The organism is Lunatimonas lonarensis (assembly GCF_000390185.1).
GTDB classification, from domain to species: Bacteria; Bacteroidota; Bacteroidia; order Cytophagales; family Cyclobacteriaceae; genus Lunatimonas; species Lunatimonas lonarensis.
On the sequence record NZ_AQHR01000066.1, the window covers coordinates 1 to 57,671 of the forward strand.

A 57,671-nucleotide genomic window follows, 5' to 3' on the forward strand; every position below is an offset into this window, starting at 1 on the left:
GGACTCGAACCCGCGACCTTCCCGACGGGTCGGGACAGTCATTCTAACCAGCTGTTTTTGAGGAGATAAGTTGTTGAATGAATTCCCTACTTTTCTGTTTTTTCAGGTATTCTTCTCTCTTTTTTGCTTCGAAGCGGGAGCCAAATTCTTCGGTGTGTACGATTTTCCAAGGCTGTTTTCTTGCTGTATAGCCTTTGTGCTGCCTGTTGTGTTTTTCAAGCCTACCGAGTGGATCTTTGGATTCTCCGATGTAAAAAGTACCGTCTTTTTCAGACTGCAGTATGTAGACAAAATGTGCCATAAAAATACCGATAAACAAAAAGAGCCCTGGAAAACCAAGGCCCTAAGAGCGGAATGGACGGGACTCGAACCCGCGACCTCCCGCGGGTCGGGCAGTCATTCTAACCAGCTGAACTACCACTCCAATTATCTTTAACTGACTCGAACATGCGACCTTCCCGACGGGTCGGGATAGTCCCGATTCATCGGGATGAACTACCACTCCAATTATCTTTCACTGACTCGAACATGCGACATTCCCGACGGGTCGGGACAGGCATTCTAACCAGCTGAACTACCACTCCAATTATCTATCACTGATCCGAACATGCGACCTTCCCGACGGGTCGGGATAGTCCCGATTCATCGGGATGAACTACCACTTCAAAACGTTCCGTTTTCGATTCGTTTATCGTTTAACGTGATGCAAATGTAGGGGGATTATTTTGAACTGCAAAATCTGCCAATAAAAAAATAGCGACTATCATTTATTCATCTCAAATTCAGGAGATTTTATTTTTGTGGAACCGGTAGATCTGATAAAGCCGGGAAATTATGGACTTAAATATCACTCCATTGCTGAAGCGGAGGACAATCTAAATCCCAGAATCAAAAATAATTTTTATCTTTGTTGGGTTCAAAAACTAACTATATGGTATTGGAATTTGAAAAGCCGATTGCTGATCTGGAGAACAAACTTCGGGAGATGAAAGAACTGGCAAAAGGAAAGAACATCGACCTATCCGCGGACATCCATTCGTTGGAAGAAAAAATTCAATCGTTGAAGAAGGAGACTTTTCAAACCCTGACTCGCTGGCAGCGGGTGCAGCTTTCCCGCCATGCGGATAGGCCCTATGCGCTGGATTATATCTATGAGATTACCAACGATTTCATCGAACTTCACGGAGACCGTAATGTCGCCGATGACAAGGCAATGATCGGTGGTTTGGGCGATATCGATGGACGTACAGTCATGTTTGTCGGTCAGCAGAAAGGAAGAAATACCAAGCAGCGCCAGGAAAGGAATTTTGGTATGGCCAACCCCGAGGGATACCGAAAGGCACTGCGTTTAATGAAGATGGCCGAGAAATTTAATAAACCCATCGTTACACTGATCGATACCCCCGGCGCATTTCCGGGCCTCGAGGCGGAAGAAAGAGGGCAAGGGGAGGCTATCGCCCGAAACCTACGCGAAATGTTTAAGCTTAAGGTACCCGTCATCTGTGTGATAATCGGAGAAGGGGCATCCGGTGGTGCATTGGGAATTGCCATAGGAGACAGGGTCTTCATGCTAGAAAACACCTGGTATTCGGTTATATCCCCTGAATCTTGTTCATCCATTCTCTGGCGTAGCTGGGATTATAAGGAACAGGCTGCTGAAGCACTAAAACTCACTGCAGCAGATATGTTCAACAACAAGCTGATAGATGGCATTATTGAGGAACCTCTAGGAGGTGCCCACAAAGATATGAAGCTGATGGCTTCCAGGATTAAGGAATCGATCAAGGTGGCATTGGCCGAACTTGACAAACTTAAGCCGGAAAAGCGCATTGAAAAACGTATCGAGAAGTTCTGCGCAATGGGCGTGGTAAATGAATAAATCAACTAAATGGTGCTGTGCCCGGAGAACCTTCAAGTTGGATTGAAGGTTTTTCTTTTGTGGTAGGCGATCGAAAAAGGTAGAAGTCGTTGGATACGAATAAACGTCTAGGTCTGGCACTTTCCGGCGGGGGGGTAAGAGGTATTGCTCATCTGGGGGTGCTGAAGGCAATGAACGAACGGGGAATTTTTCCTGATAGCCTCTCTGGAAGCAGTGCAGGAGCCATTGTGGCCATTATGTACGCAAAAGGATATGCACCCGACGAGATCCTTTCGATTATCATAAAGACAAACTATTTCAGGTTTTTGAGACCTGCCATCAGTTGGCGCGGGCTGTTGAAAATGGATTTGGTTCAGACGTTGTATGAGGAATACCTTGGCGAGGATGATTTCAGTGCGCTCAACCTACCAGTGACCATTGCGGCTACTGATGTGCACTTGGCCAAAACGGTGTTTTTTTCAGAGGGCGAGATTATCCGTCCGCTGATGGCATCCTCCTGTATTCCGGGTATGTTTGACCCCATTTTGATCAATGGTCACCACTACCTAGATGGTGGCGTACTGAACAATTTACCGGTGGAACCGCTTTTCGAAAACTGTGATAGTCTGATGGGAGTGAATTGTAACCATCTTCCAGACCAGCAAAACATACGCCACTTGAAGAGTTTGATAGAACGCACGGTTATCATGTCCATGAATTACAACGTTTATAGTAGGGTGCACCGGTGCGATTACTTTGTGGAACCCAAAGGATTGGCAACGTATGGCGTCCTGGAGATAAAAAAAGCAAACGAGATTTTCGAGCGCGGTTATGAATATATGATTCATTACTTGGATTCGCATCCGGAATTAAGCACATTTCAGAAACAGACGAACTATACAGGATGATGAAGTTGTTGGCCAGGTTGGTTTTTTGGATAACTGGATGGAAGATATCCGGAGGTATGCCGAAGGGTGTACGCAAGGCTGTTTTGATTGCCATCCCGCATACAAGCAACTGGGATCTTCTCTACGCACGGGCAGCCTTTTACCTAATGGAGGTTCCTGTTCGATTTACCATAAAGAAAGAAATTATGGTAGGGCCGCTGGGGTGGTTGATCAAATCTCTCGGTGGCATCGCGATAGATAGGAAAAAGGTTTCTGGAAAACGCAAGCAAACCTACACCGAAGCCATGATCCAGATGCTTAAAGAACAGGAAGAGTTGGTCATAATGGTAACCCCGGAAGGCACTAGAAGCTATGCGCCGAAATGGAAATCCGGCTTTTATCATATTGCGTTAGGGGCGGAAGTGCCTATTTTGGTAGGGTTTTTGGACTACAAGACAAAAACAGCTGGAATCGGGCCCATGATTGTGCCAGATGGGCGAATGGACGAACAGATTGAAGAGATGATGGTTTTTGGCCGAACCATCACAGGCAAGTACCCGGAAAAGGGAATTCGTTGATCGGCGTCGTCCCGTGGTTGTTTTTAGGAAAACCAAAGAAAAAAGACATACCATGATCAAACGAAAACTAAGGCAGTTGAGAAAGCTTACGTTTTTTCAAATCCTAAAAGACAGCATCAAGGACTTTGGTAGCAATGATTCCATGACCTTTGCTGCCTCTACGGCGTTCTACACCATTTTTAGTCTCCCCGCGCTCCTTATAATCGTCTTACACATTGCTTCTACCTTTTACAGTAAGACGGAAGTTAGGGAAGAGCTACTGGTGCAAATGGGTAATTTGATTGGGGAAGAGAGCGTACAGACATTGGATCAGATCATGCAGAATGTGACCATTGATAACCAGATTTTTTGGAGCCAATTATTGGGAATAGCGATCTTGGTGTTCAGTGCTACGACGGTTTTTGTAAGTTTACAAAACAGCATTAATCACATATGGCATATAAAACCAAAGCCGGAGAGGGGATTGGTTAAATTCATCGTAAACAGGATGCTGAGTTTCTCGATGGTCGCCTCCATCGGCTTCTTACTTTTGGTTTCATTAGTGCTGGACGCGATCATTGTCGTGGTTTTTAACTATTTCTCCGATTTAGTGGAAGGTAACATCCTGTTTTTCGCCCGAATCGCAAACTTTGTACTCGCCCAAGCCCTTATGGTGCTGATTTTTGGACTGATGTATAAGATTCTGCCGGATGCCAAAGTTCGATGGCGGGATGTATGGTTGGGAGCGATGGTTACCATGGCACTCTTTGCGTTGGGAAAATACCTTATAGGTGTCTATTTGGGCAATGCTGAAGTTGGCAGCTACTATGGTACAGCCGGATCTCTTGTCGTGATCTTGGTTTGGGTGTATTACTCTGTGGTTATCTTTTTGTTTGGTGCTCAGATTACCTATTACATTGCTGAAAACGTTGGGGGTAGTGTAATACCGCTGGCACAGGCGGTGAAGGTGGAGCTGGTGGAGCTTGACGACAGTGGTAAGATCGTAAAAGGAGAGAACTAACGGCTTACTGATCTTCTATGCTAGATAGAATACCCTCCATCGGAAGTAAACACAGCACCGGTGGTGTAGGAGGAGGCGTTTGAGGCAAGGAAAAGGGCCATCGCCGCAATATCCTCTTCATTTCCCAAACGCTTCAATGGCAGGTTGTTCATAATATGCTGGTGGATTTTTTCATCCGACCACATGTTTTTGCTGAATTGGGTTTGGATCACCCCTGGGCAAATGGCGTTAACACGGATATTGAAATCGCCCCATTCTTTTGCAAATACCTTCGTCATGGACAGCAGTGCAGCTTTGCTGATGCTGTACAGTCCAAGACCCCGTTCAGGTGAAATAGCGCCCACAGAGCTGATATTTATAATAGATGAATTGGTGGATTTCTTTAGGTGGTGAAAGCAAAGCTGGGATAGCTCGTAGGGGGCTTTGAGATTTACGTCTATGATTTTATCCAACACTCCGCTTTCATATTCGTGAATGGGTGCGAAAACCGGACTTACGGCCGCATTATTGACCAAAATATCTATTTTACTGTATTTTTTTAGGGTCTTTTCGATCAAAAGCTTCCGCTGTTCTTGGTATCCGATATGGTGGGCGATGCCCGTTACCTCATAGCCACGGCTACGCAGGGAGGCCACCGCAACATCAAGGTTTTCTTGGTACCTCCCGTTGATAACAACCTTCGCACCTGCTGCCGCAAAAAAATGAGCAATTGCAAATCCGATTCCTTTACTGCCACCTGTGATGATGGCTACCCTATCCTGAAGTGAAAACAGCGAATTAAGATCCATAGTTGACGTGTTAGGAAAGCCCATGCATAAAAATAACAGCTCCCAATCTTGTCTTTAAATATACCGTTAAATATTCTTTTTCCAACAGGAAAGCGTCCCAAAAGATACCCACCGAGGATTTTTTTTCCCAGAATGAAAAAAGAGCACGTGGAAGGCCGTGCCAACCGGGATCGCCTATTTCTTGTCGCCTGTTTCAGGATCAAACTTTGACACTTCCTTTTTGATCACCTCCTTGGCGGCAATTTCCTGCTGTGGTTTTACTTCACTTGACTTGCGCTTAAATAGTTTCTTGAAAATCAATACCAAAGCGACAACAATGGCCAAAATGATTAATGCTCCGATGTATAATGACATAACTTGCTTGATTAAATGAATAAAGAATTTATTCAATAATTGAGCAAGAATGGTGCCCCTTTGGCCAAAATGAACAATCGGATCAATCGTTTGGGAGTTGCATCAGAAGAGCGAACCCTGCACGGCGGCGAGTTTTGGGGTATACTGGGGACCTTTAAGCAGCTCGATCAAAAACTTCATAAAGCTGTTTTTCCAAAGTTCCGTATGGATCTTCAAGTCTTTGGGGTCAAATTCTATAGAGCCTATCAGCCGTTCATAGCCCGTCAGCATTGACCAAATAAGGTAAAAGGTGGTTTCTGGGTGCAATTCCGGTCGAATGCTGTTGTCGCGAATGCCCTTTGAGATAATCTTGATTCCGATCGTCGGAATATCGTGTTGGATGGCGAGTAACTTGTGAAAGTACTCGCTCTCGGCAATGGAGGGATGGATTTGCTTCCTTTTTTCGTCGTCATTAAACAGGTTGACCAACCCCATGAGGTGCAGCAGGCATTCGTAGAAAAACCTCTTTTCGGTCGAAAACTCCAGGAAATTATCGACCAGGGAAACGATATTTTCAAACCCGGTCTGGTCTTTCCCCTTTGTTAAGGTCTTCTGAAACATTTCCTTAAATTCATCAAAGGCCTTTTTGACCACCGCCATGTAGAGATCCTCCTTACTTTTAAAATAGAAGTAGGTAAGGCCTTTGCTCATTTTCGCCTGGGCCGCCACCTCATCGATACGGGTATAATGCATGCCTTTTTCAGAAAACAACTTGATGGCTGCTTCCAAAATTTTCTTTTCCCGCTGTTGTCTTTCGTATACGCCCATGACTCGCTCGCTCGTTGTTAGGATGGATTTACCTTAACGATGAAGTAGTTTTTCTTCCCTTTCTGAATCAGCAGGTACTTCCCCTGTAGCAGTGAAAAGGATATCCCCATGGCGGGATCGGAGAGTTTTTCCTTATTGATGCTAAGTCCTCCCCCCTGGATCATTTTTCTGGCTTCTCCCTTTGAAGGAAAGACAAATTTTTCGAAAGCAAGGAGGTCGGTAACCTGATCCAGTTCATGGAAAGCTGTCTGGGCTATTTCAAGCATGGGTACTCCTTCAAATACCTGCAGAAAAGTCCGTTCGTCCAAGTTGGAAAGATCCTCTAAGGAGGATTTGCCGAAAAGGATCTCGGAGGCTTTCATGGCGGTTTCCAACTCCTGGTCCCCATGTACCAAGCGGGTGACCTGTTGGGCAAGTTCTTTTTGAAGGGCTCTTAAGTGGGGGGCCTGTTGGTGGGTTTCCTCCAGCTCTGTGATGGTCTCTCGATTTAACGTGGTGAAGATCCGAAGGTATCTGGCGGCATCTTCGTCCGAAACATTGAGCCAAAATTGGTAAAAAGCATACGGCGACGTTTTTTCCGGATCCAGCCATACATTGCCCCCTTCGGTTTTACCAAATTTGCTACCGTCTGATTTGGTGATAAGGGGTACCGTGAGCGCGTAGGCCTCCCCGCCTTCCATCTTGCGGATAAGCTCGGTTCCCGTCACGATATTGCCCCACTGATCCGAACCACCCAACTGAACGCTACAGTTTCGGTTTTTCCAAAGGTGGTAAAAATCATACCCCTGGATAAGCTGATAGGAAAACTCCGTAAAGGAAAGCCCGCTGCCTTCTTCCAGCCTACGTTTGACGCTGTCTTTGGCCATCATATAATTAACCGTGATGTACTTGCCCACATCGCGTATAAAATCCAAAAAGGAAAAACCGGACATCCAGTCGTAGTTGTTGACCAGCTCGGCTTTGTTTGCTCCACCTTCGTCAAATTTCAGGAACTTTGCCAGCTGGCCTTGGATGCAGGCTACGTTATGATCCAGGGTTTCCTTGTTTAGGAGGTTTCGCTCGGCTGACTTGAAAGAGGGGTCACCGATCATACCCGTGGCACCTCCGATCAGGGCGAAGGGCTTGTGGCCTGCACGCTGAAAATGCACCAAGGTCATTACACCCACCATGTGGCCGATGTGCAGGGAATCGGCTGTCGGATCAAAACCCAGATAGGCTGAAGCCATACCTTTTTTCAGGTGTTCTTCCAATCCGGGAGTCATATCCTGTAACATGCCCCTCCATTTCAATTCATCAATAAAGTCTGCCATGGTATACTTCTAGCCTTTTTTGCCTGCAAATATAGGGGTTGTCCGTTAGTTGTGGAAGGTTTCCTGCATTTTCGGGGCGTTCTGGTCAAATCAGCCTTTTTCCGTTGTATCTTGGCGATTGTTTTACGCGCTGTATTGTAAACTACCTATGAAGACGCTTTTATATATGGTTGCATTCTTTGCTCCGCTTGCTGCGGGTTTTTCCCAGAATTTTATTCCAAATTACGAGGAAGACAAGGTTTTATCCTATACGCTGCCAGATCCACTTCTGTTTGAGGATGGCAGTAAGGTGGGATCCGTTGATGATTGGAAAAGGCGAAAGGCGGAATTATTTCGGATTTTCGAGAAGGAAATGTTTGGGATAGCCCCCGTTTGGGATGGTCGTATGCAAGCAGTTGCCCTATCCACGGATGAAAATGCGCTTGGAGGCAAGGCTGTTCAACGGGAAGTAAAGCTGACCCTTTCCCGAAATGGGAATCAGGTGGATCTCGTAGTATTGATCATTCTGCCTAAAGATACACCTAAGGCACCTGTTTTTGTAGGGCTCAATTTTTATGGCAACCACACCCTATCATTGGATCCCGCCGTGCTGGTCACCGAAAACTGGATACGGAACAACGCCGATATGGGTTACGAAGACAACCGAGCGTCTGATTCAAACAGAGGCAGGCGTATGCGCAACTGGCCTGTAGAGGAAATGGTTGCACGGGGATATGGTCTAGCAACCCTGTACTATGGCGACATAGATCCTGACTACGACGATGGGTTTCAAAATGGGGTACATGCCCTGTATCCCGAACATGTGCGCAATGAATTTTCATGGGGCAGCATTTCCGCTTGGGCTTGGGGCTTGTCTCGCGTGGTTGATTTCCTGGAGGGACTGGAAGCAGTGGATGCAGATCGACTGGCGGTAGTTGGTCATTCCCGGCTGGGAAAGGCTGCCTTATGGGCCGCCGCGATGGATTCTCGGTTTACCATGGCCATTTCCAATAATTCGGGCTGTGGTGGGGCGGCAATATCCAGAAGGAGGTTTGGCGAAACCATAGCCCGTATCAATAGCTCTTTTCCCCATTGGTTTAATAAGCGCTTCCATAGATACAATGACAAGGAACACGAACTGCCTGTGGATCAGCACCAACTCATCAGTATCCTCGCACCGAATCCAGTATACATAGCTAGCGGAGCGGAGGATCTTTGGGCAGATCCAAAGGGAGAGTTTTTGGCTGCAGTGGCTGCTACGCCAGTCTATAACCTACTTGGAAAGGAGGGCATGCCTACAGCTGTTTTTCCTCCGGTAGATCATCCTGTAATGGGAACACTTGGTTACCATGTAAGGACAGGGGGGCACGGGATGCTTTACTACGATTGGATGCAGTACTTGGACTTTGCTGATCGACACTGGAAAAAGTAGTTGCCATCAATTCTCAGCTTGTTCTAGCATTTCCCGGATAGCGCGGAGAATTGTTCCCTCGGCACGTTCATCAAAGGGGCTAACCTGAACTTCATAACCTCCCTGGCTGTAACTTGCGGCTGTACCTATGTAACCCAGACCATAGTCTGCGTAGGCCGCCATGGTTACCTTCCGGTTTGGGAGCATTTGCTGTGCAGCAAGCTGGTACTCCACAAACAGTTCTGCGGGCATATGCAAAATCCGGATATCGTTTATTTTTAGGCAACTAAGCAATGTATACTTTTCGGCTTTATATCGGTTGTACCAGGCCAGCTTGGAGGCATTTTCGGTTAGCCAGGCATGGGTTTGCTGGGGCTTGTCAAGCTTTGCGGAAATAGCCTGATTAGGCTCTAGCCGCAGGGGGCGGGTGACCCAGTTTATGCTGTTGTCTTCCAAGGCGGTTTTTTCTGTTTTTTCCCAAGCCCGTTGCATCCCATCGGCCAATCTTTGGGCAAGTGCAAGGCGGTTTGACGGGGTGCCATCGTTATACTTCCCGGCTGTGACGTTTCCGGCAGCACCGGTAAAATGGATGTGCAGTGCCTCGGGTACGGAAGATTGGCGTAAGAACCTGGCAAGGCCGGGAAAATCCGGATTGGCAATGCCGGTTCGGTAGTAGCTTTGTGGATGTACAGCATAGTAGCTAAGTACTGCAATGGGTGCCTCTTCCTGCCAAAAACTCACCAAGGTCACGTAGGGGTCTATCGTTCCTTCCGGAGCGGCAATCGCCGCTGGATCTTTGGTGGCGGAATATCTTACATGTACGACTTTGCCCTCTGGTCCAAGCACCCGTCGGTTGCTGGCCACTTGGTGCACCTCGGCTTTGCCGAATCCAACATGGGTCACTTTCCTACTTGTTTTTGCGGCCTTTTCCACTGCTCCTGAAAGGCGGGTCAACAGCGCCCGTTGAAAACCGCCATCGAAATTACCAGGGGGTAGATTTGCGTCGTGGAGCAATTTCTCTGCACCAAAATCGGATCGAGGAGCATCGTGCTGGTGCACACTGTGGACGGACACACGGTCAGGACTGGTGCCTGCGGCGGAGGCCAGTTGCTCACGGAATAGGTCGTGGCTTTCGTTTGCGATGCCGATCCAGTCAACGGCGCAAAGTACTATGGGATCTCCTTGGCCCAATAGTACAATTCCCTTGGCCCGAAGCCCAAGATCCCACGCCCCAACCATCGTGTCATAGGCCAAAAGACTGCCGATGGGGGGAGTGGCATCCACATCAAAAACGCCCACCCGAAACTCGGCCTTGTTTTCTCCGCTGGTTTGGGAAAGAGAGGTCGCCGAAGCAGCTAGGAACAATAAGAAAACCAAGGCGATTTGGCGAAGCCAAGGGGATTGTTGAGCCTGCATAAAATACGATTTTTGGGGATAGAAATCATCAAGTAGATTGATCAGCTTTCAATATAGGGCATTCATTCGGTTTTTAGTTTGCGTGATTTTTATTTTTTAAGGGGAATTGGCTATATTTCATTGATAATCCCATTATTTTTCTGATCATGCCTAAGAATGTTTCGAAAATCACTACCACACCTCCCACGGCTGTTGCTACGGAGATTGAAGAATTGGAGGGTCTATTGGATGAGGTGCTACCTTTTAAAAAGTTGGATCATAATGTACTGATCGCTACTTGGAATATACGTGCTTTTGGTGGGTTGACTGAAAAATGGCAGGCAGGTGACAGTGATTCTCCCAAGCGGGACCTGCATTCACTGCTTTGCATTGCCAGGATCATTTCCAGGTTTGACATCATTGCGGTTCAGGAAATCAAAGGCAACCTAAAGGCTTTTCGGCACATGCTCAAGGTTTTGGGGCCGCATTGGAGTTTTATCTTGACCGATGTGAGCGGAGGGTCGGAAGGGAATGACGAGCGACTGGGTTTTTTGTTCGACTCCCGAAAAGTGAAGCTTTCCGGGCTCGCCTGTGAGCTGGTGGTTCCCAACGAGAAAATCGAGACTATATCCGAGGGAGCATTTGCCAGGCAATTTGCGAGGACACCCTATGCGGTAGGGTTTAAAGTAGAAGATAAAACGTTCGTGCTGGTTACCTTACATGTACTCTACGGCAAGAGGCCATCGGACAGGGTGGGAGAGTTGGAGGGCATCGCCAAGTGGCTGCAGCAATGGGCTTCGAGCATGAATTCCTTTGACCAAAGTTTGATTGTCTTGGGAGACTTCAATATTGACCGACGGGGGGATCCACGCTACCAGGCATTTGTTTCGACAGGTCTGCGCGTACCAGAGGACTTAACGGAAGTAAGAAGGACAGTCTTTGACCACAGGGCGACCTACTATACGCAGATTGCTTGGTTTCAAAACCAGCGCAATATTCCGCAGCTTTCCATTAAATATTTGCGAGGAGGAGTATTCAATTTTGGTCCACATGTATTGAAAGGTCAGGATCTGACGCCATTTCAGCTGTCCTGGCGGATTTCAGACCACCTTCCCCTATGGGCAGAGTTTTCCACGAAGTGCTAGTTTTTGTGAAAGTTTATCTATTTTAGAAGTCGAAGGAGGTTCGCTTGGTTGAATAGGCACCTCCTCCCGCTAATTTGAACACCTAAAACCTACTTTTGTGAAAGACGATAACTACTTAGCCATCATCAAGGAAGACCCCTGGTTGGTTTCCTATAGGGAGGAAATTCTGCAACGCTACGTGAGATTCCAACGTGCCTTGCTGGAAATTGAACTCGCGGAGGGAAGCTTGAGTGATTTTTCGAGGGGCCATTTGTTTTTTGGGATTAATTTTGACGAGACACAGGATGGTTGGTATTATCGAGAATGGGCCCCTAAAGCGCATGCCCTTTTCTTAATAGGTGATTTCAATGGATGGAACAGGGAAAGCCATCCGCTTACCCGAAAGGAATGGGGCACTTGGGAGATATTTCTTCCTCGGGAGGAATACCAGGCTTCGTTCACCCATGGGAGTCTCATAAAGGTGCATGTGGTGTCTGAAAAGGGAGCACTCGATCGGATACCGGCGTATATCAGAAGGGTAGTCCAAAATCCGGTTTCCAAGGACTTCTCCGGTCAGCTGTGGTTCCCTGAATCGGCATTTGCCTGGACAGATGCCGCCTTCACCCCAAAAAGGGCCTTTGCGGGGCCCTTGATTTACGAAAGCCATGTGGGTATGGGTCAGGAGAAGGAGGATGTGGGCACCTATCGGGAGTTTGCAGATATTATTCTTCCAAAGATAAAAGCAAACGGGTATACGGTGGTGCAATTGATGGCCGTGATGGAACACCCCTATTACGGCTCGTTCGGTTATCATGTTTCCAGTTTCTACGCCCCTTCGTCCCGCTTCGGTACACCGGAGGATTTAAAATACCTCGTCAACAAAGCACATGAATTAGGACTGGCCGTGGTCATGGACATTGTTCATTCCCATGCCGTCCAGAATATCGCAGAGGGACTAAATGAGTTTGATGGATCGGATCAGCAGTATTTTCACGCAGGCCCACGTGGGTACCACGAGGTTTGGGATTCCAAATTGTTTGACTATGGTAAATATGAAGTGAAACGCTTTTTACTTTCCAATATCCGGTATTGGATGGAGGAGTTTCATTTTGATGGGTTTCGGTTTGATGGCGTGACCTCTATGCTGTATTTTCACCACGGATTGATCACCTTTGGGCATTATGACAGTTACTTTGTCAAAGACGTGGATTGGGATGCGATCGTTTACATGCAGTTGGCCAACCGATTGATCCACGAGCTGAATCCCGATGCGATATCCATTGCTGAGGAGGTGAGTGGTATGCCGGGCCTTTGCCGACAGCCGCTTGAAGGGGGCATTGGATTTGATTTCCGAATGGCTATGGGTATACCCGATTTTTTCATCAAGGTGCTTAAGGAACAGCGGGATGAGGAGTGGGATATGTTTGAGTTCTGGAAGGCCCTCAGTGACAGAAGGTATAAAGAGAAGACCATTGCGTATGCTGAATCCCATGACCAAGCATTGGTAGGAGATAAGTCCATCGCTTTTTGGCTGATGGACAAAGAGATGTATTTCCACATGCGTGTGGAGGATAGTCACCTCGTAGTTGACAGGGGCATAGCCTACCATAAGCTATTCCGTATGTTTACGATCAGTTTGGGAGGGGAGGGGTACTTAAATTTTATGGGAAATGAATTCGGACACCCCGAATGGATTGACTTTCCGCGTGAAGGTAATGGCTGGAGTTACCAGTATGCCCGTAGACAGTGGAGCCTGGCCGAAGATACAAGCCTGAAGTACCAGTTTTTGCTCAAATGGGATCAGGAAATGGTAAAACTGATAAAACGTCACAGGGTGCTAATGGCACCGTTTGCCGAGCAGATTCACCTGGATCCCGAGAACAAGGTTATAATCTACCAACGGGCAGGGCTTTTGTTTCTCTTTAATTTCAATACCAGCCGGTCGATCTTTGATTATCAGTTTAGGGCACCAGTGATGGGTAAATACAAGTTGGTTTTGAATTCGGACAACAAGAAATTTGGCGGCTTCCACCGGATCGATGAAAGACCACATTACTATACCGACCAAAATCAACGCTTGAGCGTTTACCTTACCAATCGGACAGTGCTGGTTCTTTCGAAGGTTGATTGAGGGGCAATAAGATCCATCGATTTAGACATATATAGAGCGTAGCAAATGAAGGGTTAGTCAATTACACGTTGGGTTTGCAGGTAAGCTACCAGGTTGACCACCTCGGCTTCGGAAAGATGCTCAAATAGCCCGGAAGGCATCATGGATACATCTGTGGTTTCCCTCGACTGTATGGCTGACTTATTTAGGATTACCGGATCCTGGCCCACCACGCGTAGGGTTAGGTGTCGATGGGTTTCCGCAATTATATTTCCGGTGTAGGTTCTGCCATCCCTGGTGGTTATGACTACCATCTTGTAGGCGTCCTGAATCTCTGCGGAGGGCTCCAACACATTCAGTAAAATATAGTTTACGTCGGTGCGATTTGATCCGGTCAGATCGGGCCCCAACTCTCCCCCCTCTCCAAACATTTTATGGCATGCCCCACAGCTTTGCTGGAAGAGCCTTTTGCCCTTTTTTAAATCGGCGTTTTGGAGCGACTCCGCACTTAGGTAGCCTCTGTACTTGGCGTACGCCGCTTCATCGTAGGCGACCTCTTCGATGGGACCCCATATTTCAATAAAACCACTGCCAACGACGCGGAGCATTTGCCGGGCCACGCTGGCTGGAATCTCTCTTTTGGGAATTCTTCCCGTTTTTATTTCCTCCATCAGGAGGTTTCCATACCGGGGTCTGGAGGATAAGGTTTGTAGGGCAAGTGCTTTTTCCGAGTCGTTCATTTGACCGTATGCACGGATAAGGTGTCTCCCAAATATCTCCTGGTCAAAAGCCGCCATCGAGCGAATTACTTCTTCCCGAAGAACGTCATCTGTGTACAGTTGGGTCAATTTGGTCGAAAGGACTGGATTTTGCTGTGCGGTAAGGGCTTTGAGTGCCTGAATGCGGTTGACTGCCGCAGCATTAGCGCTTGTCAGGGTTGTCAGTGCGCGCTGGGTAGCTTCAGCATCGCCAAACAGTTCGGATATATAATTGGCAAGTTCGCGGCTAGAAGGGTTACGTTGGAGTTTCCTGGATAACTCAGGCCACTTTTCAGGCATTTTCAAGTCACTTCTGCCTTCTATTCCAGCCAGCATGCCTTGTAGAATCCAATCCCTGTGCTTGGGGTCTTTTTCGAGCATTGCCACCAGCTTGTCCGTCATATCGGCATCTACCGCCCTTCTGGCCATAAACCGGGCAACAGATGAAAGCTCGGCTTGGGCAGCCATCGCCAAAAAGCGCTCGGCATCCTCCTCGATAAGGTGGGAAATGCCAAACCAGATCATCTTGGGTAAATTATGATCCGCTTCATCTTTTTGGTGGCGGATCAACTCCGTGGCAATTTCCCATTGGGACGCGACGGGAACGCGCTGTAGACTCTGTGCGAGGTAGAGACGTACCACCGGCGACGGATCGGATTTGGCAAGACGTGTAAACATTTCCAGGGCTGCTTTTGGAGGTGTTTTATCCTCACATAGCAGTTGAATCGCCCAGGACCGAATATGCTCATCCTTGTCACGTAATAGGTTGACCAATTCCTCAGCCCTAAATCCACCGGTCAAATGAAGGGACCACATTGCTTTCAGACGGTGGTCGGGGTCGTCGGACTTTGCAAGCATTTGCTTCAATAGATTAACGGTCGCGGTCTCAAGCTTACCCTGATACGCCCGTTTTTGTAGTATCCCCCTGGCCCTTCGGCTATGCCAGTCACTTTTGCTTCGCTGCAAATCCACCAGTTCTTTATCGGTAAGGGTATTTAGGTCGACATAGCGGTTCGTCCAATTCTCCGCCTGGTTCTGTTCGGGCATTACCCTAAATATCCTGCCTGTTTCACCTAGGAGTACTTCCTGTCCACAAATATCCGCATCGTGCCAATCCAACACGTACAATCCACCGTCTGGGCCTATCTCCATGCTGAATCCCACCCATTGGGCGTTATTGGCCATCAGAAAGTCATCCCCGTCTTTTCCGATAAACCCGGAGCCGCTTGGAACCAGAATATCGGATAAGACCGCGTGTTCATGGATATTGGCCATGAAGATGCGTCCCTGTTCTTCCGCGGGAAAAGCGTCTGATTGATAAATCCTTGCCCCTCCATGCGCGGATCGGTGCCGGTGATCGGCTATGGTCTTGATGTCTTCGTATACGTACGGATTGAAATGCTGTCCTCCCTGACGATGGTAGATGCCTCCTGGGATCACGTGCCATAGATGGGGAATTACACATGCGGTTATAAACAAGTTACCCTTTCGGTCGTAGTCAATGCCCCAGGGATTGCTAAAGCCATGGGCCACAACCTCAAAAATATCTTTAGTAGGGTGGTAGCGCCAGACGCCTCCGTTGATGTCTACGCCCTCTGCCTCCAATAGGTCTTCAGGAAAGGGATCTTTGTGGAAATAGAGTTTCGTATCCGCATTGGGTTTCCGGATTTTTGATGGCGTGGCAAATCCCTGTAGACCGTAAAGCCATCCGTCCGGCCCCCAATGCAGGCTGTTGAGGGTCTCGTGCCGGTCACGGATGCCCCAGCCCGTAAGCAGGATCTCGATGTCATCCAGATCGGCTTGGTCATCGCCATTTTTGTCAGGTACAAAGAGTAGGTTGGGAGGGGCTCCTAAGTAGAGGCCATCAAACCCTACGGCGATCGCGGCGGGAAATGCGATTCCCTCCATAAAAACCTTTTGGGAGTCCGCCTGACCGTCACCATTAGTGTCTTCCAGTATTAGGATACGGCTGTCACCAGCATTCGAAAAACCATGGCCCCTGGATTCATAATCTCTGTTTTCGGCGACCCAAAGCCTGCCGCGGTCGTCCCAGCAAAAGGCCATGGGCTGGGTGATCATAGGCTCGGCCGCGAATACGTTGGCTCGGTAGCCTTTCTTGACGGTCATTTCGGCGACCGCTTCCTCAGGGGTAAGGAATTTCGCAGAGCGACCCTCGGCCTGGGCTATGCCCCACAGCTCGGTGGTACTGTACATGCCTGATTTACCCGAAAAGGCCGACCAAGCCTCGCCTAGTTCCATGTCACTCTTATCCCCCGTAAAAACGAGGAGTCGATGTTGCAGCTGTAGACTTTCTCCGGCGGCAATGTGCCAGTCTTCGGTGCGGGTATACGCAGGCCCCACTCCCAATTGACCATCCACCCTCCATCGTTGCGGATAGCCCTTGTTGGCGGGATGGTCAAAAAGGGCTATTTGCGCATAGTCGGTACGACCATCGAGCTGCATGCCCACTTTTACCCACATAGCAGGCTGACCCTCCGCTTTTTCGTTTTTTTGCCGTGCGGCATTGACTACCTCGCCATCTATGCCATCTCTCCAGGGCATTCGTACGAACAACCCGCCATAATCATATTTGCCAATGGTAACGGGCACGATGGCTTCCCCTTTCCACACCAAGTCAAGTAGGAATTCGCCGCCTTCTTCACGTAGGGTCCAGGTTTGTGTCTCCCGCAATATCGCTGTACCTGCCTCGTCCAGAAGGTCATATACGGTCTGCCAGGATACGGATTCGCCTTCCCGGTCGATCGGATTAAGTGCCACCCTCCTCCAATAGTCAGCTTGGGGATTGTGGAAGTAATCACGCCCATTAACCCTGGTGAAACCCCAGTAAATACCCGTTTGGTGTTTATGGTGTCCCGGACTGAACTCGGTCAGTTCGCTTATACCATCCGGGGAACTGAGGGGATGCAGGTAGGGCCGAAAATCGTCCTTTGCCACCTGTGTCAATATAGGATCCGATTCGCCCTTTCGGATCACCTGCAAGGCAACCCCGTCCGGATCAATGGAGATCGTAAGTTCCGAAACGGACAACGCCGCATCTTTTTCTGAGGAGACTCCCCGGTTGCAGGCAACAAGGGCAAGCGCACAAAAAAAGGGGACTAAAAATGACTTCATATCGGTTAATTGGGTTTGTCAATAGATCAGGATGGGGTCTTGCTTTACCTGCAATGGACGAAGAACAAGTACTGGCGAACTTGGAACAGCAGTTAGTAATTGCTTCTTGGTTCTATAACGCCATATTGCATTTTTGTGCGTTTTAGCCGATCCTTCATCGATGCGATCAGTTCTTGGTAGTCTTGGTTTCCGTACAGATTGTTCATTTCCATGGGATCTGTTTCCAAATCGTAAAATTCCCATTCGTCCAACTCATAGAAATGCATCAGTTTGTACCTTGGAGAGGTGATGCCTTCGTGCTTATGCACACTATGCACACCGGGGTACTCGTAATAGTGGTAATATAGGAAATTCCGCCAGTTCTCCGGGGCCGTTCCACTCATCAAAGGCACCAAACTCCTTCCCTGCATGATGATGGGGGCCTCCAAGCCGGCAACTTCAAGAAAAGTCTGCGCAAAATCCAGGTTGGATACCAGGTTTTTGTCGATGCGGCCGGGAGTGATTTTACCCTTCCAGCTCATCAAAAGGGGTGTTCGAAAGGACTCTTCGTACATGAAGCGTTTGTCAAACCACCCATGCTCTCCTAAGTAGAACCCTTGATCAGAGGCATATACAATCAACGTATTCTGATCTAATCCACTTGTTTCAAGGTAATCAAGTACCCTTCCCACGTTGTCGTCCACCGAACGTATGACAGCGAGGTAATCACGCATATACCGCTGGTATTTCCATCTCACCAAATCAGTGCCTTGCAGGTTGGAAGCATTGAATTCCTCGATGATAGGATCATAGACCTCGTCCCAGGCTGCGCGCTGTTGCTCATTCATACGTCCATAGGTACGACGATATGGACCAGACCCTTTGCTTTCTTCGTTCCAAAGTTTCAGGTCGGCGCTTAATTGCATAGTCTCGGCTATGGACATGTCTTGGGTGCGTGCTGCTGTCCCTCGTGTTGCATAATCGTCAAATAGGTTGGCGGGCTCAGGAAAAACAACGTCTTCGTAGAGTGTCAAGTGATCAGGGCCCTTTTCCCATTCCCGGTGGGGAGCTTTGTGTTGTAACATGAGCATAAAGGGCTTACCAGACTTCTCCTGATTCTGTAGCCAGGCCAGCGATTTATCGGTGATAATGTCCGTCACATAACCCTCTTCTTGAACGGTATCTCCGGGAATAATAAAAGTGGGATTATAATAATGCCCTTGGTCGGGAAGGATTTCCCAGTGGTCAAATCCGGTTGGGGTCGACCGGAGATGCCACTTTCCGATCAGTGCGGTGGCGTATCCTGCCTTCTGAAGCAGTTTTGGGAAAGTAGCCTGCGTTCCGTCAAAAGTGTCCGCATTGGTACGGTGCCCATTGACGTGGCTGTGCGTTCCGGTAAGGACCGTCGCCCTCGAGGGAGCGCAGATGGAGTTGGTGACGTAGCATTTATCGAACCTCATACCGGTCTTAGCGATTCGGTCTAGGTTAGGGGTGGGGGCAAGTTCGGCCAATCTATCACCATAGGCACTCAGTGCCTGATAGGCATGATCATCGGTAAATATAAATACAATGTTTGGGGGCAAATCGGCAATTTCCTCGCTAGTTGGTTGCTGACAAGCAGCTGCCAGAAAAGCCAAAAGTACCAATGCCGCATATTTTTGGCGGAAATTAAATAAAACTAAACCGTGTAGACAGGTTGGGATGCTTTTCATCGACAATCAAATGGGTGGTTTCAACCTTCCAAAATATCGAATCCGTCTGAGTATTCAAAAAAATATTAAAAAGTAATTTTTTCAGAAAGATTGATCACCAATACCTATATTTGGTTTATTATTTCTCGACTTTTGTTAAAAAAAGCTGAAAATCAGGTTGGGAGCATGTTTTCGATATTTATTCGTTATCGTTTTCATTCCTATCTCAATCGCTAGAACCCCCTAAAGAAATGAATAGATTGCAGTTTTTCCTGATGGTGCTGTTTTCTGCGCTGTTATATTCCTGCGGTGGAGGTGGGCAACCGGCTCCAGACCCGGTTTATCCAATACCGTCAGATCGTCAGTTGGCATGGCAGGAACTCGAATACTATGGATTCGTGCATTTTAACATGAATACCTTTACCAATATGGAATGGGGTACCGGAGCGGAGGATCCCGCCCTTTTCAATCCGACGGAGTTTGATGCCGGGCAGTGGGCAAAGGTCGTGAAGGAAGCAGGTATGAAAGGGATTATCATTACGGCCAAGCACCACGATGGTTTCTGCCTTTGGCCCACGGCGACAACGGCACATTCCATAACGGCATCACCCTATAAAAACGGAAAGGGAGATATTATTCGTGAAATTGCCGATGCCTGCAGGGCGGAGGGGCTAAAATTTGGCGTCTACTTGTCGCCTTGGGACCGCAACAATGAACATTATGGAACCGAAAAATACATTGACATCCTGCGAGAGCAACTTAGGGAGCTGCTTACCAATTACGGCGAAATTTTTGAGGTATGGTTTGACGGTGCAAATGGAGGTACCGGTTACTATGGTGGTGCAAACGAAGAACGTAGAGTCGATAAGAGAAATTACTACGACTGGGAGAATACGTTCAAGCTGGTTCGTGAACTGCAGCCCAACGCGGTGATTTTTGGCGATGCTGGGCCGGATGTACGGTGGGTTGGCAACGAACATGGCTTCGCCTACGAAACCACTTGGTCTAATTTGATGCGGGATTCGGTCTATGGCGGTATGCCTGAATATTCGGAGATGTATTCTATGGGACAGGAAAATGGCACCCATTGGGTTCCGGCGGAGGCCGATGTGTCCATCCGCCCAGGCTGGTATTACCACGAATACGAGGATCATAAAGTAAGATCCCTTCCCCAGCTGCTGGATATCTATTACAACAGCATTGGAAGGAATGCATCGCTGCTGTTGAATTTCCCTGTAGACAAACGAGGGCTCATACATGAAAACGATGTCGCGCAGCTACGCAAGCTGACCTCCAAGATAAAGGAAGATTTCGCCTTTAACCTCGTGGGCAAACAGGTTCTGATCAGTGCTTCGGTAGACCGGGGCAGAGCCTATTCCGGCAGCAAGGCGATCGATCAAAAAAAGGACACCTATTGGTCTACGCCCGATGGTACAGTGTCGGGTTCTCTTACCCTGGAGTTTAAGGAGGAAATAGCCTTTAATCGGTTTTTGGTTCAGGAGTATATCGCGTTGGGGCAGCGGGTGAAGGCCTTTTTGTTGGAGGTACAGGTTGATGGTGATTGGCAGGAGATAGCTACCGGTACTACCGTGGGATACAAGCGGATCCTACGCCTGCCGACGGTAAAAACAAAAGCCGTTCGGTTTACCGTGTTGGACGCCAAAGCCAGCCCGACTATTTCCAACTTGGCCTTGTACGAGGCTCCCAAGCTTTTGTTGGAGCCCGAACTTCGCAGGGAAAAATCGGGTTTGGTAACCTTGCTCGCGGCCGATGAAGAGGTTGCTATCCACTATACACTCGATGGATCGGAGCCCAGCCCGGTTAGTACCCGTTATACGGATCCTTTTCTTGTGGAAACTCCAACGGAGGTTAGGGCCATCACGGTGGATCCGGTTGCTGGATTGGCGAGTGAAATGGTCAGCTACTCCTTGGATATTGCCAAATCAAACTGGAAGGTTGTGGGTGGAGGAGAGCAGGCCTTAAATGCCATTGACGAAAGTGATAGGACAAACTATGTGGCTTCTTCTGGTCAGTTGACCGTGGATATGGGTGCTAACCACACGCTTTCCGGGTTCACCTACATGCCGGTTCAAAACAGGTATATGTCAGGCGTAATAAAAACGTATGTGTACAGTGTCAGTGAGGATGGGGTCACCTGGAGGCAGATTGCAGAGGGAGAGTTTGGCAATATTGCCAATAGTCCCATCCTACAGCGTGTTGGCTTTCCCCCTGTAAAAGCCCGGTATTTCCGACTTGCTGCGAGGGAAACCTTGGATGGCAACCCCGCAAGCTTTGCTGAGGTTGGGGTGATTACGGCAAAAAAGTAGTATTGGCAGTTGGTCCTTTTTAAAGCACTGGTTGTGCTTAAAACAGCCGGACGGAAAAATGACTGTTGCGAGACCGTTAGCAGCATTTGGCGGTCATTTGAAGCGATTAGGTCGGTTCTTATTTGAGGTGAGTCAAATTGCTCTCGAACGTAACAAAAAAATAGGTAGCCAGGCAAATCCCTGCCTCGCTACCTATTTTGTTTTTTTGAACGCGTGAACGCTTACGAGTAACGCAAATTCCTACTCAAGTCCATACAAGGCTTTTGCGGCTTCTTCGTATTTGTCTCCTTCTTTCCACCTAGGCGGTGTTGGTTCGTTAGCGATTTTTTGGGCGGAAAGGAGATAGGATTTCCAATACAGCATGGCATAGTCCAAATCAAAGTTGCCTACCTCATCGGACACTTGGTGGTAATGCCGGGCGATTTTGTCGTCAAAGGCGGTAAATCCCAGACTAAAAGTAGGAGCGGGGATTCCCTTGCGGGCAAAGTTGACGTTGTCTGAGCGGTCGTATAGCCCCTGTTCTGGCGCAGGGTCCGCAATGGCTCGAATGCCAAACTCACTCACCGCTGCCTCGATCAACGGGTCGGCAGAGGTTCTTCCCAAACCTATTACGGTAACGATGGATGTATCGTTATATCCTGCATTGTCTATGTTCAGGTTATAGACTACTTTATTCAGCGGTACGAGTGGGTTGTTGGCAAAGTAAGCTGAACCTAACAGTCCCTTTTCCTCGGCCGTCCAGGCACAAAGTAGGATGGATCTTTTTGGAGGATGTTGGGCAAAGAACTTGGCAGCATTGATCACTGCTACGGTTCCCACCGCATTGTCTCGGGCTCCGTTGTAGATTGAGTCGCCCTCTGCATTGGGAGTTCCTACGCCGAGGTGGTCGTAGTGTGCCGATAGCATGACGTATTCACTCTTAAGGGTTGGATCGCTGCCCTCTATGTAGGCGAGCACATTTTTCCCGATGATTTTTCGGTTTTGTTTACCGATAACCACGGCATCTACCTTTGAGGGACGTGCGCTGATTTCTTGGATAAGTTCACCGGTCAGGTCTTTTACCCACATGTACGGGATGGCCTCTCCACCTGCCGGATCCAAATCCAGGGTAAGCTGGGGCTTGTTTAGGTAGTTAACCAGTAAACTCCATGGCGTAGTGGGCACATTATACATTTCAATCACACCCGCAGCTCCTTTTGATTTCGCCAGTGCCAGTTTTTCCCTGCCGGCAGCAAATAGATCGGAGGGTGAAAGGCGATTGGGTTGTCCCACACGCACGACTACCATTTTACCGCTAACATCCTTGCCTGCATAGTCTGACTCCAAGCCATAGCCTAGTATGATGAAGTCATAGGATCCTGCAATATCCGGCCCGTCCAGCACCAACATGTCCTCACCGTGGCTGATGGACTTGCCTGCCAACGTTATCTCGCCAGACCGAGGCGGCGCAGAATAGCGGAACGGTACCGCCTGAAAATACCCAGGTGCCTCCTCGAGTGGTTTGGCACCATAACGTTGAAATTGCTCTGCAATGTATTTGGCAGCGATGTCCATTTCCGGCCTTGCCGGATCACGTCCCTTCAATTCGTCCGACGCCAAAAACCTGAAATGGGAGATGGCTTCTTCCCGCTGGATTTGTTGTTCTATGGCTGCCTTTTGAGCCACTGCGTAGTTTTGTCCGAGCATTGCCCATAGGGCCATTCCCAATAACGTGGAGGTATGCTTCATAGAATATATTACTTGGTTTATGGATAGTTAGATTGTTTTCTGTATGCCCAAAAAGATAGGCAGATGTAGGTGATTGTTAACGGTTCCCTGATTTTTAGCTGCAAGGTTGAGGCCAAAGATAGTAAAATCTTACTAACAGGATGGAAAAGGGTGGGGGCGAATGTCGGTTCAGAATTTGGGTGGGGTTTGTTTTGGATTGTCCTCGGGTTACTCGATGGGTTCGTTGCCATTCCAAATATCATGTGTCGTCACCCACTTGCCATCTCGTTTTTCCAAAATATTGAGGTATTTTGACGTGGAAAAAAGGGAGTCCCCACTTTTCTTGTCGATAAGCGTGACGCGGGCAAATCCCCTTCCATAGGCAAGGTCACCATCAACGACCACATCTTCGTAGCCGCTTTCCAGGAAGGTCTCGTATGCGTCAAAGATAGACTGGTAATAGGCTGAAACTGCTTCTTTTCCGCGTAATGTGCCTGTTTCAGGTGCCATCAAAAAGGCGTCATCCGAAAAATAACGGGCGATCCCTGCGGCATCCCCGTCATTGAAGGCCTTTGCCCTTGCATTGCTCATGGATGTAATCGTCTCTACCGCTTTTTGGTGGTGAGTTGAATCGATGCTTTGTTTGTTTTCATTTGAAGTACAGGCCGTTACTAGGACGGACAATAGGGTCAGAATTTGTTTGAAACCTTTCATGTCGCTAAGATAGGGAATCCGCTCAAAAAGGTGTCGAATTGGTCTGTATATGGCTTTAGCGACCCGTAAATACTACCCAAATACCGATAAAATATTATTTTTTGAAATTTTGTTTGGATTTTCATTCCTTCTGTATAACTTAAATCCTGAAATTCTAAGCTCTATGAACAACCAATTTGAAACCGTACCCTTTGAGGCGTTGGACGGGTTTTCGTGTAACTTAAAGCATTATATTTCCGGTAATCCCACACCGAAGGGGCCGGTGCTTCTGGTGCACGGGGCGGGGGTGCGAAGCAATATCTTCAACCCACCTGCCGATCGGAATATTATTCACATGCTTTCTGATGCGGGCTACGACGTGTGGCTCGAAAACTGGCGGGCAAGCATCGATTTGGAGCCAAATGAATGGGACTTGGACCAGGTCGCCCATTATGACCACCCAGCAGCCGTTCAGAAAGTACTGGAATGCACGGGGAAAAGCGACCTAAAGGCAATCGTTCATTGTCAAGGCAGTACGAGTTTTATGATATCGGCCGCATTGGGTTTGTTGCCCCAGGTAAAGGTTATTATCAGCAATGCCGTTTCCCTACATCCGGTAATTCCTCGTTTTTCGGTTTTCAAACTAAATGTCCTGCTGCCTATCGTTGGAACAGCCTTCGACTACCTGGATCCCTCCTGGGGCCTGGGTGCTCCGGACTTTAAGTCCAAAATGATCAAAAAAGTCGTGAAGGCCACCCACTGGGAGGCAGATACCACGGTAGGGAAAATGGTGAGTTTTACGTATGGATCGGGGATGCCCGCACTGTGGGAGTTGGAAAATTTGGATAGGAAGACCATGGACTGGATTCAGTACGAATTTGCCCATGTACCGCTTACCTTTTTTCGCCATATCAGAAGGTGTGTGAGGAAGGGTGTATTGGGGCCATCAAAAGCCTCTGGGATGGACTACACAGTAACTCCTCCCAAAACAGATGCCCGGGTGGTTCTCTTTGCCGGTGTGAAAAACAAATGCTTTTTGGCAAGCAGTCAAGAGCGAACCTTTGAATACCTGGATAAGCTCAACCCCGGATTCCATCAGTTGTATCTCTTGGATAAATACAGCCATTTGGATGTTTTTTTTGGGAAGGATGCCCACGAGGATGTTTTTCCGAAAATGATTGCCGAGTTGGACAAGGGCTAGCCTTTTTTTTGGCGGCATTAATCCGTAGATGGGTAGCTAATTACCGAAGCCAAAATGGCAGCTGGAGAAAAATGATTTTGTTTAATATAGTTAACAGCGAGCATATGAGATTTGAAAAGAAGCCAATGGTCAACTGGTATGACCCCAAGCAGCTGGCATTTACCGGTGTAAAAACGGTTCTTTCATCCGTATTTGGGAATTTTGCGGACAGGAGGGAAATGCAGGCCGCTCTGGACAAAGAAGGGAAACCTTTTGACTATTCGGAAAAAGACGAACTTTGGTTTGACTTTGTTTCTGACTTGGCCGATGGTTTTAATCCTACCTATACGGTGGCAAAAACCATGGCGCAGCCGTCAATCACCGTAGATGGGAAAGAATTGAAGCGAGGGGATTTCTTGCTAATGGGGGGTGATGAGGTGTATCCTACGCCTGAGATGATCGAATACACCAATCGGCTCAAGGGGCCTTTTGAGGCAGCTTTTCCGAAAGACGATTCTCCTGATGCAGATCGTCCGGATGTGTTTGCTATTCCGGGAAACCACGATTGGTACGATGGGCTTACCAATTTTCTACGGTTGTTTACCCAGGGCCGGTCGTTGGGAAATTGGAAAACCCGGCAAACACGGAGCTATTTTGCCATCAAACTTCCCCATGATTACTGGCTGATAGCGGTTGATATCCAGTTACATGCCGATATCGATTATCCGCAGATTTGCTATTTCCGCGACATCGCCCAGAACCACTTCACCCCGGAGACTAAGGTGATTCTTTGCACCGCAGAGCCTTCCTGGGTTTTTCGCTCCTTTGACCAAAAGAATACTGCCCACGATCGGTTCAAGTTTTTTATCGATAGGGTTTTGTATGGAAAAGGCGAACCGGCCTACGAAGAGAAGAATAGAACCATAACAGTAAATACTATTCTAACGGGAGACCTGCACCATTATGCCCGTTATGAAGAAAAAACCAAGCGGGGAGAGACCCGGCAGCTGATCACGTCCGGGGGAGGAGGGGCCTTTATGCACCCCACCCATACCCTGAAGGAAACGATAGCACCGGTAGATGGGTATTCAGCGGAGTTGAAGAGTGTTTTCCCCTCAAAGGAATCATCGGTTCGGCTTAGCCTGTTGAATTTGTTGTTTCCCTACTTTAGCCTCACCATGCTGACACTGTTTGGTATCGTTCATGCGTTTACCAGTTGGATTTTACAAACCAAGCGTTTTGTTTCCGGAGAAACGTTGATGGAGCAATTGGCAATCTCGGGTTTTTTTTCAGATGGTATAGGCAATGCATGCCATTCGATTTTGATGGCGTTGCTTCATAATCCTGGAGCCATATTTCTCAACCTGCTGTTGGTTGGAGGTGTGGTGGTGTTTACCGACGTCAAGTCCGGGTACGGAAAATGGAATTATTTGGCCGGGGTTGTGCATGGGCTGCTTCATTTGGTCATGTTTTACGTGATGTTATGGGGATTTTCTGTCCTCAACCTTTCCCATTTTGACTTGGGAATACATTCACTTGCCCAAGTGAGTCTATTTATTGTCGAAATGGTGCTAATCGGTGGTACCGTCAGCGCATTGATATTTGGTTTGTACCTGACCTTTAGTGTGATCGTCTTGAAAAACCATATAACCGAAGCCTCATCCTCCTACCGTTGGGAGGGATATAAAAATTTTCTTCGCATACACTTAACGAAAGACGTATTGACCATTTACCCTATTGGGTTTAAAAAAGTCGTCACCGACTGGAAATTGTCAAAATCCGGTGACAAAGTCGTCGTTACAGGTAGTCCCATCAATTATTCTTTAATCGAAAAACCCATCGAAGTACACCATGAAAAAACTATCTAAGCCACTTTCTGAGCTGAAAAGCCACTACGACGTTATAGTGGTCGGTTCAGGATATGGAGGCAGTATTGCTGCCTCCCGAATGTCCAGAGCAGGTCTCCGCGTTTGTCTTTTGGAAAAAGGAAAGGAATTTTTGCCCGGCGATTTCCCCAAGACCTTATTGCAGGCAAGTAGGGAGATGAATTTTATCCGCGGAAAATCCGACAACCTGGACAGAAATGGGCTATATGAGTTTACGATGGGCAACGGGATCAACGTGTTCAAGGGGTGTGGTCTTGGGGGAACCTCCCTTGTCAATGCAAATGTGTCCATCAAACCGGATCCCCGGGTCATGGTACAGGAGGAATGGCCTGCCGCGATTCGCGAAAACGTAACAACTTTTCATGATGGAATGGACCGTGCCTGGGAAATGCTGAAGCCAAACCCCTATCCCGAAAACAAGAACGGGTATCCGGTATTGAAAAAGACCGAAGCGATGAGGAAGTCCGCCGCGTTTATGTCTGAGCCATTTCGGTTGCTTGATATCAATGTCAACTTTGAGGAGAAGCAAAATCACGTCGGAATAAAGCAGCCAAAGTGTACTAATTGTGGAGACTGCGTAACCGGGTGTAACGTAGGAGCAAAAAACACCACCGCCATGAACTATCTTCCCGACGCGTTCAATCATGGTGCGGAAATTTTTGTTGAAATCAACGTGCGCCATGTTAAAAAGGCAGGCAAACAATGGCAGGTCTACTTCCATCCAGTAGGTATAGGGAGGGAGCGGTTTAATGCTCCGCTGATGTTTGTCACGGCTGATAGGGTCGTTCTTAGCGGAGGATCCCTCGGTTCGACTGAAATCTTGTTTCGGTCTGCCCAACAGGGTTTGTCACTTTCCCAGCAGTTGGGCAAGCGGTTTACCGGAAACGGCGACGTATTGGGGTTTGGTTACAACAACGATATTCCCATCAAAGGGATCGGGCTGGGCAGAAAAGGTACGGACGCCGTAGCAGATGTGGGGCCGTGTATCACCAGTGTGATCGATATGCGCGGCCGGGAGGATATGGAGTCTGGTATGACCTTGGAGGAAGGGACGGTTCCAGGGCCCATCCGAACGATAATGCCAAAGGCGTTGATTACCTTTTCGAGGCTTATGGGCAAAGATACGGATCGTGGGTTCGTGGATTATTGGAGAGAAAAGTGGCGGGAATTGAAAAGTTTGGTTCTTGGGCCATTTCATGGTTCGGTAAAACACACGCAAATCTATCTGGTTATGACCCACGACGACGGAAATGGGGAGATGACCCTCCAGGACGGACGATTGGCGATCAATTGGCGGGGAGTTGGTAAGCAGGAGATCTTCCGTAAGGTCAACGGCGAGATTTATTCTGCCACCAAAGCCAACGGAGGTACCAAAATACCCAATCCTACCTGGAACAAACGGATGAATTATGACCTGGTAACTGTCCATCCCTTGGGAGGATGCAATATGGGCGATGATGCTACGAAGGGGGTAGTGGATCATAAAGGCCAGGTTTTTTCTGGGGAAGACGGCACAGATCTACACGAAGGCTTATACGTAATGGATGGTGCTGTGATCCCAAGACCTGTGGGAACTAACCCATTATTGACCATAAGCGGACTTGCTGAAAGAAGTTGCAAGCTGATTTTGGATGAGATCGGCCTTCCTCTTTCGTATGCGTTTAGTCCGCCTGCGGAGCCAGATCGAAACACCTCTCCCAGCGGGACGGGCGTTCAGTTTACCGAGACCATGCGTGGTTTCTTTGGTTTGGGCGAGGTAGAGGATTATAATCGCGGATTTGAAAGAGGTAAGCGGGTTAGGTCTGAGTTCGAGTTTACATTGACCATTCAGACGGAAGACATGGGCCATTTTGTCTCTGATCCCCAGCATCCCGGCAGCCTGTTTGGGACTATGCTAGCACCGGCCCTTTCAGCGCATCCCATGACAGCTTTGGGAGGGGTATTTAATTTATTTATCGAGAACCCAAATGCTCCGGAGAGAAAAAAAATGAAGTACGCCGCCACGCTACAGAGTCAAGAGGGTAAAACCTATTACTTCGAAGGATTTAAAGATATCTACAATGATCGCGTAGTAGATGTGTGGAAGGACACGACAACGCTTTTTATCGATGTACATGATGGGTCGGATAGCAGTGGAGCCTTGCTGGGTAAAGGTAAGTTGGTCATTCGCATAGCCGATTTTATTCAGCAGCTACGAACAGTAAAGGCAATTCACCCCACGAGTACCCAAGACGGAGTTAAAGCCGTAGCCGCTTTCGGAAAGTTCTTTGCAGGCAATGTATTCGACACCTATGTGCTTCCCTAGTTAACTAAGCAAAGCCGTATTTCAGGCCAAATTTCACCAATACGTTGGTTCTTTTGAAGTGGAATACGGCTTTATGGTTTATCCAATAGGTACGCATTTTTGCGTATTTTTAGCATAAGGTTCCTTACCAGTCGATAGGAGGTGAGGCTGTCCCCGTGGTCATACATGTTGCAAGAAACCATAAGTTCATCCACGTAGCCTTTGGCAATAAACCGCTCCAATGCGGGCCTCACCGATTTTGGCGTTCCAATAAAACTATAGGCCAGCATGTTTTCTACGGCAGCCTCTTCCCGCTCGGTCCAAACGGCTCTCATTTCAGGTATGGGTTGTTTTAATGGATAGGACTTGCCCCGCACGATCCCTAAAGCCAGTTGATAAAAAGAAGATGCCAGAAATTGAGCCCGTTCCTCAGACTCTGCCAATATCATGTTGACACAGGCGATAAAATAGGGTTTCGGGTTTTCAGCGGAAGGCGTGAAGTTTACCCTGTAGAAATGGGCCGCCTGGGAAAAATGGCTTGGCGCGAAATGGCTGGCAAAAACATAGGGCATTCCCTTTTTGGCAGCGAGTCCAGCACTGTACAAACTTGAGCCAAGTAAAAACATAGGCACTTGAAGCCCTTCCGCAGGAAAAGCCCGCACCGGTGCATCCCAGTTATCTTCCGAAAAATAAGATTTGAGGTCTTCAAGGTCGTTTGGGAACTCTTGGATACTTTCCATTCGGCCTCGGCGCAGCACAGCTGCCGTTCGTTGGTCGGTTCCCGGAGCCCTCCCCAGTCCCAGATCAATCCGTCCAGGATATAAGGTTTCCAGAAATCCTATCTGTTCTGCCACCATCAATGGGCTATGGTTCGGTAACATAATGCCTCCTGAACCTATTCGAATATGTTGGGTGCCCTGGGCAAGGTAGCCCATTAATAACGTAGGTGCCGAACTCGCTACGTTCGCCATATTATGATGCTCGGCCACCCAGAAACGCTTAAACCCCATTTGCTCTACCTGCTGGGTAAGATCCAGGGTACGGTGATAGGCGTCTCGCGCGTCGTATCCTTCACGTAGAATGGCAAGGTCCAGTATCGAATAGGGTGTAGATGGGTCCATTAGTCTTTTCTTTAAATAGGCTGAGCAAAGCCAAGTCCCGGTTTCCCCTTGAAACACATGGAATCTATAGCCTTCGAAGGTAACGATGTGGCGTCCGCATTCGTTCCAGCCTATATTTTTTGTTCATTTTGAAAAAAAATAGTTTCCGGTAAATTCATAATTTATTGCAGCTAAAAAATACGATCTGCATGTGGTGACTTTAATGGATTGACATATTTTATTTTGTGACTTTTATAGAATATAGATTCTAATATCTTCAAGTGTATTTTTTAAAATATTGAATATCAAATATTTATATTAAATTTTACAACCTGAATTCTTTCATGGATAAAACTGATTTAGGTCATGTTTTAGGCTTATTCTTCTATTTAATTTTGAGCCAGCAAAAGGGAGATGCCACCCAGTGTGGCCAGCCTATTTATTGATTTCGTACTATGCAATCATTTAATAATAAAAAGATGAACTTTAAGACTATCACACTGTGTATTTTGCTGTTAGGTTTGGTAAGCCTTCAACTTCAGGCCCAACGGGAGTTTCGCATCGAAGGCAAACCATCTCTGAAAGTGTCGGGTACTTCGACCTTGCACGATTGGGATATGGTGTCTGACCAGGCCACCGGTTCCGCTAGGATTTCTTTGTCCGGCAATGCCGTGCAGGCCATTCATGCGGGCAGTCTTTCCATGCCTGCCGAGAGTATCAAGAGCGGTAAGCGGCAGATGGATGGGAATGCCTACCGTGCCCTAAAGACTGATACACATAAGGAAGTGAAATTTCAATTGACCGAGGCAAGAAAGCAGGGAGACAGATGGCAATTAATAGGCACGCTTGAGCTTGCCGGCACCAAAAAGCCGGTCACTTTTGATAGCACGGTTTCCACATCTGGTTCCCGCGTCACCCTTCAATCAACCACTAAATTCAAACTCACCGACTTTGGGATAGATCCACCAACAGCCATGTTAGGTTCTATCCGGACCGGCGATGAGGTATCCCTCTCCATCGAGCTTACGCTAGCAGAAATAAACTAAATCAACTTAACCTATTCAAAATTTATGAGAAAGTATCTTATTTTATCGGGATTGGCTGGCATGTTATCCTCTGGCCTCATGGCGCAAGATGACAGGGATATGCAGTTTTGGCGTTCGTATGATCAGCGGGGTATCAACGTGTTCGAAACTGGAAAAGAGGACACGGTAGCCTTTGATGGTGTTAAAGTACGGCTGGGAGGAGCCTTTGCCCAGCAATTTCAGTCGCTTAGCCATTCAAACACCGCATCGGTAGTCTTGAACCAGAACGATGTTAACATCAATCAATTGATGAACATAGGGCCTGGTTTTAATTTAGCTACTGCCAACTTGAACATAGATGTGGCATTGGCGGATGGTGTTCGTATGAACTTGGTGACTTATTTGTCCTCTCGTCACCACCCGGAGTCGTGGGTAAAAGGAGGCTACTTGCAGCTTGACAAGGTGCCCTTTCTGAACAGTCCCGTACTGGATAGAATCATGGAAAAGGTCACTGTCAAAGTCGGGCATATGGAGATAAACTATGGTGATGCGCACTACCGAAGGTCTGACAATGGAAATGCCCTTTACAATCCTTTTGTGGGAAACTACATTATGGACGCCTTCACGACGGAAATCGGAGGTGAAGTCATTTTCCAAGATCAGGGATTTTTAGCGGTGGCCTCGATGACCGGTGGAGAGATTCAAGGAGGTGTTACCAATCCGGATAGGAGGAAGCCTACCTTTATAGGGAAACTGGGCTATGACAAGCAACTAAATGATGACCTGAGGGTACGCTTGACGGGATCGGTTTATACAACTGCGGGATCGGTAAACAACACTTTATGGGGTGGAGATAGGGCAGGTTCCAGGTATTACATGGTGCTTGAAAACACGCTGGCAACCACAGCGGCTCAGTTTACCTCCGGAAGGTTCAATCCGGGAATGAGAGACAATGTGACTGCGATGGTTTTGAACCCCTTCGTTAAATTTCAGGGATTGGAACTTTTTGGAAACATTGAACAAACCAAAGGCAAGGCTGCAAATGAAACCACAGACCGTACCTGGAATCAGCTTGGAATCGACGCAGTATACAGATTTGGTGCACACGAGAAGTTTTACGTTGCGGGCCGTTACAACGAAGTCAATGGCGACCTGCCAAACGGCACCTCGCCCAGCATCAACAGGGTACAAGTCGGTGGAGGTTGGTTTATTACCAAAAATATTTTGACTAAATTTGAGTACGTAAGTCAAAACTACAATGACTTTGCTGCGTCTGATATCCGAAACGGAGGTAAATTTAACGGGTTCATGATCGAAGGCGTGATCGGGTTTTAATCAAAGAAGCTAAAGCTATGCGTATCGCTTGGTTTTTCATTGGCACATTTCTTTTACTTTCCAGCACCCCGATAGAGGAACTGTTTGTGATAAAGGAAAAGGAGATCCGTGTAAAAGGAGTAACCTCCATCGGAAGGTTTGAATGCGCCTACGGAAGTGAAAAACTAAGTGATACGCTCTTTACAGGTAATATCCCCAAGTCAAAGCACCTTGATTTTGTGATTCCTGTAGACCGATTTGGTTGTGGTAATTTTTTGCTCAATAGGGATTTTAGGGCAACCATTAAAGCGGAGGAATTTCCGACTTGTAAAGTGACGGTAAGATCCCTCACCCGAAAAAGGAATATGTTTGTCAGTGATTTGGATGTAAATTTAGCCGGAAAGCAACTTTTTCTCGACGACGTGGTATTCCGGCACGAAACAAACAAGCTGATAGGGGAGGTAGATCTGTCCTTTGAGATGCTGGATCTTGTGCCGCCTAAGAAATTGGGAGGACTGATACAAGTAGAGGACAAACTCTCCCTGCAGATTATTATGGGAATGTGAGTGATCTATTCGGCATCGATTCGTATGCTTCCCATGTTTGACAAAGGCCGCTGCCAATGGATATATCTCAGTTGAAATTTCCCGGACAATAAGCCTGTGTCAAAGTCGCAGGTAGTTGTGCCGGATGCCCTGCACCAAGCCCTAAGCGAACGAAAATCCGGGCTTCGACGATTGGTATTCTTTCCCCGTGCCAATTCTGTATTTCTCGGTATTTGTAGGCCCTTATAGGCGATGAAAAGGGCATTTTTTGGTAGGTCAAATTTTCCAAAGTCATTTTCGAAGGAAGTAAGATTGATCACTCCATCGTAGTCCTTATGGTCTAAATAGAATTCTCTGTTTACTATATCCATCTGTTTGATTTCCTTTGGGTTAAATTTGGAAAATGCATCGCTGTCCAAGATCGGCATGGCATCGATCAGGATAAGGGGATTGTTTTGAAATACGACAGATGCCGGCTTGTTTACGTTTTTGAATATGGTCCTTCTGTTTTCACGCCGTACCAGCACCGTGGGCACGTATTCTCTGATCACCGTTGCCATATCGTCAAACCGATTGTAGTCATCCATCAAATAGGTATAGTCTGCAACCAAAAACGGCGGGTAGGTAAGTGGTTCGATGGGACTTTCGGGATAATAATATCCGCTTGTTTGATTGGCAAGCAGTCTGTTTTGCAAGGTACCAATGAGATTTTCTGAAAGCTGGAGTGATGGAAACAGAAAAGAAGGTCGTGGTTTTTCAGGCCAGAAAGGTGAATCCAGCATAAAATCGAGCGGCGAATCCGGGTATTCGGACTGTACGATCACGAACTCAAACTGCTGAAATTCGGCTGCTTCAAAGATCAATCTGCCATCTGGCAAGGGCTTACTGATCATTAGCTTGGAAGTCTTTCCATGCGCCGAAAGGTAGTGGGTTATTGTGGTGTCTACAGAGGCAGAAAGTACTCTTCCCTGGATTATGTGTCCGAATATCTCAGGTTGTGGAATTGGTGAAAAGGTAGGGCCCGCATACAGGTCGGTGAAGTCCGGCAAAGGTACCGGAGGAAGATCGCCCAGATAACTGACTGCGATGGTAACATCTCCTACTATATCTTCCTTCAGACGAAGGGAAACAGATTCCCCTGACTTTATCACCCCGTCTACAGGCAGACCGACCAACGGTAGGTTTTGAGCGGAATTTTCATTTGGATTTTTCGGTACTAATCCTGGGGTGGGAAGGGTGGCTTTTGGCGGTAATAGGGGATTGATTACGGCGACAAACTGATGGTGCATGCCCTTGGACACCGAAAAATAAGGGCTTACTTTGGTATATGCCCGCAGCAAGTAATAGTCTGAGGGAAGTAAGTCATTGATAGGTAGGTAGCCTTCGGCGATTCCGTTTTTTATGGGAGCCATTTCCTGTACTACCGGTACGCCCTCTCTGTTGAGCAGTTCTATGTACAATACCTTCGAAGGGGTCGGCTTTCCTTGGTGAGTGACCCGCGCCTCTATCCAAAGGAGTTCGCCCGGCATCACGTACTCGTCAGACGTGATCGCGAAAACCTCCTCTTCCAAGGGCTCTTGCTGCGCCTTGGAATAGCCCAAGGTTATTAAACCTAGGACAAGTAAGAGTACGCTTTTTCGTTTCGAGATGAATACAGCCATGACGTTATTTATGGAGTAGTGTGGTCATAGGGTTCCCAGAAGTCCGGGGGGAACTGATTGCCTCTCTGTCTGCAATCGGTACAGCTGGCAGGAGCTGCCAGATAGGTCACACAGACTGCCCCCTCACAGATGGGGATCACAGGTACCAGTCCGGCAATTACATACATGTCCTGGTAGTCCATAGGGGTAACGGTGTCCAAGGAGCAGAATCGATAGTCTTCGATGCGGGTTGCCCAGCCACTTAAGTCCCTTTTATCAATATACATTCGTTTCTCCACTGTTTTTCCGGCACTGATATAGCCTATTACCGGTTCATTTGGGTTGGAGACATTCCGGATGTTGGTTCCTATGATCGAAGGCATTGGGCTGAAAATTCCACCGATTTCATCGGAATTTTTTCGCATGGCATCCCAAAATTCGAATGCGCCCCGATCCAATCCCCGTTGTTTTACGAGGATGCTATATCTCTCGCCAAGTTTTTCGGACAGTGTATCTATCCGTTGGATTTCTCTGCGTGAAATGCGTTGATTTTGAAAGCGTTCTGACGACTCCAGGATTATATTTGAAGATTCGTAATTGAGGTAGCACCTTTCTACAATCTGATTAAAGGGAGTGGTCATCACCGAGTTGGACGCAATATCGAAGAAGTAGTAGTTTTGGAAGGGGCTTCTGAACTCCCAATCTTCCTTAAACTCCCAGATAAAATACTTGGCTGACTCATTTCCTGTTGTAGACGCATATATGCTGACGTATCCAGGCCGGGATGTAAATCCCAATTCCAGGTCTTCCGGCGTGGCTATGGGAGTGATTTCCTCTGATAAGTACTCGCCCCTATTGGTTTGAATCCGTACTTGGTACCGTTGGTTTTCGGGCAAAAAATCATCCAGGATATAGGTTCCCGGTTGGCTTGGCCGCATCACCCATGAACCAGAGCTTGATCCTTCGATTCGGACCGTTGCATTTACCTCCGGCCTGTTCGGTTCATTGAAATAAATGGGCATGGTTCTACTGACCTTGATCTCGCTGGTGTTATTTCCACCTACTTCTAAAAAGCCTTCAACCACCAAAAACTGATGGTCAATGTCAGTGATCTCGGGCTCGTACAGTTCCCGGCAGGCAACCGAAGCCAACAGACCGGAAATTATAATGACTGATAGGATCAATTGATGTTTGTTCATTCCGTTCAAAACTTAAAATTGTAGGTGATAAAAGGAATGGGTTGGGCAAAAATAGAAAGCTGATAGCCTTGCAGGATACCATTCACAGGTGCGAAATACACCGAGTACGGATTGCTTCTCCCCAATACGTTGTATATGCCCAACGACCAGGACGCATGCGCCAGTTTTCTGACCCGGTGATTTCCCTCCAAATTCACGGAGAAGTCAACCCGAAAATAATCAGGTATCCGGTGCTCGTTTCGGTCTGAATAGAACACTCTGTCTGAACCTCCATATTGAAACTTGGCGATGGGGAGGGTAATGGGCCTCCCTGTACTATAATTCGCATTAAGCGAGGTATTTACCCGTTTGGTAAACTCAAAATTTGCCGCAATCATAACATCGTGGGGCTGGTCGAAGTTGCTGGGATAAAACCGTCCGTCATTGATTTTCTCAGCCAGTTCATCGGCAGAAGTCTGCAACAAGGACCTGGAGTAGGTATAACTTACCCAGCCGTTGAGCTTGCCAACGGTCTTTTTCGCCATCAATTCAACGCCGTAGGCTTTGCCGCGGGTATTTACTATGTCCTGCTCTATGGCCTCATTGAGAATCAAGGTAGCACCGCTTCCAAAATCGACTAGGTTTCGAAGTCGACGGTAATACACTTCGATGGACGTTTCTACGGTATTGTTTTTGAAGTTTTTAAAATACCCAACCGACAGCTGCTCCCCAAACTGAGGGGCAACGTTTGGATCACTCATCTTCCAGGTGTCGGTAGGTGAAATAGCCGCTGTGTTGCTCAACATATGTATGAATTGCCTGCCGGAATTGTAGCCGGCTTTTAGGGAGGTCATATTATCGATTGAATACCGGGCTGATATGCGCATTTCTGGGCCATGGTAGGTATGTACTATATCTCCCGCTTCGTAGCTGTCAATTCGTTCGATCGTCGCATCCGTTCTAATCTGACCCGGTATATATCGATTTACTTCTTTGGGGCCGAGGTAATTGTAAACCGCGTACCGTGCTCCATAGCTAACCAGCCACCTCGAATTGATTTCAAACTCATCGCCTAAATAGATGGCACTTTCTATGGCCTGCTCGGGTTCGACCTGTCGGGGAATTACCAACGAGGCTTGGCCCCTGGGATCCAAATTGCCTGCGGAGAGCCGGTACAAAATATGGTTCATACCAAACGAAAGACGGTGCTTTTCCGAAAGGTCATAAGTAAAGTGGTTTCGCCAATGGGATTGGTTCATGCTGAACCCAAAGTCAAATGCATTTAATGAATCCAAATTCCCGTCAATCTGGAATCCATAAAAATCATGTCCTACCGTAAATTCCCCCTCCAGTTTTTCGTTGAAGTAACGAACCCAGCTTAGGTTGACGTTTCGGTTTTGGTACCTGAATGTCGTGTCGCGATCGAATCGAAAACTATCATTACTGCCATAGGATGAAATCCGGATTTCGTTCTTTTCATTAAATGTATGCCTGATATTTAGGTTCACGTCGGCAAAGGATGCCCTGCTTTCCCGAAATTCCGATTCTTCGTCCAACAGGCCGAATATCCAATTTGAGTAGGTGGTTCTCCCCCCGAGGGCAAACGTTGTTTTTTCGCCCAAAGGTCCTTCCAGGTAGAGTCTGCTGGTCATAGTGCCGATTCCGCCTCCGCCTTCGATCTTCTCGCGGTTTCCATACTTCGCCTTTACATCCAGTACGGAAGACAGCCTTCCACCATACTGCACCGGAATGCCCGCTTTGTAAAGGTCAACCCCTTCAATCATGTCGGAATTAAAAGCAGAAAACAGGCCAAACAGGTGGGACGGGTTATAAACGGTGGCTTGGTTAAACAAAACAAGGTTTTGGTCCGCCGCACCTCCCCGGACATTAAACCCCACACTGGCTTCGCCCACTGTTTTTACCCCCGGCAGCGTCAGGATCGCCTTAAGGACATCGACCTCACCCATTACAGCCGGTATTTTCTTCATGGACTGCACGGTAATGCTTTCCAGTCCCATTTCCGGCCTTTCGATGTTGGCGGATCGCTGGGATGTGACCGTGACCTCCCCAAGGGAAATGATGTTGTCGTCCATGTAGACATCCAAGGTTCCATCTCCGATCAAGTTAACCTGTCGCTGTTCTTGGTACGCACCAAAATTTTGAAATACCAACGTGTGGCGTCCCTTGGGCAGTACAATACTATAATTCCCGTTTTCATCGGTAATTCCCCGTTCATTTTGTCCAGCGGCGTAGACGATCGCACCGATAATTGGCGAACCGGATTCCGAGCTTTTCACCGAGCCACTGAGCCGGCTATGGGTGGGGCTGAATGAACGACCGGCGGCGCCTATCTCCCAAAGTTTGTTTTTGGCAAATATCCGGTCTTGTTCGGAAATCCCTGCGGAAGTAGCGCTATCCGAGGTAGACGATTCCCGTTGCTGAAAAAAGCTTCGCGGAAACGTGGTCTGTAAGGCTCTTCCTTCTGTAATAAACACACGTTTAGATCCGTCTATTGTATACCGGAGGCCGGTTCCGGAAAAAATGATGCTCAGTAGTTCACCCAAACTGTTTTCATTCGCGTTTAGGTTGACTTCGATCGATGCCACCTCGCCTTGGTCGAAATAGAACCGATAGGTAGATCGCCCCTCGACCATTTGGGCGAACCGCTCAAACGAGATACCTGCAAAAATCCCGCTTATGGGTTCACTTTCCGGTATTTGGGCCCAAACCGAAAACCAACCAAATAACAAACCCAATATCGTAAAGCCCCACTTCCTCATCCTTAGTTGGTTTTTTCGTTGGCAAAGTTGACCAATACCAGCAAATACGCTTCTTTGTCTCGTTTAAACTTCAGGCGCGGTTCCTTGATACGCGGTCGAATTTCCTTGCGGTTGATCGACAAAAGACGATAGCTGTCTTTTTTCCTTCGGATCAAATACATGATGCCGTCTTTTTCAATAAAAAATCGTTTTACCTCGAGATAAGACATATAGGGGTTTAGGGGTGAGCTATCTTTCGTGATTTCTTTATAGTGTTTACAATATAGATTTTGTTGGCCCGTGGCTATTTCCCGGTAAAAACCATTGCGATGGAAAAAGAAACCCTCTACGTTATTCTTTTTCACAAAGCGGCTACCATCTCCCAACTCAAAGGCACTTATCCGCTCTGGATTCATGATCGTTCGCTGGCCTCGCGCAGGGGTGAGTGTCACCAATATTTCATCGAACAGGTCGTATTGAAGGGGGACATTGGAAAATTCAAAACCTTGAATGGTCACTATTCCGTATTCCATCGCATTCGGGCCAAAGTAGGGATGGCCTGCTACCGAGGTTTGGGAACGGGCGTACTGAGCTCCTGTATGCACCTCTGGAAAAAAGGCCCTCATTTTTTGGTAACTCGCCACATAGAGGCTGTCATTTACCGGAGTTTGGGCCAAAAGAGGCCTTGGATACCCTAGTAGACATATATTAACTACCAAAAAATAAAAAAGATTAATGCGCCTATTCAAGTTAATTCGAATCGAAGTTGGTTAATGCTAAAGTTTTAGGCAATAACGGGAATATTATTAAGAATACCTTTTTTTTGAAATCAAATTTTGACCGTCGAACTGAAAAATTAGTAACAGGTTGGATTTTCTACCGACCCAATGGGTTTACAACACCTTTTGAAGGGATTCTTGCCTCATCCCATCGTCTCCAAATCCATTGGTTAGCCCGCTCAAAAGGACCTTTTTTGGCCTCTATTTCCTGTCCTCGTATCAATCTTTCAACAAAGCTTGCCAACTCAACCCTTTGTTCGGGTGAGAAACCTTCGGGCAATGGACCAGACTGGGTTTTGGGTTCGAAATACGCGGCCTGTTGAATGATGCATATCGATTCAGACAAACAAAAAGCATTGAGTGCTTCCAACTGCTTTAGCAAGATTGGGTTGACCAGATTGGTAAAATCAGTACCCACAACTTTGACATCCGTCAAATCAAGCGCCGAATAGACGGAAAATGAATTGGTTTTGGAATTGGGTTGGATATCCGCGAGACTTGTTATCGAAGATCTGGTGAATCGTTGATTCATCAACCTATTCCACTCGGTAGGGTCGTATCGGAATGGAAAGAGCGCATGGGTAAGAAACAAGCTATCAGAAGAGGAGGTGCTGACGTACCGAAAAATGGCATTTTCTCCGGAAAAAGAAGCGAGGGTAGCCCGAAGGCTGTCTATTTTGTTTCTATCGATTGCATTGGCAGGAAAAACCAATTCTTTTGCGGTACCTACAGGAACCTGAGAGGCGATCAGAAATGTAACGGCTTGGTTATAATGTTCCTGTAGCTGCATGGTGTCTGCCCCAGCCCATAAAAGGAAGGCCGAATCGGTCAGAACAGACTGATCCCCCACACCTTTTCGCAGGGCCGTTATTGCTTCCTTTTCCGGGTGGTCGAGAAGCCCTTTGTAGGCCATTTCATACGCCCAAGTAGAAAAGTATCCATATCGGCACTCGTCGTTTTCGAACGCAAACTGTTGTATATCGCGGACAATCTGCCGCAGAACGCTCCATTTTTGATTGGCTAGTTGTTGATTGTTAAAGCGGTTTTCTTTGCTGTTTTGCAATGAATCGATGGTCGCGAGCTCGCTAGTGAGTGCCCTCTCGAAAAGAACAGCCTCCTCATAATTGATAAAACGATCCTTCATGATCTGCTGGCTGAGCTGAACGATCCGGTCGTGGTGGAAAAACACCGACTCGATTTCCTTTCCGGTCATTAAGCTAAAAAGCCTCTTAAGGGATTCGCCACCAAACGCCTCGGCACTTTCCAGAATATTCGCCTTTTGGGCGCTTGTTTCCAGTTTTTGTACCGCATATTGTTTTACTTTTTTGGCGTCTTTGAAGTTCACGCGTCCATTATAGGTAAGAATATCAAACCCGGCAACGCCTTTTTCCGGAATAAACCAGGGATTGATGTCTGCGTCCAAAATCTTGGGAGCCAAGCCAAAAAAATGCAACTCCTTGGACGCCTCATTAATATAAAACATGTTTTGCGTCACCTCACTCAGGTCAAACCCTGCCTTGACGGTGCCTCTACCTATCATAGCCAGCCGCTTACGCTGCTCGTTTCTGGGCAGTTGATCCATTTTACGCTGATAATAGGCCGCCATAAATTCATCTTCCCGCCAGAAGGTACCCAAATCTTGTGGACGGCTAAACAGCCCAAAGAGTAAGTCTCTTATTTGACTTTCATTCAGATTCGAACGAATACTTCGTGTGCGTCGGTTGGAACGCTCAAATAGGTAGCCAAGTACGTCGCCCTGCAACGGCATGATTTCGAACACTTCCCATTCGCCGTGAAAGCGTAGCCGGTCGAGGATATTTGTTCGGGAGACCTCGTCACTGATCAGCCGTCTTCGGTCTCTGCGGCTGAGTCTTGCCTCTTCACCTTGGAGTATAAGGGATTGTTGGGCCGCATCCATACGTTGGAAGGTTCTGAGGTATTCCAACATCTCAGAGATCTCATCGATGACAGCACTGGCATGCTGAAGGAGCTGTGGCTCTTCAAGTTTATCTACCTGTGCCTCCTCTATGGTCGAAATTACTTCACCGTAGTATTCGGCGGTTACCAACTCGCCCAGATCCCGAACCTGCACACTCAGCGTGGCCGTTGGCTGTAGTTTGAGTTTGCCACCAAATATCCCCATAGGATTCCACCAATAAACAAGCATTAGGATACCGAGCAGTAAGCCGATCTCCAGCAGGAAGCGGGCACTATTTGCTAGCCAACGGATCATTTGGGTGTCACGGAGTCTACGGGGTCATTAATCGTTACTTGGCGGATCTTTAACCCATCATCTTGGAAACTGATGTATATCTCGTTAAATCCCAGTGCCTTGAGTAGTGAGTGCATCATCTTTCTGGTATGTTCCTGGGATGTCTTCACAATACCCAAATAGGGTAGGCTTTCCCGGATATCCGTTTCAGCCATCCGGAAAAACTCCTCTTGATCTTCTAGACTGATGTTGTTCAGAAACCTATTTGGGTTTGAAATCAAGGTATCCTCCACAAACTTATCCGGGGGGTAGGAAAAATTGATCACTTCAATGGGAGGAAGGGAGATTGAAATTTTGGTGCCGTCAATGACGATGTCACTTTCCGTGATACGGTTCAAATCTATTCCTGTTTTGATCTTTGCCTGTGAATAGGCCAGAAAGGAGGCTTCGTTTACAGGTATGAAAAACACTTTTTTGGATTTCTTTCCAAAAACTACTTTGTCTACGACGAATTCAGCCGTAACCAGGTCACTAGCCTGCTGGATTTTTCCAACCACTAACTCCCGGTCGTTGTTTTTGCAGGAGGCGCCAATCATAACCAGGAAGACGGCAAACCAAGGAGTTAATCGATAACCTCGCACGAACCTCATATTCCCTGCGCTTTTAATTTCTCATAGGCAACTTTCATGCGGGTGTGGTACTGACTGACCGCATAGCCACTGCCATTGTACCCAAAAGCGAACGCTTCCCAATCGTAGTCTCCGCTCCGGCCTTCGGAAATGTAGTCTATCAATTTGTTTCCCCTGGATGTTTTGGATCGGATAAATTCCAGGAAATCGAGCAGATGAAAATATTCGGATTCGTGTTGATGCTTGACAAAGTCCTCGGTGTCTTTGTACTTTCTCCCTTTGATATATCCGTCCAGGTTTTCGCCCAAAATCTGAAACATGCCCCATGATGCCGCATAAACAGCCGCTTGTGGATGTATGGAAATGGCTCTCTCCAGGCGGTCATATTCCCTGCTGCCTCCTTTGTAATGTGCCCTGGTCCATTTTTGGAAAAGGATGTCTTCGTTTCCTTTTACGTAATTTTGAGGAGATTCTCCCAGCCTTTCGAGATTTCGCCAAAACACATGTCCTTCGAACAATATTTTCGCCCTTCCATCCGCAAGGTGTCCCCGTCCGGATGATTCTACCGCAATTACCGCCTTCACTACCGGCAGGCTTAGTTTTATTCCCGTGCTTCCCGCAAATTCTTCCAAGGCGATCCGTATGTCCATATCGCTAAGGATTTTCGCATAGGTCATGTCGTTTGCCTTATTGAACTCATTTCCCTCTTGCTCTACCAATACGGCATCCAAAGAAGCAGATAGCATGTTGCGCTGATCGGTGAGGGAGCTGGGAGGCGTTTCCGTAAACTCACTTTCGTCTTTCTCGAACTCCCTGTCTTCGAGATCGATGTCATCTAGGGGAGCAGTTTGTAAGGGTCTCCGTGATTGGCTGTTGGCAAGTGAAGGTGATGTGCCGGATGCATCGGTAGCATTGGGGTCATTCCATCGCCTACTGATGTATTTGAGGGATCTATCCCCAAAATAAAATGCGATCATCATGAGAAAAGCAGTTTCAAAAAACTCAAACTGCTGCCTTAACAGAACCAAGTCGACGCCCGTATATCCGGACCCAAAACTCGTAATCAGCAAGGACATTCCCCCCATCAACAACGTAAAGGCGATCATTCCCCTGACTGTTCCGGGCGGCAATCCAAAGGTCTGGCTTCTGTAGGGGTTATACTTTGGTGCCTCAATTTGCTCGTTCTCGGTGATAAACAAGCCAGCGCGTTTTCGCTCAGCCTGCTCATATATCCGTTCCCAATCATCATCGGTAATGCCATAGTTGATGTTATAAAAGTAAACCGACCACATAAAGTACACCAAGAAAACCGCGATCCAAATAACTGCTGCCGCCAGGCCAACGGCTTGAAAAAGATTTCTATGCTCTATGTATACAAAAAAGGATCCCAGTATGCCAAATAGCGTGAGTAGCGAAGTCAGCACAACCGTTCCCCGAAAAAAGAGCCCATGATAGGGATTGTTGTTTTGGTTTATCTGTTTTGCCTTTGGCTGTATTTGCCTCGCTACGATCGTATAGATCAGTCCCACGGACAAGAGTAGGACCAGCGTAGCAGCCACGCTGGAGTTGTTGTCGTCAAGGTCGGGAACGACGCCGATCAAAAGCACAAGGGTGCCCAGAAGAACGGCCCCTAATTGGGCGAACAATAGGTGTTTGTTCTGAAATTTTGGTTTTGGGTTTTCTGCGCTAGTAGGGGTCATAAAAGTGTTGTTTTTGGGGTGGTTGGCAGGAATTATGACTAAACGAGTTCTTTTGTTTTTTCTAGAATTTGTGCCTGTTTGAACCAATCTTCGTCCATGACTTGAATGCTCAATTTTTCACCTTGATCGAGCTGGGGATGTAACGTTTTGTAGAACCGCTCAAATGCAAGCCTCGAATGAGTGATCATCTTTTGCGGATCGGCTGCATTTACACCGTCTGCAATGAGAATACATCCCTCTGTGTCGGCATGGGAATTACCTATATGGATGTATACCCGACTGAAACCCGGAATACCCATTATCTCTATGTGAAAGTCAAACCAGGAGAAACGGCCTCTATATCGTTCGGTAAGCGGTGTGACAACTCGGTTAAGTTCGAGCGGATACGTGCCCGCAGGAATACGGGTATGTCCCGGGACTTTACTTTTTTGGTGCGTGTCTTCCAATGTGTAGGCAAAAAAACGGCCCCGCAAAAAAAGCAAGCCTAGGGTTGTTTGGCCGTCGTCGAGGTAGCGGAGTACCGTTACACTACTGCTATTTAGGGGAATTCCTTCTGCTGACTGGGTTTGCTGAAGTCTTTCTTCCAGCTCGTTGATTTTGCTCTTCAATTCGTCAATTACCGGAGAGGGTGCCGTAAACACGGGTTCATCAGGATGAGTGGTTTTTGGGGATCCATTTTCTCCGAGGGCAGGGGTTTTGCCGAAGAGTCCTTTCAGTGAGTCCGAGGCCCGCCGTACCAACAACACGATGTAGCCCGCGAAGCCTACCAGCCACATCCATATTCTGTCCAAAACCTGTGGTTGGGTTACGAAAAGGATAGCAAGAACCAATAGGATGACAAAAAGGACTATTAAAAAAGGACGGCTCATAGGAAAGCGGTAGGTTTTGGTCTTCGGGGTTGATAAAACTATCTAAACAACAAGGATCAAAATTTAATTATAAAATACGATAAATCAAACCCCCAAAAGGTTTTTATTTATGGGAATTAAAAAACAAGATTTTTTGGATGGCAGGTTGGCCAATTGAAGCGCCTTAATGTAGATCGAAACTAAATAAAAGGGAATAAAGCGAAATTTTTGAAAACAAAGGGAATATTTTCTAATTTAACTGCTTAAACAATAGATTCTTAAAAATGGCTAACTACAACTTGCAAATCAACGGAAAGAGTTATCAGGTTGACGTAGACGAGGACACCCCTCTTTTATGGGTGCTTCGAGACCACCTCGGCTTGGTAGGTACGAAGTATTCCTGCGGTATATCCCAGTGTGGTGCTTGCACCGTTCATATCAATGACAGTGCCGTGAAATCCTGTAATTATCCGGTATCAGCAGTAGGTTCTGAAAAAGTGGTCACGATAGAAGGCCTGTCGAAGGATGGTGATCATCCGGTTCAACAAGCTTGGGGAGAGGTCGACGTAGCGCAATGTGGCTATTGCCAAGCAGGTCAGATCATGACTGCTGTGGCGTTTTTGAAGAAAAACCCAACGCCAACGGAATCCGAGTTAGTGGAAGCAATGAACGGTAACATCTGTCGTTGCGGCACCTACCACCGAATCAAAGAAGCTGTATTACTTGCCGCCTCCAAAACCAAGAAATCATGAGTATACAACTGAAAACCAATAGAAGAGATTTCCTGAAAATAGCAGCTACCGCAGGTGGCGGCCTATTGCTAGGCTTCCATTTTTCCGGTTGTGATTCGCCAAAGATCAGTGTGGTTTCGGACGAAGAGCTACTGGCACAAGCGGTTAACTACAATGCCTTTTTATCCATCGCGCCGGATGGCCATGTTGTGATCTATTCTCCAAATCCGGAGCTTGGGCAGAATATCAAGACCTCCTTCCCTATGATCGTTGCCGAAGAGTTGGACGCTGACTGGGAAAAGGTAAGGGTAATGCAGGCCTTTTTGGACAACGAAAAATACGACCGACAGGTGACCGGAGGTTCGGGGGCGATGCCGCATTCTTGGGAACGCCTGCGTAAAGCCGGTGCCACAGCGAGACGAATGCTGATTGAGGCTGCTGCGAAGCGATTGAATGTAGATGCGGGTAGTTTATCCACCGACAAAGGTATGGTGATCCATGCGGGAAGTGGCAAAAAGCTTGGATACGGAGAACTTGCAAAAGAGGCGGCGTCCATTGAGGTTCCGGAGGACGTACCGTTGAAAAACATCAAGGATTTCAAAATAATCGGAACTCCGGTCAAAAACGTGGACAATAAAGCGATGTTCACGGGCAAGCCCTTATATGGCCTGGATATCTATCGCGATGGAATGAAACATGCGATGGTGCAGCGTCCCCCATTTGGGATGAAGCTAAAATCGTTTGATGCAGATGCTGCCAAAGGCGTCAACGGCATTACCGATGTGGTAACGTTTAACGATAATGTGGCCGTGGTGGGCAACTCTACCTGGCCCTTGATGAAGGCACGAAAACTGTTGAATATTCAGTATGAGCCGATTGACGGTGAGCTGGAAAGTACTGAAATGCATAACCGTATCTTTGATGACCTGTTGAATAATGGAAAAGCACAGGTAATGCGTAAAGACGGAGATGTGAATGCGGCGTTCCGTAATGCGGCCAAAATTGTGAAGAGTGAATACCAGTGTCCCTTCCTTTCCCACTCGCCCATGGAGCCAATGAATTTCTTTGCCCATGTAAGGCCGGATGGGGTGGAGCTGGTCGGGCCTACCCAAACGCCGGATAGAGCGAAGGCAGCAGCTGCCGAAATAGCCGGGGTAGATCCGGACAAGGTTACCGTGGAAATGACCCGATTGGGAGGAGGCTTTGGCAGAAGGCTTCGTGCTGATTTTGTGGAAGAAGCTGTCCACGTTTCCAAATTGGTCAATGCGCCTGTAAAGTTGATTTGGACACGGGAGGATGACAATACCGGAGGTGCGTATCGTCCTGCGGTAAAATACCGGTTTGAAGCCGCGCTTGACGCCAACAATACGTTTATTGGATACAAACTGAAAGGGGTAGGCCTGAATGCGGGCAATACCACCCGTGAAAATAATTTCCCATCCGGCTCCGTAGATCACTTACTTATCGAGTCGATTGATTACAAGTCCCATATTACTACCAATGCCTGGAGGGCACCTATTACCAATTTCCTGGCATTTGCCGAGCAGTCATTTTTGGATGAGGTAGCGGAAGCAGCGGGTAAAGATCCCGTTCAGTTTAGGTTGGAGTTGCTTGATCGAGCCAAGAAGAATCCGGTCGGAAGCATACATTATGACGTAGACCGCATGCGTGGAGTAGTGGAAATGGCCGCCGAGAAATCAGGATGGGGCAAAAAGCAGGGAGTGGCCCAGGGTTTTTCTGTTTACTTCTCCCACCGATCCTATGTGGCGCAGGTGGCCGAAGTTCGAATGAATCAAGGCAACCCGGTTTTGGAGAAAATATACGCCGTGACCGATTGTGGTATCGTGGTAAATCCTACCGGTGCCGACCAGCAAGTAAGAGGCGGTATGGTGGATGGTATGGGGCACGCCATGTACACAAACATGACCATCAAGAACGGCCTTGCCGAGCAGAAGAATTTCGATAGCTATCGATTGATTCGAATGAAGGAAATTCCTGAAATAGAAACCCACTTTGTGGATAACGGAATCGATCCTACCGGATTGGGAGAACCCGCACTGCCGCCAACAGGTGGAGCGATTTCCAATGCCATTTATTGGGCGACCGGTAAGAGGTTGAGAAACCAGCCATTTATAGAACAGGAGGAACTGAAAGAGTTTAATCTGGGTCAGCGATCGTAGCCCTGTCTATTTTGAATGGTTAAAAAATGCCGTCTCCGTTACTGAGATGGCATTTTTTTTCTATTTTAGCCTCAATGGGATGGCTAGTAGTACCCAAGATACCTAGGGAAAATCATTCCAAATAATTAAAATAGATTGAAAAACATGAAGAAGTTAATTGCCTATTTCCTTTTGTCCAGCTATGCATTGTTCGCTTGTCAGTCTTCTGAAAAAAGCGGGGTAGACTCCAACGATGAATTAGCGGTTGAGTCGATGTCGCGGGTTTCGATCGCGGAGATTGAAGAAGGAATAAAGCAGTTTATTGCGGATCAAAAGGAGGAGCATGGTGGCTTTTTTCATGTAAAGGACGAAAACCATGACCTTAAAATGAAATTGGTTCGTGTTCACACTGAATACCTTTCCAATCTGGGGCCGGATTCGCATTTCGCTTGCGTAGATCTAGTGGACGAACACGGAGATGTGTATGACGTGGATTTTTTTATGGAGGGAAAACCAGGTGACATGAAAGTGAGGAGCAATTCGGTTCATAAGCTGAATGGAAGGCCTTTTTATTCCTGGAAGCAAAATAGCCAAGATAAAACCTGGTACAAGGTTCCCTTAAAAGACGCTGGCAATAATTTGCTCGGCGTTATTGAAGGACAGGATTCGTTTGTTTTTCACTATACGGCGACCATTCCGAAGCTTAGCGGTACGGCGTTTATGTGGGTTCCCTTGGCTGAATCCGACGAATACCAAGATATAAAGGTTGAATCGATCCAAATTCCAGGAAAGCACGAGAGAATTACGGATCCGATTTTCGATAACAGGCTTCTTTTTTTGGAGTTGGGCCCGGAGGACAGCGAAAAGCAGTTGGAGATCAGCTATTCGGTCACAAGACGGGAAAAAGGCCCCTATCCGGCTCCTTTTCCTGATTCGGCTATTCATCTGGCGTCAAATATACTCATGCCTACGGGGGGTCGTTTTGAGGAAATTGCCCGCCAGGCACTCGGTGATAAGATCCATGACTCGCCGCTAGTGCAGGCAAGGGCCCTGTATGATTACATCATTGACAATATGCGCTATATGAAGTTTGGCAATTTTGGAAAGGGGGACTCAAACTATGCCTGTGACAGCAAGACGGGCAATTGCACGGAGTTTCATAGCTATTTCATCTCCCTGGCCAGATCGGTCGGGATTCCGGCAAAGTTTTCAATCGGCGCGTCTATTCCCTCCGATAGAAATGAGGGCGGAATCGATGGATATCACTGCTGGGCTGAATTCTATGCGGATGGCAAATGGTGGCCGGTTGATATATCAGAGGCAAACAAGTATACGGCGTTGGCTACGTACTATTTCGGCAGGCATCCGGCAAACAGGGTGGAGCTCAGCAGAGGCAGAGACCTGCAGGTTAGTCCAGGACCCTCATCAGGCCCTATCAATTTTATTGCCTACCCCTATTTGGAAATAGATGGTAAAGAAGTGAAACTCGCAACGCGTTTTTCCTTTACCAGAAGGTCAAACGGGTGATACCAGATTCGCGTATTTCTAAACGACTGCTGAACCACCCGTTTGTCACTCTGGATTTTACTTCGAAAATGGCAATCAATGCCCTAGTTTGATGGGTGTTCAGAGGGATGCTCCTTACTTTCTCCTTCATTGGGGTGTTCGCTGCCCTCGGAAGGATGTTCGGTTTTTTCGCTCTCGGAATCAGTCTTTTTTCCACCACATCCTGTGATCCCCGTTCCTAGCAATAAGCCCACTACGGCCATTGAGAGGAAGATGGTTTTAATGCGTTTCATAGATCAATAAGGTTAGTCAGCAGGTAAGTTAACTGTTTTTTTTGATTTTTAGTTATTTGGTGCGTACTTGCTTGGTAATATGCATCAACTATTCAATTCAAAGATGGACGTATCAGGTGGTCTATTGGGCAAGGGTTTTGGAAAATGGCCTGGAAACAGATGGCTTTTCTTTCTAATGTGTCTACCGGTTTTATCATTGTTGATTTTTGCCTGTGGGCAGGAAAAGCCTTTGATTGTTGAGGTAGATTTTGATCAGGTAGAGTTTGCGGATTTTGTTGAGCCGGATTTTCCGTATATCACCACGTCCATTGATGCAAGGGATTTGGGTAAGCGCTTTCCAACTGACAATATTTCTGCTCGGGCCTTGGCAGTCAAAGTAGGGGAAACAGCTTACATGGCGTTTGATCCGGATATGTTGAGATGGACGGTAGGATGGACCGGGGATTTTCTACCCATGGTGACCATGGCCCAAATTTCGTACAATAGTTTTTATGATAAGAACAACAAAATCCCGACGATAGGGGGATATCCCCACTTTGCCACCGGCCAATATCCCGGTTGGGTAAAGGGTGATGAGCCGATGTTTTTGGATCCCCGGCCTGCAAATCCCTATCCTGGTGCACCATCTTGGGGGGCATTGGATGCCAAAGATGCCCGCTGGGAAGGGCACTACCTGCAGCAGGATGGTATAGTGCTTTCTTACACTGTAGGAGAAACCTCCATTTTAGAGCGTCCGGGTTCATTTCAGCAGGATGGTGTCATGGTTTTTACCCGCTCATTTGAAATCAACCCACACCAAGAGGCCATGCACGTAGCCGTGGCGGAGGTAAAAGATGGTATTAGGGCGGAACTGAAGGGTCATACCGCCAGGCTTTATCATGGGGACTCTACTGAGTTGGTTACCGCTGTCTCCTTGGTCGGAGATCTTACCGGTGTGAAGGTTCAGGTAAAGGACAACCGATACCTTTACGTGACGTTTCCGGGATCTTCCGACAAAACGAGGAAGCTTGGATTGGGGATCTACACGGTAGAATCCTCCGACGTTGCAATAGATGATTTTTTAAGTGGTTTTGATTGGTCTGTTCCGGAGGTTGAAAAGGGTTTCGCTCCACGATGGAAAGAGCGTGTGCTTACCCAAGGCCAATTAGCCCCTGATACCGCGGCATTCGTTACAGACCGGTTGACACTCCCTGTTCCCAATCCCTGGAACCGAAACGTGCGGGTGGTGGACTTGGATTTTTTTGAAAAGGATAAGGCGGCATTGGTTACGTTTGAAGGCGACGTATGGGTGTTGGAGGGGATCAGCAAAAACCTGAACCGCTTGTCATGGCGTCGGTTTGCATCCGGCCTGTACGAGCCCCAATCTATCTCCGTAGTCGATGGCCAGGTGTATGTGTATGGAAAAGAAGGGATTGTAAGGCTGCACGATCTCAACGAGGACGGGGAGGCTGATTTTTACGAGAATTTCTCCAATATCATGGCGCAGTCGATCGAAACCAGAGAGTGGGCTAGTGATATGGTAAAAGATCCGGCTGGTGGCTTTTACATCGCCAAGTTCGGTGCCCTGGACATGGGACCTGAAACCTCCTCCCCGAAAGCAATTATGGGTTTTCGTGCAGGTTCACAGCATGGGGGGGCGGTATTTAAGGTTTCCGCAGACGGAAGGGAAATGGAAATGGTAGCCTCCGGTTTCCGAGGGCCTTATTTGGGCATTGATCCTAAAACGGGTAGGTTGAGTGGCTCCGACCAACAAGGGCATCATATGCCTTCCACACCTATCATGCTGATCGAGCCAGGGGATTACTACGGCGTAGCTGCCACCGCCCATCGTACGGATCTGCCCGAAATCACCCCGCCGCTAACGTGGATTCCCCATGCCGAGGACCGATCCGGTGTCAGCCAACTATGGGTTCACAGCGATAGAATGGGACCTTTGAATGGAAAAATGATCCACTTTTCATACGGTAGACCAGGTCTGTTTCAGGTATTGGTAGACGAGGCGGAAGGTGTTCGTCAAGGGGCGGTATCCGTTATCAAAGGAGATTACCCGGCTCCGACCATGAAAGCGGAAATCAACCCCGGTGATGGATGGGTGTATCTTGGCGGATTTGCACTTTGGGGACACAAATCAGAGGTATTGACTGCTTTGTTGAGGCTTCGATATACCGGATTGGAAAGTACACTGCCAGAAAAGTTTCAGGCTCGGGATGGCGGTGTGATGATTCGGTTTGGCATGGAGTTGGACGAAGCGTCCGCTAAAAATATCGCCAATTATTCCGTAAAACGTTGGAACTATCAACGTAGCGGCAAGTACGGGTCTGGGCACTTCAAACTGAATGGCGAGGATGGTGAAGAGCAACTGCCCGTCGTGGCGGTCGAAATTTCAACTGACAAGCGTGCGGTGTTTTTGGCTATTCCGAGGATGGCCAACGTAATGCAGATGGAGGTTGATTACCGAGTTAAGGGTAAAGGGGGGACTGAGTTGGATGATAGCATCTGGTTTACGGTAAATGAACTCGCCATGCCCAACCTGCTGGCTGAGGGATTCAATGAGGTGGATTTCAACCAGATTTTTCAGGGAGGGGATTTTGCGCTTGCTACTATACGGGAGGAGGCCAAGCCCACCTTGGAACATGGAAAACAGCTGTATGCCAAAATGAACTGCATCGCCTGTCACTCTATAGATGGGAACAACGAGGGTCGAATCGGCCCTGGGATGAAAGGGATATTTGGAAAGGAAAGGCCCATAAAAAATGGAGAAGCTGTCTTGGCAAATGAGGATTACCTCGCCGAGTCTATTTTGGAGCCTAGTAAGAAGATCGTGGAAGGATACGATGAGGGAATGCCGTCTTTTTTGGGTATTCTATCTGAGAATGATATAGCGTCTTTGATTTTATTCATCAAGTCCCTCTAGGGGGATGACGCTTACAGAACAGGGTTTTACCGTTTAAGGAATCCCTGTTCTTTTTTTTCTCTTTTTTTAGGTCTGTGATCGATATTGTTTTTATATTTCACCTGACAATAATCCAAGTAACCTCTTATCATTTTTCAGTATGAAAGATCAATCAACGGTAGCTTCACGCCGCCGGTTTATGCAGAAAGCCGCAGTAGCGGCGATAACCCCTCCCTTATTGATGGCCTTGCCGGCTAATTCATCAGCTCCCAATCGCAAACTTAGGCACGTAGCCGTTGGTGTGGGCGGTATGGGCTGGCATGATTTGAACCGATTTATGGCCCATGAAGGGGTGGAAGTGGTGGCGATTTGCGATGTAGATGCCAATCACCTCAAGCGAGCGGCCGATGCGCTTCCGAATGCCGCAACCTATTCGGATTGGCGTGAGCTTTTAAAGAAAGAAGCGGGTAATTTTGACTCCATAAACGTGAGTGTACCCGACCACAACCATTTTGCGATTGCATTTGAATCCATTCGGATGGGCAAGCATGTTTATTGCCAGAAGCCTATGTGCCACGATGTGGCCGAAGTAAGGGCATTAACCCAAGCCGCTGCGAAAAAGGGCATTGTGAGTCAGTTGGGTACGCAGCATGCGTCCGGCCTAGGAGACCGCACCGCCGTACAGTGGATCAAGGAAGGGCATATCGGCAAAATAAAGCATGTGTATTTATGTTCGAACAGGCCAGGAGCCACGGAAGCATATAGGTTTAAGGGGCCCAGACCGGCACAGGGTGAGGCACCTCCGACACATTTGAATTGGGATCTTTGGGTTGGAACGGCCCCCATGCGGGAGTATGCACCTGCCATTTACCATCCTGCGAAATGGCGGGCTTGGCAGGATTTTGGCACAGGCTGGTCAGGAGATATTGGCTGCCATATTTTCGATGCGGTTTGGAAAGGAATGGGGTTAGAGGATCCGTTGTCGGTCATAGCGCGGGTGCAGGATTCTTGGAAGGCATCCCCGGAGCGAATGTTAGATACATGGCCCCAATCGAATCATATTAAATGGACATTTCCGGGAAACGCCATGACAGCGGAAAAGGAATTGCCCGTAGAATGGTTTGACGGAGAGTTCTACCCACCGGAGGATGTACGCGCCTTGTTTTCCTTGGAAGATTATCCCGCAGAGTCGGCCATGTTGATCGGCACAGAAGGGGCATTGTTGATACCCCATACCAAAATGCCAGTGTTGCTACCTGAGGCCAAGTTCGCCTCGGTTACTGCTCCAGTTCTGGAGGAACGGGATCATTACCATCATTTTGTGGATGCGTGCTTGGGTAAGACAAAAACCGAAAGCCATTTTGCGCAGTCAGGGCCTATGACCGAGGCGATCATCCTTGGTACGGTAGCATTACGCGAACCCGGTACCTTGCTCAAGTGGGATGCCAAAAAAATGAAAATCACAAACCTGCCCGGTGCGGAAAAGCACCTGTCCCGCAGCTATCGAAAAGGCTGGGAGGTGAAAGGTTTTCGTTGATTTTTATCCTAACGGTGTAGATAATTTATGAAGGATGGCCATTTGCCATCCTTTATTATTTTCCGGGAATCATGTGATTTTTTGAATTTTGTCTTATTTTTAACGATTGATTTTTGGAAGTAGATGAGGCACCCCATCAAAATATGTAGCTACCTGATTTATAATGCCTTGATTTTTTTGTCAGGATACATGCTCGTTAGCTGCCAACGGGAGCTTCCTGCTTACGAACCCATGAGGCCGGAGATATATGAGCTTTATCACACCTCCAATCGCCTATTGAATTCGGGACTCCTACCAAATTATCCGGATCATTTGGATTCGTTGCATAGCGTTTTTTCCGATTTGAATGTATTGGAACAGTGGAATATCTACCATCATTTGGCTTTGTTTTACATCAATTTTGACGTGGATCTGGAGAGGGCATCCCTATACAAGGACAGTATGGATCTGGTGTTGAAGGGTCTGGAGACCGTGTATAAGGTAGAGTATTCCCGGAATTTCTTTATAGAAGGACATATTTTTAAGGCTCAAAAACGGTATGCGGATGCCTTTCGTAGTTATTACAATTGCAGGGAGTTTGCGAGGAAGCATTTGCCGCCCTGTACCACTGCCGACTTCACCTATCAGTTGGGTATTTTTAAATACGAGCAGCGGCAGTTCGAGCAGGCCATTGGATATTTTAAGCAGGCATTAGAAGAGGTTAGTCACTGTGGTGATTCGGATACCTTTGGTGTTAGGGTGATGGATCCCCAGAAATACCTGAACACTACCGCACTCTCCTTTGAGAAACTGGAACATTATGACAGTGCCGTACTTTACTACGACAAAGCATTGGATTTTATTGGATCTCAGTTTGAGAAACATCCAGAAGAAACCAATCCATTGGAGTACCATTTTTTGGAGGTGGCGACCGGCGTGGTGCTCGGAAACCTGGGTGGGGTACTTGCCAGACTGGGAGATTTCGAGCGGGCCGAGGAAGTACTTCTTCGCAGTATAGAGACTAACGACCGTCCCGAATACGATATTCCCGATGCAAGAACGGCCAAGATAAAACTGGCCAACCTCTACGTGCAGCATGGCAGACTGGATCAAGCCAAAACCTTAATCGACGAGCTTGCAGATTCCATAGAACAGATTCCATTGAGAAATTCGGGATATTTTGATATACTGACCCGCTTTCACAGGTTGAGATGGTCGTATTTCGACGCGGTCGGAGACGAAGTCAATGCCTATAGGGATTTGAATGCGTATGTAAACCTCTATGAGGAGAATGAGCGGGTGGCCGAAGCCTCCCGATACCTTGATATGGAAGAAGCGTTCCGGGTTACCGAGCAGCAATACGAGATTGCGTTGATAAGCCGGGAAAATGACATCAAGAATATTTATTTGCTGGGTACAGTTATTTTTTTAGTTGTGGCCCTGGGGTTTCTGATGAATGTGGGCTTTCATCTTAAACGGTATCGGGCAATCAACAAACAGATCAGCGAGCAAAACATCGAACTTCAGGATGCGCTGGGTGCGCTGGAGCAGAGCCATGCCGAAAACTCCCGGATGATGCATATCGTAGCCCATGACCTTCGTAGCCCCATCAGCAGTATGACCATGATCGCGGATGTGTTGTTGGAGAGCGGGAATTGGACAGAGGAAGACCGAACGCTCATCGAACATATCAAATTATCCGGAAACAACTCCCTCAACTTGGTTTCCGAAATGCTGCAGGTGAATCGGGGTATGGAGGGAATACAGAAGGAAGAAGTTGATTTGGATCGAATGCTTCATTATTGCACAGATCTTTTGAGATTTAAGGCAGATGAAAAGCGTCAGAGGATCGTGCTAAAAACAAGTTCTGTCAAAGCACTTGTGAGCAGGGAAAAGATGTGGAGGGTAGTCAGTAACCTGATAGCCAATGCGATCAAGTTCACAGAAGAGGGAGGTATTATAGAGGTGTCGTTGGAACAAAAGAATAATCAAGCTTTAATATCCGTTCAAGATAATGGAATAGGTATTCCCGATAAATTGAAAGACAGCCTTTTTGATCTTTTCACCAACAGTAAGAGGCCAGGCACGAAAGGGGAAACGCCACATGGAATGGGCTTGGCGATATCCAAGCAAATTGTTAAGGCGCACGGTGGACGAATCTGGTTTGAAAGTGTGGAAGGCAAGGGTTCCATCTTTTTTGTTGAATTGCCCTTGGAATCTTAACTTGGCCTTTCGGTAATTTATTTCCCTATTAGTAAGCCTACTGTCTATTGCGGTCTGAAGTTTCTGTACCGTAGCTATGGGTAACCTGTTAGTCACGCTATATTTGTGAAAAAAAGATGCGATTTCGTTTTTGTTTGGGTTTGTTCGTCTTCCTAATAGCTATCCTTCATGCAACAGCGCAGGATCGGCATAGCAGAAAGCACCTGTTGGCGTTTTGGGATTTTTCCGAAGAGGCGGGCAGTCCGAGGGTATCGAAATCTTTTTCCAACGAGGAGGTGTATCAGTTGCTGGAGGGAACGCTTCCCATAGAGCGAATTGGCGAAGGGCCGGTAAACAATAGCTCGGCCTACATCCGGGATAGCACTTGGTTTTTTATCCCACGTGCGAAGCTCGGAAAGCTGAATATTTTTGGCCCTAATGCTCAGGTAACAGTTGTGGCCTGGGTGAAGAAGGATACTGAAAAGTATTGGCAGGCCATAGGGGGTGTTTGGGATGAAACCCGGGAAAAGCGGCAATACTATTTATTTCTGAATGCTGCGAGCAAAACCCACCATGATGAAATGAAACGGTACCCCACCAATAACTTGATTCATGGGCATATTTCTGCGACAGGAGGGAAGACGCCGGGACAGATCGCTTGGATTTCCTATGTAAGTAGCGCTGATCCCGTAGATGTGAATCAATGGGCAATGATTGCGATAACCTACGATGGAAAAGAAATCAAGGCGTTTAAAGATGGCAGGCTAAGTGCAAATGAAAAGACTAATCCATTCCCATATGAAGAGGGGATCTTTGACGGCGGGGAGGATGGAGCAGATTTCACGGTTGGGGCAAATTCCGTAATCGGCAAAATGACCAATCAGTTTATAGGTCAAATCAGTGGATTGGCAGTATTTGACGTAGCCTTGACTGAAAAAAGCCTCAAACGGCTACACAAAAAAGGCATAAAACTGTAAGGGGTTTTTGGGTTAGTTTGGTACCTTCGATAGAGTAAACCCAAAATGCCATGAGATATTTATTCTGTTCGAGTTTCTTTCTTTTTTTGTTTCCTGTTTTTTGCGGATGGAGCCAAGAATCACCGAAGCCCATTGTTATCGTTTTAACCGATATTGGAGGGGATACCGACGATGAACAGAGCCTGGTTCGATTCCTTTATTACGCAGATCATTTCGATATTCAGGGTATTTGTGCTACGAGTAGACTTGGGCATGGACAGGATACAAAGCCTGAGTTGATTTTCAAACAACTCAAAGCCTACCAGCAAGTCTATCCAAATCTGGTGCTGCATGCAGCCGGTTTACCCCATCCCGATACACTGTTTGATAAGGTAAAGAATGGACTGGGTGATCATTCAAGGTTGGGAGAGGGATACGATACGGAGGC

The 57,671-nt window shown here is 47.5% G+C and carries 42 protein-coding genes (1 of these 42 running past the window's edge); 22 read left to right on the forward strand and 20 right to left on the reverse strand.

Translation table 11 applies throughout. The features are described 5' to 3' along the window. Positions 1 to 43: 43 nt before the first annotated feature. Positions 44 to 301: a GIY-YIG nuclease family protein gene (locus tag ADIS_RS10785; protein ID WP_035805607.1), complete on the reverse strand. Its 258-nt coding sequence runs from the start codon at positions 299 to 301 to the stop codon at positions 44 to 46. A 630-nt stretch (positions 302 to 931) separates the two neighbouring features. Here ADIS_RS10785 and ADIS_RS10795 point away from each other — a divergent pair. From ADIS_RS10795 to ADIS_RS10810, 4 genes are all read left to right on the forward strand, one after another. Beyond that, positions 932 to 1,879, forward strand: a complete 948-nt coding sequence (locus tag ADIS_RS10795) for an acetyl-CoA carboxylase carboxyltransferase subunit alpha (protein WP_010854527.1) — start codon at positions 932 to 934, stop codon at positions 1,877 to 1,879. A gap of 89 nt (positions 1,880 to 1,968) precedes the next feature. Further along, positions 1,969 to 2,766: a patatin-like phospholipase family protein gene (locus ADIS_RS10800; RefSeq protein WP_010854528.1), complete on the forward strand. Its 798-nt coding sequence runs from the start codon at positions 1,969 to 1,971 to the stop codon at positions 2,764 to 2,766. Next, positions 2,763 to 3,323 (forward strand): 1-acyl-sn-glycerol-3-phosphate acyltransferase, encoded by a 561-nt coding sequence (locus ADIS_RS10805; RefSeq protein WP_010854529.1) that lies wholly within the window; start codon positions 2,763 to 2,765, stop codon positions 3,321 to 3,323. The genes ADIS_RS10800 and ADIS_RS10805 overlap by 4 nt, the downstream gene beginning before the upstream one ends. Before the next feature lie 52 nt (positions 3,324 to 3,375). Then, on the forward strand, positions 3,376 to 4,323 hold the full coding sequence (locus tag ADIS_RS10810) for a YihY/virulence factor BrkB family protein (protein ID WP_010854530.1): 948 nt from the start codon (positions 3,376 to 3,378) through the stop codon (positions 4,321 to 4,323). Between the two features lie 20 nt (positions 4,324 to 4,343). On the opposite strand, the gene ADIS_RS10815 is transcribed toward ADIS_RS10810, so the two are convergent. From ADIS_RS10815 to tyrS, 4 genes are all read right to left on the reverse strand, one after another. Next, entirely contained in the window at positions 4,344 to 5,111 is a 768-nt protein-coding gene (locus ADIS_RS10815; RefSeq protein ID WP_010854531.1) for an SDR family NAD(P)-dependent oxidoreductase, read from the reverse strand. Positions 5,112 to 5,285: 174 nt separating this feature from the next. Then, the gene (locus tag ADIS_RS10820) at positions 5,286 to 5,465 is read right to left on the reverse strand and encodes a hypothetical protein (RefSeq protein ID WP_010854532.1); all 180 of its coding nucleotides are present in this window, start codon (positions 5,463 to 5,465) and stop codon (positions 5,286 to 5,288) included. A 102-nt stretch (positions 5,466 to 5,567) separates the two neighbouring features. Beyond that, positions 5,568 to 6,272 carry a TetR/AcrR family transcriptional regulator gene (locus ADIS_RS10825; protein WP_010854533.1) on the reverse strand — a complete coding sequence of 235 codons (705 nt, stop codon included), beginning with the start codon at positions 6,270 to 6,272 and terminating at the stop codon, positions 5,568 to 5,570. A gap of 17 nt (positions 6,273 to 6,289) precedes the next feature. Continuing rightward, on the reverse strand, positions 6,290 to 7,582 hold the full coding sequence (tyrS, locus tag ADIS_RS10830; protein ID WP_010854534.1) for a tyrosine--tRNA ligase: 1,293 nt from the start codon (positions 7,580 to 7,582) through the stop codon (positions 6,290 to 6,292). A 148-nt stretch (positions 7,583 to 7,730) separates the two neighbouring features. Between tyrS and ADIS_RS10835 the strand changes: the two genes are divergently transcribed. Beyond that, on the forward strand, positions 7,731 to 8,993 hold the full coding sequence (locus ADIS_RS10835) for a glucuronyl esterase domain-containing protein (RefSeq protein ID WP_202900575.1): 1,263 nt from the start codon (positions 7,731 to 7,733) through the stop codon (positions 8,991 to 8,993). 6 nt (positions 8,994 to 8,999) lie between these two features. Here ADIS_RS10835 and ADIS_RS10840 read toward each other — a convergent pair whose 3' ends face one another. Then, complete coding sequence (locus ADIS_RS10840; protein ID WP_010854536.1) at positions 9,000 to 10,388, reverse strand: protein-signal peptide; 1,389 nt, start codon at positions 10,386 to 10,388, stop codon at positions 9,000 to 9,002. Between the two features lie 146 nt (positions 10,389 to 10,534). Here ADIS_RS10840 and ADIS_RS10845 point away from each other — a divergent pair, with 146 nt between their 5' ends. Then, a complete protein-coding gene (locus ADIS_RS10845; protein WP_010854537.1) occupies positions 10,535 to 11,512 on the forward strand; it encodes an endonuclease/exonuclease/phosphatase family protein in 978 nt (325 codons plus the stop codon). 97 nt (positions 11,513 to 11,609) lie between these two features. Then, positions 11,610 to 13,622 (forward strand): alpha amylase C-terminal domain-containing protein, encoded by a 2,013-nt coding sequence (locus ADIS_RS10850; RefSeq protein ID WP_010854538.1) that lies wholly within the window; start codon positions 11,610 to 11,612, stop codon positions 13,620 to 13,622. A 53-nt stretch (positions 13,623 to 13,675) separates the two neighbouring features. Here ADIS_RS10850 and ADIS_RS10855 read toward each other — a convergent pair whose 3' ends face one another. Both ADIS_RS10855 and ADIS_RS10860 read right to left on the reverse strand, forming a co-directional pair. Continuing rightward, a complete protein-coding gene (locus ADIS_RS10855) occupies positions 13,676 to 17,491 on the reverse strand; it encodes a PVC-type heme-binding CxxCH protein (protein WP_010854539.1) in 3,816 nt (1,271 codons plus the stop codon). Between the two features lie 92 nt (positions 17,492 to 17,583). Continuing rightward, positions 17,584 to 19,182, reverse strand: a complete 1,599-nt coding sequence (locus ADIS_RS10860; RefSeq protein ID WP_081634910.1) for a sulfatase family protein — start codon at positions 19,180 to 19,182, stop codon at positions 17,584 to 17,586. Between the two features lie 230 nt (positions 19,183 to 19,412). Here ADIS_RS10860 and ADIS_RS10865 point away from each other — a divergent pair, with 230 nt between their 5' ends. Continuing rightward, the gene (locus tag ADIS_RS10865; RefSeq protein WP_010854541.1) at positions 19,413 to 21,488 is read left to right on the forward strand and encodes an alpha-L-fucosidase; all 2,076 of its coding nucleotides are present in this window, start codon (positions 19,413 to 19,415) and stop codon (positions 21,486 to 21,488) included. 240 nt (positions 21,489 to 21,728) lie between these two features. On the opposite strand, the gene ADIS_RS10870 is transcribed toward ADIS_RS10865, so the two are convergent. After that, positions 21,729 to 23,216: a M28 family peptidase gene (locus tag ADIS_RS10870; protein WP_010854542.1), complete on the reverse strand. Its 1,488-nt coding sequence runs from the start codon at positions 23,214 to 23,216 to the stop codon at positions 21,729 to 21,731. A 207-nt stretch (positions 23,217 to 23,423) separates the two neighbouring features. Beyond that, complete coding sequence (locus ADIS_RS10875) at positions 23,424 to 23,909, reverse strand: YybH family protein (RefSeq protein WP_081634912.1); 486 nt, start codon at positions 23,907 to 23,909, stop codon at positions 23,424 to 23,426. Positions 23,910 to 24,072: 163 nt separating this feature from the next. On the opposite strand from ADIS_RS10875, the gene ADIS_RS10880 reads away from it, so the two are divergent. The 3 genes from ADIS_RS10880 (at position 24,073) to ADIS_RS10890 (ending at position 29,259) form a co-directional block, all read left to right on the forward strand. Further along, positions 24,073 to 25,089, forward strand: coding sequence for a lipase family protein (locus ADIS_RS10880; RefSeq protein WP_010854545.1), 1,017 nt, complete (start codon positions 24,073 to 24,075; stop codon positions 25,087 to 25,089). Between the two features lie 104 nt (positions 25,090 to 25,193). Then, positions 25,194 to 26,936, forward strand: coding sequence for a metallophosphoesterase (locus ADIS_RS10885; protein WP_155907376.1), 1,743 nt, complete (start codon positions 25,194 to 25,196; stop codon positions 26,934 to 26,936). Next, positions 26,920 to 29,259 carry a GMC family oxidoreductase N-terminal domain-containing protein gene (locus ADIS_RS10890; RefSeq protein ID WP_051113306.1) on the forward strand — a complete coding sequence of 780 codons (2,340 nt, stop codon included), beginning with the start codon at positions 26,920 to 26,922 and terminating at the stop codon, positions 29,257 to 29,259. The genes ADIS_RS10885 and ADIS_RS10890 overlap by 17 nt, the downstream gene beginning before the upstream one ends. A 71-nt stretch (positions 29,260 to 29,330) precedes the next feature. On the opposite strand, the gene ADIS_RS10895 is transcribed toward ADIS_RS10890, so the two are convergent. Then, entirely contained in the window at positions 29,331 to 30,359 is a 1,029-nt protein-coding gene (locus ADIS_RS10895) for an LLM class flavin-dependent oxidoreductase (protein WP_010854548.1), read from the reverse strand. 458 nt (positions 30,360 to 30,817) lie between these two features. Between ADIS_RS10895 and ADIS_RS10900 the strand changes: the two genes are divergently transcribed. Genes ADIS_RS10900 through ADIS_RS10910 form a run of 3 tightly spaced genes read left to right on the forward strand, consistent with a single transcriptional unit; the run spans position 30,818 to position 33,243 of the window. Continuing rightward, a complete protein-coding gene (locus ADIS_RS10900; RefSeq protein WP_010854549.1) occupies positions 30,818 to 31,384 on the forward strand; it encodes a YceI family protein in 567 nt (188 codons plus the stop codon). A 24-nt stretch (positions 31,385 to 31,408) separates the two neighbouring features. After that, complete coding sequence (locus ADIS_RS10905; protein WP_010854550.1) at positions 31,409 to 32,698, forward strand: hypothetical protein; 1,290 nt, start codon at positions 31,409 to 31,411, stop codon at positions 32,696 to 32,698. Between the two features lie 17 nt (positions 32,699 to 32,715). Continuing rightward, complete coding sequence (locus ADIS_RS10910) at positions 32,716 to 33,243, forward strand: hypothetical protein (RefSeq protein ID WP_010854551.1); 528 nt, start codon at positions 32,716 to 32,718, stop codon at positions 33,241 to 33,243. A 5-nt stretch (positions 33,244 to 33,248) separates the two neighbouring features. On the opposite strand, the gene ADIS_RS10915 is transcribed toward ADIS_RS10910, so the two are convergent. The 8 genes from ADIS_RS10915 to ADIS_RS22340 all read right to left on the reverse strand — a co-directional run bounded on the left by ADIS_RS10915 (position 33,249) and on the right by ADIS_RS22340 (position 44,988). After that, on the reverse strand, positions 33,249 to 34,883 hold the full coding sequence (locus tag ADIS_RS10915; RefSeq protein ID WP_010854552.1) for a hypothetical protein: 1,635 nt from the start codon (positions 34,881 to 34,883) through the stop codon (positions 33,249 to 33,251). An 8-nt stretch (positions 34,884 to 34,891) separates the two neighbouring features. Further along, on the reverse strand, positions 34,892 to 36,061 hold the full coding sequence (locus tag ADIS_RS10920) for a DUF4249 domain-containing protein (RefSeq protein ID WP_155907378.1): 1,170 nt from the start codon (positions 36,059 to 36,061) through the stop codon (positions 34,892 to 34,894). Positions 36,062 to 36,066: 5 nt separating this feature from the next. Beyond that, positions 36,067 to 38,820, reverse strand: a complete 2,754-nt coding sequence (locus ADIS_RS10925; protein WP_010854554.1) for a TonB-dependent receptor — start codon at positions 38,818 to 38,820, stop codon at positions 36,067 to 36,069. 2 nt (positions 38,821 to 38,822) lie between these two features. Next, positions 38,823 to 39,476 (reverse strand): hypothetical protein, encoded by a 654-nt coding sequence (locus ADIS_RS10930; RefSeq protein WP_010854555.1) that lies wholly within the window; start codon positions 39,474 to 39,476, stop codon positions 38,823 to 38,825. Positions 39,477 to 39,675: 199 nt separating this feature from the next. After that, on the reverse strand, positions 39,676 to 41,811 hold the full coding sequence (locus ADIS_RS10935) for a DUF4230 domain-containing protein (protein WP_010854556.1): 2,136 nt from the start codon (positions 41,809 to 41,811) through the stop codon (positions 39,676 to 39,678). Beyond that, entirely contained in the window at positions 41,808 to 42,440 is a 633-nt protein-coding gene (locus ADIS_RS10940; RefSeq protein WP_155907380.1) for a DUF4230 domain-containing protein, read from the reverse strand. Before ADIS_RS10940 ends, ADIS_RS10935 begins: the two co-directional genes overlap by 4 nt. Continuing rightward, positions 42,437 to 44,119 (reverse strand): N-acetylmuramidase family protein, encoded by a 1,683-nt coding sequence (locus ADIS_RS22335; RefSeq protein ID WP_010854558.1) that lies wholly within the window; start codon positions 44,117 to 44,119, stop codon positions 42,437 to 42,439. The genes ADIS_RS10940 and ADIS_RS22335 overlap by 4 nt, the downstream gene beginning before the upstream one ends. 38 nt (positions 44,120 to 44,157) lie before the next feature. After that, positions 44,158 to 44,988, reverse strand: a complete 831-nt coding sequence (locus tag ADIS_RS22340; RefSeq protein WP_010854559.1) for a DUF5675 family protein — start codon at positions 44,986 to 44,988, stop codon at positions 44,158 to 44,160. Between the two features lie 263 nt (positions 44,989 to 45,251). On the opposite strand from ADIS_RS22340, the gene ADIS_RS10955 reads away from it, so the two are divergent. From ADIS_RS10955 to ADIS_RS10965, 3 genes are all read left to right on the forward strand, one after another. Further along, positions 45,252 to 45,719, forward strand: a complete 468-nt coding sequence (locus tag ADIS_RS10955; RefSeq protein ID WP_010854560.1) for a (2Fe-2S)-binding protein — start codon at positions 45,252 to 45,254, stop codon at positions 45,717 to 45,719. Next, positions 45,716 to 47,878: a xanthine dehydrogenase family protein molybdopterin-binding subunit gene (locus ADIS_RS10960; RefSeq protein WP_010854561.1), complete on the forward strand. Its 2,163-nt coding sequence runs from the start codon at positions 45,716 to 45,718 to the stop codon at positions 47,876 to 47,878. Before ADIS_RS10955 ends, ADIS_RS10960 begins: the two co-directional genes overlap by 4 nt. Before the next feature lie 144 nt (positions 47,879 to 48,022). Next, positions 48,023 to 49,384 carry a transglutaminase-like domain-containing protein gene (locus ADIS_RS10965; RefSeq protein ID WP_010854562.1) on the forward strand — a complete coding sequence of 454 codons (1,362 nt, stop codon included), beginning with the start codon at positions 48,023 to 48,025 and terminating at the stop codon, positions 49,382 to 49,384. An 83-nt stretch (positions 49,385 to 49,467) separates the two neighbouring features. On the opposite strand, the gene ADIS_RS22710 is transcribed toward ADIS_RS10965, so the two are convergent. Further along, the gene (locus ADIS_RS22710; RefSeq protein ID WP_081634916.1) at positions 49,468 to 49,656 is read right to left on the reverse strand and encodes a hypothetical protein; all 189 of its coding nucleotides are present in this window, start codon (positions 49,654 to 49,656) and stop codon (positions 49,468 to 49,470) included. A 103-nt stretch (positions 49,657 to 49,759) separates the two neighbouring features. On the opposite strand from ADIS_RS22710, the gene ADIS_RS10970 reads away from it, so the two are divergent. From ADIS_RS10970 to ADIS_RS10990, 5 genes are all read left to right on the forward strand, one after another. Next, positions 49,760 to 52,570: a DUF6797 domain-containing protein gene (locus ADIS_RS10970; RefSeq protein ID WP_010854564.1), complete on the forward strand. Its 2,811-nt coding sequence runs from the start codon at positions 49,760 to 49,762 to the stop codon at positions 52,568 to 52,570. Positions 52,571 to 52,709: 139 nt separating this feature from the next. After that, positions 52,710 to 54,086 (forward strand): Gfo/Idh/MocA family protein, encoded by a 1,377-nt coding sequence (locus ADIS_RS10975; protein ID WP_035805615.1) that lies wholly within the window; start codon positions 52,710 to 52,712, stop codon positions 54,084 to 54,086. Positions 54,087 to 54,209: 123 nt separating this feature from the next. After that, the gene (locus ADIS_RS10980; protein WP_010854566.1) at positions 54,210 to 56,288 is read left to right on the forward strand and encodes a tetratricopeptide repeat-containing sensor histidine kinase; all 2,079 of its coding nucleotides are present in this window, start codon (positions 54,210 to 54,212) and stop codon (positions 56,286 to 56,288) included. 116 nt (positions 56,289 to 56,404) lie between these two features. Then, on the forward strand, positions 56,405 to 57,244 hold the full coding sequence (locus ADIS_RS10985) for a LamG-like jellyroll fold domain-containing protein (protein ID WP_081634918.1): 840 nt from the start codon (positions 56,405 to 56,407) through the stop codon (positions 57,242 to 57,244). Between the two features lie 50 nt (positions 57,245 to 57,294). After that, a protein-coding gene (locus ADIS_RS10990) for a DUF1593 domain-containing protein (protein WP_081634920.1) crosses the window boundary here: on the forward strand, positions 57,295 to 57,671 show its 5' portion. Its footprint extends 973 nt past the window's final position; only the first 377 of its 1,350 coding nucleotides appear in the window; it begins with the start codon at positions 57,295 to 57,297; its stop codon lies beyond the right edge, outside the window.

Coding starts and splice junctions, on each gene's coding strand:
- ADIS_RS10785 (WP_035805607.1), bottom strand. CDS start 301: ATGGCACATTTTGTCTACATACTGCAGTCTGAAAAAGACGGTACTTTT.
- ADIS_RS10795 (WP_010854527.1), top strand. CDS start 932: ATGGTATTGGAATTTGAAAAGCCGATTGCTGATCTGGAGAACAAACTT.
- ADIS_RS10805 (WP_010854529.1), top strand. CDS start 2,763: ATGATGAAGTTGTTGGCCAGGTTGGTTTTTTGGATAACTGGATGGAAG.
- ADIS_RS10810 (WP_010854530.1), top strand. CDS start 3,376: ATGATCAAACGAAAACTAAGGCAGTTGAGAAAGCTTACGTTTTTTCAA.
- ADIS_RS10815 (WP_010854531.1), bottom strand. CDS start 5,111: ATGGATCTTAATTCGCTGTTTTCACTTCAGGATAGGGTAGCCATCATC.
- ADIS_RS10820 (WP_010854532.1), bottom strand. CDS start 5,465: ATGTCATTATACATCGGAGCATTAATCATTTTGGCCATTGTTGTCGCT.
- ADIS_RS10825 (WP_010854533.1), bottom strand. CDS start 6,272: ATGGGCGTATACGAAAGACAACAGCGGGAAAAGAAAATTTTGGAAGCA.
- tyrS (WP_010854534.1), bottom strand. CDS start 7,582: ATGGCAGACTTTATTGATGAATTGAAATGGAGGGGCATGTTACAGGAT.
- ADIS_RS10835 (WP_202900575.1), top strand. CDS start 7,731: ATGAAGACGCTTTTATATATGGTTGCATTCTTTGCTCCGCTTGCTGCG.
- ADIS_RS10840 (WP_010854536.1), bottom strand. CDS start 10,388: ATGCAGGCTCAACAATCCCCTTGGCTTCGCCAAATCGCCTTGGTTTTC.
- ADIS_RS10845 (WP_010854537.1), top strand. CDS start 10,535: ATGCCTAAGAATGTTTCGAAAATCACTACCACACCTCCCACGGCTGTT.
- ADIS_RS10855 (WP_010854539.1), bottom strand. CDS start 17,491: ATGAAGTCATTTTTAGTCCCCTTTTTTTGTGCGCTTGCCCTTGTTGCC.
- ADIS_RS10860 (WP_081634910.1), bottom strand. CDS start 19,182: ATGAAAAGCATCCCAACCTGTCTACACGGTTTAGTTTTATTTAATTTC.
- ADIS_RS10865 (WP_010854541.1), top strand. CDS start 19,413: ATGAATAGATTGCAGTTTTTCCTGATGGTGCTGTTTTCTGCGCTGTTA.
- ADIS_RS10870 (WP_010854542.1), bottom strand. CDS start 23,216: ATGAAGCATACCTCCACGTTATTGGGAATGGCCCTATGGGCAATGCTC.
- ADIS_RS10875 (WP_081634912.1), bottom strand. CDS start 23,909: ATGAAAGGTTTCAAACAAATTCTGACCCTATTGTCCGTCCTAGTAACG.
- ADIS_RS10880 (WP_010854545.1), top strand. CDS start 24,073: ATGAACAACCAATTTGAAACCGTACCCTTTGAGGCGTTGGACGGGTTT.
- ADIS_RS10885 (WP_155907376.1), top strand. CDS start 25,194: ATGAGATTTGAAAAGAAGCCAATGGTCAACTGGTATGACCCCAAGCAG.
- ADIS_RS10890 (WP_051113306.1), top strand. CDS start 26,920: ATGAAAAAACTATCTAAGCCACTTTCTGAGCTGAAAAGCCACTACGAC.
- ADIS_RS10895 (WP_010854548.1), bottom strand. CDS start 30,359: ATGGACCCATCTACACCCTATTCGATACTGGACCTTGCCATTCTACGT.
- ADIS_RS10900 (WP_010854549.1), top strand. CDS start 30,818: ATGAACTTTAAGACTATCACACTGTGTATTTTGCTGTTAGGTTTGGTA.
- ADIS_RS10905 (WP_010854550.1), top strand. CDS start 31,409: ATGAGAAAGTATCTTATTTTATCGGGATTGGCTGGCATGTTATCCTCT.
- ADIS_RS10910 (WP_010854551.1), top strand. CDS start 32,716: ATGCGTATCGCTTGGTTTTTCATTGGCACATTTCTTTTACTTTCCAGC.
- ADIS_RS10915 (WP_010854552.1), bottom strand. CDS start 34,883: ATGGCTGTATTCATCTCGAAACGAAAAAGCGTACTCTTACTTGTCCTA.
- ADIS_RS10920 (WP_155907378.1), bottom strand. CDS start 36,061: ATGAACAAACATCAATTGATCCTATCAGTCATTATAATTTCCGGTCTG.
- ADIS_RS10925 (WP_010854554.1), bottom strand. CDS start 38,820: ATGAGGAAGTGGGGCTTTACGATATTGGGTTTGTTATTTGGTTGGTTT.
- ADIS_RS10935 (WP_010854556.1), bottom strand. CDS start 41,811: ATGATCCGTTGGCTAGCAAATAGTGCCCGCTTCCTGCTGGAGATCGGC.
- ADIS_RS10940 (WP_155907380.1), bottom strand. CDS start 42,440: ATGAGGTTCGTGCGAGGTTATCGATTAACTCCTTGGTTTGCCGTCTTC.
- ADIS_RS22335 (WP_010854558.1), bottom strand. CDS start 44,119: ATGACCCCTACTAGCGCAGAAAACCCAAAACCAAAATTTCAGAACAAA.
- ADIS_RS22340 (WP_010854559.1), bottom strand. CDS start 44,988: ATGAGCCGTCCTTTTTTAATAGTCCTTTTTGTCATCCTATTGGTTCTT.
- ADIS_RS10955 (WP_010854560.1), top strand. CDS start 45,252: ATGGCTAACTACAACTTGCAAATCAACGGAAAGAGTTATCAGGTTGAC.
- ADIS_RS10960 (WP_010854561.1), top strand. CDS start 45,716: ATGAGTATACAACTGAAAACCAATAGAAGAGATTTCCTGAAAATAGCA.
- ADIS_RS10965 (WP_010854562.1), top strand. CDS start 48,023: ATGAAGAAGTTAATTGCCTATTTCCTTTTGTCCAGCTATGCATTGTTC.
- ADIS_RS22710 (WP_081634916.1), bottom strand. CDS start 49,656: ATGAAACGCATTAAAACCATCTTCCTCTCAATGGCCGTAGTGGGCTTA.
- ADIS_RS10970 (WP_010854564.1), top strand. CDS start 49,760: ATGGACGTATCAGGTGGTCTATTGGGCAAGGGTTTTGGAAAATGGCCT.
- ADIS_RS10975 (WP_035805615.1), top strand. CDS start 52,710: ATGAAAGATCAATCAACGGTAGCTTCACGCCGCCGGTTTATGCAGAAA.
- ADIS_RS10980 (WP_010854566.1), top strand. CDS start 54,210: ATGAGGCACCCCATCAAAATATGTAGCTACCTGATTTATAATGCCTTG.
- ADIS_RS10985 (WP_081634918.1), top strand. CDS start 56,405: ATGCGATTTCGTTTTTGTTTGGGTTTGTTCGTCTTCCTAATAGCTATC.